The 57671-nt window shown below is 61.7% G+C and carries 51 protein-coding genes (2 of these 51 only partly in view); 23 read left to right on the top strand and 28 right to left on the bottom strand.

Annotation, left to right across the window (positions count from 1 at the left end):
* Both ACS3WB_RS09010 and ACS3WB_RS09005 read left to right on the top strand, forming a co-directional pair.
* A protein-coding gene (locus ACS3WB_RS09010; RefSeq protein WP_438275219.1) for a DEAD/DEAH box helicase crosses the window boundary here: on the top strand, window positions 1-368 show its final stretch. The gene continues 1090 nt to the left of window position 1, outside the view; 368 of the gene's 1458 nt are visible here — the last part of the coding sequence; its start codon lies off the left edge, out of view; the stop codon is at window positions 366-368.
* 246 nt (window positions 369-614) lie between these two features.
* A complete protein-coding gene (locus tag ACS3WB_RS09005; RefSeq protein ID WP_438275218.1) occupies window positions 615-1685 on the top strand; it encodes a GGDEF domain-containing protein in 1071 nt (356 codons plus the stop codon).
* 63 nt (window positions 1686-1748) lie between these two features.
* Here ACS3WB_RS09005 and ACS3WB_RS09000 read toward each other — a convergent pair whose 3' ends face one another.
* The 7 genes from ACS3WB_RS09000 to ACS3WB_RS08970 all read right to left on the bottom strand — a co-directional run bounded on the left by ACS3WB_RS09000 (window position 1749) and on the right by ACS3WB_RS08970 (window position 8994).
* Entirely contained in the window at window positions 1749-2153 is a 405-nt protein-coding gene (locus ACS3WB_RS09000; protein ID WP_438275217.1) for a HesB/IscA family protein, read from the bottom strand.
* Window positions 2154-2211: 58 nt separating this feature from the next.
* A complete protein-coding gene (locus ACS3WB_RS08995) occupies window positions 2212-2592 on the bottom strand; it encodes an SUF system Fe-S cluster assembly protein (protein ID WP_438275216.1) in 381 nt (126 codons plus the stop codon).
* Window positions 2589-3833: a cysteine desulfurase gene (locus tag ACS3WB_RS08990; protein ID WP_438275215.1), complete on the bottom strand. Its 1245-nt coding sequence runs from the start codon at window positions 3831-3833 to the stop codon at window positions 2589-2591. The genes ACS3WB_RS08995 and ACS3WB_RS08990 overlap by 4 nt, the downstream gene beginning before the upstream one ends.
* Before the next feature lie 224 nt (window positions 3834-4057).
* Window positions 4058-5383 (bottom strand): Fe-S cluster assembly protein SufD, encoded by a 1326-nt coding sequence (gene sufD / locus ACS3WB_RS08985; protein WP_438275214.1) that lies wholly within the window; start codon window positions 5381-5383, stop codon window positions 4058-4060.
* 8 nt (window positions 5384-5391) lie between these two features.
* Complete coding sequence (gene sufC / locus ACS3WB_RS08980; RefSeq protein WP_292695662.1) at window positions 5392-6147, bottom strand: Fe-S cluster assembly ATPase SufC; 756 nt, start codon at window positions 6145-6147, stop codon at window positions 5392-5394.
* A 102-nt stretch (window positions 6148-6249) separates the two neighbouring features.
* Window positions 6250-7731: a Fe-S cluster assembly protein SufB gene (gene sufB / locus ACS3WB_RS08975; RefSeq protein WP_438275213.1), complete on the bottom strand. Its 1482-nt coding sequence runs from the start codon at window positions 7729-7731 to the stop codon at window positions 6250-6252.
* A 75-nt stretch (window positions 7732-7806) separates the two neighbouring features.
* Window positions 7807-8994 (bottom strand): cysteine desulfurase family protein, encoded by a 1188-nt coding sequence (locus ACS3WB_RS08970; RefSeq protein ID WP_438275212.1) that lies wholly within the window; start codon window positions 8992-8994, stop codon window positions 7807-7809.
* Window positions 8995-9114: 120 nt separating this feature from the next.
* Between ACS3WB_RS08970 and ACS3WB_RS08965 the strand changes: the two genes are divergently transcribed.
* Entirely contained in the window at window positions 9115-9762 is a 648-nt protein-coding gene (locus ACS3WB_RS08965; protein ID WP_292614474.1) for an alpha/beta hydrolase, read from the top strand.
* A 25-nt stretch (window positions 9763-9787) separates the two neighbouring features.
* Here the strand turns inward: ACS3WB_RS08965 and ACS3WB_RS08960 are convergent, their stop codons facing one another.
* Entirely contained in the window at window positions 9788-10888 is a 1101-nt protein-coding gene (locus tag ACS3WB_RS08960; protein WP_438275211.1) for an anhydro-N-acetylmuramic acid kinase, read from the bottom strand.
* Window positions 10889-11047: 159 nt separating this feature from the next.
* Here ACS3WB_RS08960 and tyrS point away from each other — a divergent pair, with 159 nt between their 5' ends.
* A complete protein-coding gene (gene tyrS, locus ACS3WB_RS08955) occupies window positions 11048-12301 on the top strand; it encodes a tyrosine--tRNA ligase (protein ID WP_438275210.1) in 1254 nt (417 codons plus the stop codon).
* 42 nt (window positions 12302-12343) lie between these two features.
* Here tyrS and ACS3WB_RS08950 read toward each other — a convergent pair whose 3' ends face one another.
* The gene (locus tag ACS3WB_RS08950; RefSeq protein ID WP_438275241.1) at window positions 12344-16096 is read right to left on the bottom strand and encodes a hypothetical protein; all 3753 of its coding nucleotides are present in this window, start codon (window positions 16094-16096) and stop codon (window positions 12344-12346) included.
* A gap of 173 nt (window positions 16097-16269) precedes the next feature.
* Between ACS3WB_RS08950 and ACS3WB_RS08945 the strand changes: the two genes are divergently transcribed.
* The 4 genes from ACS3WB_RS08945 (at window position 16270) to ACS3WB_RS08930 (ending at window position 20698) form a co-directional block, all read left to right on the top strand.
* A complete protein-coding gene (locus ACS3WB_RS08945) occupies window positions 16270-16905 on the top strand; it encodes a peroxiredoxin (protein WP_438275209.1) in 636 nt (211 codons plus the stop codon).
* Window positions 16906-17004: 99 nt separating this feature from the next.
* Window positions 17005-18333, top strand: coding sequence for a peptidoglycan DD-metalloendopeptidase family protein (locus tag ACS3WB_RS08940; protein ID WP_438275208.1), 1329 nt, complete (start codon window positions 17005-17007; stop codon window positions 18331-18333).
* Between the two features lie 193 nt (window positions 18334-18526).
* Entirely contained in the window at window positions 18527-18733 is a 207-nt protein-coding gene (locus ACS3WB_RS08935) for a hypothetical protein (protein WP_438275207.1), read from the top strand.
* An 84-nt stretch (window positions 18734-18817) separates the two neighbouring features.
* The gene (locus ACS3WB_RS08930; RefSeq protein ID WP_438275206.1) at window positions 18818-20698 is read left to right on the top strand and encodes an ABC-F family ATP-binding cassette domain-containing protein; all 1881 of its coding nucleotides are present in this window, start codon (window positions 18818-18820) and stop codon (window positions 20696-20698) included.
* Window positions 20699-20856: 158 nt separating this feature from the next.
* Here ACS3WB_RS08930 and ACS3WB_RS08925 read toward each other — a convergent pair whose 3' ends face one another.
* From ACS3WB_RS08925 to ACS3WB_RS08915, 3 genes are all read right to left on the bottom strand, one after another.
* Window positions 20857-21405, bottom strand: a complete 549-nt coding sequence (locus ACS3WB_RS08925) for a hypothetical protein (protein ID WP_438275205.1) — start codon at window positions 21403-21405, stop codon at window positions 20857-20859.
* A gap of 332 nt (window positions 21406-21737) precedes the next feature.
* Window positions 21738-22190 (bottom strand): DNA polymerase III subunit chi, encoded by a 453-nt coding sequence (locus ACS3WB_RS08920; protein WP_438275204.1) that lies wholly within the window; start codon window positions 22188-22190, stop codon window positions 21738-21740.
* On the bottom strand, window positions 22187-23692 hold the full coding sequence (locus ACS3WB_RS08915) for a leucyl aminopeptidase (protein WP_438275203.1): 1506 nt from the start codon (window positions 23690-23692) through the stop codon (window positions 22187-22189). Before ACS3WB_RS08915 ends, ACS3WB_RS08920 begins: the two co-directional genes overlap by 4 nt.
* 365 nt (window positions 23693-24057) lie before the next feature.
* Between ACS3WB_RS08915 and lptF the strand changes: the two genes are divergently transcribed.
* The 8 genes from lptF (at window position 24058) to ACS3WB_RS08875 (ending at window position 34107) form a co-directional block, all read left to right on the top strand.
* On the top strand, window positions 24058-25227 hold the full coding sequence (gene lptF / locus ACS3WB_RS08910; RefSeq protein ID WP_438275202.1) for an LPS export ABC transporter permease LptF: 1170 nt from the start codon (window positions 24058-24060) through the stop codon (window positions 25225-25227).
* Window positions 25224-26321, top strand: a complete 1098-nt coding sequence (gene lptG, locus ACS3WB_RS08905; protein ID WP_438275201.1) for an LPS export ABC transporter permease LptG — start codon at window positions 25224-25226, stop codon at window positions 26319-26321. The genes lptF and lptG overlap by 4 nt, the downstream gene beginning before the upstream one ends.
* Entirely contained in the window at window positions 26321-28813 is a 2493-nt protein-coding gene (locus ACS3WB_RS08900; protein ID WP_438275200.1) for an LPS-assembly protein LptD, read from the top strand. Before lptG ends, ACS3WB_RS08900 begins: the two co-directional genes overlap by 1 nt.
* Window positions 28814-28900: 87 nt before the next feature.
* Window positions 28901-29860: a peptidylprolyl isomerase gene (locus ACS3WB_RS08895; protein WP_438275199.1), complete on the top strand. Its 960-nt coding sequence runs from the start codon at window positions 28901-28903 to the stop codon at window positions 29858-29860.
* A 101-nt stretch (window positions 29861-29961) separates the two neighbouring features.
* The gene (gene pdxA / locus ACS3WB_RS08890; RefSeq protein WP_438275198.1) at window positions 29962-30966 is read left to right on the top strand and encodes a 4-hydroxythreonine-4-phosphate dehydrogenase PdxA; all 1005 of its coding nucleotides are present in this window, start codon (window positions 29962-29964) and stop codon (window positions 30964-30966) included.
* Window positions 30963-31838, top strand: coding sequence for a 16S rRNA (adenine(1518)-N(6)/adenine(1519)-N(6))-dimethyltransferase RsmA (rsmA, locus tag ACS3WB_RS08885; protein ID WP_438275197.1), 876 nt, complete (start codon window positions 30963-30965; stop codon window positions 31836-31838). The genes pdxA and rsmA overlap by 4 nt, the downstream gene beginning before the upstream one ends.
* On the top strand, window positions 31838-32896 hold the full coding sequence (locus ACS3WB_RS08880) for an alcohol dehydrogenase (protein WP_438275196.1): 1059 nt from the start codon (window positions 31838-31840) through the stop codon (window positions 32894-32896). The genes rsmA and ACS3WB_RS08880 overlap by 1 nt, the downstream gene beginning before the upstream one ends.
* A gap of 200 nt (window positions 32897-33096) precedes the next feature.
* Window positions 33097-34107, top strand: coding sequence for a hypothetical protein (locus ACS3WB_RS08875; protein WP_438275195.1), 1011 nt, complete (start codon window positions 33097-33099; stop codon window positions 34105-34107).
* 131 nt (window positions 34108-34238) lie between these two features.
* Here the strand turns inward: ACS3WB_RS08875 and gmk are convergent, their stop codons facing one another.
* The 7 genes from gmk to fabD form a co-directional block, all read right to left on the bottom strand.
* A complete protein-coding gene (gene gmk, locus ACS3WB_RS08870; protein WP_438275194.1) occupies window positions 34239-34898 on the bottom strand; it encodes a guanylate kinase in 660 nt (219 codons plus the stop codon).
* A gap of 3 nt (window positions 34899-34901) precedes the next feature.
* Window positions 34902-35789, bottom strand: coding sequence for a YicC/YloC family endoribonuclease (locus tag ACS3WB_RS08865; RefSeq protein WP_438275193.1), 888 nt, complete (start codon window positions 35787-35789; stop codon window positions 34902-34904).
* Window positions 35790-36014: 225 nt separating this feature from the next.
* The gene (gene mltG, locus ACS3WB_RS08860; protein ID WP_438275192.1) at window positions 36015-37301 is read right to left on the bottom strand and encodes an endolytic transglycosylase MltG; all 1287 of its coding nucleotides are present in this window, start codon (window positions 37299-37301) and stop codon (window positions 36015-36017) included.
* Between the two features lie 175 nt (window positions 37302-37476).
* On the bottom strand, window positions 37477-38742 hold the full coding sequence (fabF, locus tag ACS3WB_RS08855; protein ID WP_438275191.1) for a beta-ketoacyl-ACP synthase II: 1266 nt from the start codon (window positions 38740-38742) through the stop codon (window positions 37477-37479).
* Between the two features lie 92 nt (window positions 38743-38834).
* Complete coding sequence (locus ACS3WB_RS08850) at window positions 38835-39074, bottom strand: acyl carrier protein (protein WP_006610957.1); 240 nt, start codon at window positions 39072-39074, stop codon at window positions 38835-38837.
* Window positions 39075-39347: 273 nt separating this feature from the next.
* On the bottom strand, window positions 39348-40085 hold the full coding sequence (gene fabG, locus ACS3WB_RS08845) for a 3-oxoacyl-[acyl-carrier-protein] reductase (RefSeq protein WP_438275190.1): 738 nt from the start codon (window positions 40083-40085) through the stop codon (window positions 39348-39350).
* A 19-nt stretch (window positions 40086-40104) separates the two neighbouring features.
* Window positions 40105-41064: an ACP S-malonyltransferase gene (gene fabD, locus ACS3WB_RS08840; RefSeq protein WP_438275189.1), complete on the bottom strand. Its 960-nt coding sequence runs from the start codon at window positions 41062-41064 to the stop codon at window positions 40105-40107.
* A gap of 350 nt (window positions 41065-41414) precedes the next feature.
* Here fabD and rpsF point away from each other — a divergent pair, with 350 nt between their 5' ends.
* The 4 genes from rpsF (at window position 41415) to rplI (ending at window position 43865) form a co-directional block, all read left to right on the top strand.
* Complete coding sequence (gene rpsF, locus ACS3WB_RS08835; protein WP_438275188.1) at window positions 41415-41861, top strand: 30S ribosomal protein S6; 447 nt, start codon at window positions 41415-41417, stop codon at window positions 41859-41861.
* Window positions 41862-41866: 5 nt separating this feature from the next.
* Complete coding sequence (gene rpsR, locus ACS3WB_RS08830; RefSeq protein WP_009799569.1) at window positions 41867-42106, top strand: 30S ribosomal protein S18; 240 nt, start codon at window positions 41867-41869, stop codon at window positions 42104-42106.
* A gap of 122 nt (window positions 42107-42228) precedes the next feature.
* Window positions 42229-43215: a hypothetical protein gene (locus ACS3WB_RS08825; protein WP_438275187.1), complete on the top strand. Its 987-nt coding sequence runs from the start codon at window positions 42229-42231 to the stop codon at window positions 43213-43215.
* A 41-nt stretch (window positions 43216-43256) separates the two neighbouring features.
* On the top strand, window positions 43257-43865 hold the full coding sequence (gene rplI, locus ACS3WB_RS08820) for a 50S ribosomal protein L9 (protein WP_438275186.1): 609 nt from the start codon (window positions 43257-43259) through the stop codon (window positions 43863-43865).
* 421 nt (window positions 43866-44286) lie between these two features.
* Here rplI and clpA read toward each other — a convergent pair whose 3' ends face one another.
* Window positions 44287-46674, bottom strand: a complete 2388-nt coding sequence (gene clpA, locus ACS3WB_RS08815) for an ATP-dependent Clp protease ATP-binding subunit ClpA (RefSeq protein ID WP_438275185.1) — start codon at window positions 46672-46674, stop codon at window positions 44287-44289.
* Window positions 46675-46914: 240 nt separating this feature from the next.
* A complete protein-coding gene (gene clpS, locus ACS3WB_RS08810) occupies window positions 46915-47244 on the bottom strand; it encodes an ATP-dependent Clp protease adapter ClpS (RefSeq protein WP_438275184.1) in 330 nt (109 codons plus the stop codon).
* Between the two features lie 340 nt (window positions 47245-47584).
* On the opposite strand from clpS, the gene ACS3WB_RS08805 reads away from it, so the two are divergent.
* A complete protein-coding gene (locus ACS3WB_RS08805) occupies window positions 47585-49375 on the top strand; it encodes a pilus assembly protein TadG-related protein (RefSeq protein ID WP_438275183.1) in 1791 nt (596 codons plus the stop codon).
* 70 nt (window positions 49376-49445) lie between these two features.
* On the opposite strand, the gene ACS3WB_RS08800 is transcribed toward ACS3WB_RS08805, so the two are convergent.
* Entirely contained in the window at window positions 49446-49784 is a 339-nt protein-coding gene (locus ACS3WB_RS08800) for a phasin family protein (protein WP_438275182.1), read from the bottom strand.
* Between the two features lie 378 nt (window positions 49785-50162).
* Between ACS3WB_RS08800 and ACS3WB_RS08795 the strand changes: the two genes are divergently transcribed.
* Window positions 50163-51944: a serine hydrolase gene (locus tag ACS3WB_RS08795; RefSeq protein WP_438275181.1), complete on the top strand. Its 1782-nt coding sequence runs from the start codon at window positions 50163-50165 to the stop codon at window positions 51942-51944.
* A 406-nt stretch (window positions 51945-52350) separates the two neighbouring features.
* Here the strand turns inward: ACS3WB_RS08795 and ACS3WB_RS08790 are convergent, their stop codons facing one another.
* Entirely contained in the window at window positions 52351-53070 is a 720-nt protein-coding gene (locus tag ACS3WB_RS08790; protein WP_438275180.1) for a DnaJ domain-containing protein, read from the bottom strand.
* Window positions 53071-53159: 89 nt separating this feature from the next.
* Complete coding sequence (locus tag ACS3WB_RS08785; RefSeq protein ID WP_438275179.1) at window positions 53160-53921, bottom strand: VWA domain-containing protein; 762 nt, start codon at window positions 53919-53921, stop codon at window positions 53160-53162.
* A gap of 307 nt (window positions 53922-54228) precedes the next feature.
* Here ACS3WB_RS08785 and panC point away from each other — a divergent pair, with 307 nt between their 5' ends.
* Window positions 54229-55080: a pantoate--beta-alanine ligase gene (panC, locus tag ACS3WB_RS08780; RefSeq protein ID WP_438275178.1), complete on the top strand. Its 852-nt coding sequence runs from the start codon at window positions 54229-54231 to the stop codon at window positions 55078-55080.
* Between the two features lie 56 nt (window positions 55081-55136).
* Here panC and ACS3WB_RS08775 read toward each other — a convergent pair whose 3' ends face one another.
* The 4 genes from ACS3WB_RS08775 to ACS3WB_RS08760 form a co-directional block, all read right to left on the bottom strand.
* The gene (locus tag ACS3WB_RS08775; RefSeq protein ID WP_438275177.1) at window positions 55137-55574 is read right to left on the bottom strand and encodes a DUF1489 family protein; all 438 of its coding nucleotides are present in this window, start codon (window positions 55572-55574) and stop codon (window positions 55137-55139) included.
* A 25-nt stretch (window positions 55575-55599) separates the two neighbouring features.
* A complete protein-coding gene (locus ACS3WB_RS08770; protein ID WP_438275176.1) occupies window positions 55600-56550 on the bottom strand; it encodes a hypothetical protein in 951 nt (316 codons plus the stop codon).
* 239 nt (window positions 56551-56789) lie between these two features.
* The gene (locus tag ACS3WB_RS08765) at window positions 56790-56993 is read right to left on the bottom strand and encodes a hypothetical protein (protein ID WP_438275175.1); all 204 of its coding nucleotides are present in this window, start codon (window positions 56991-56993) and stop codon (window positions 56790-56792) included.
* 258 nt (window positions 56994-57251) lie between these two features.
* Window positions 57252-57671, bottom strand: the 3' portion of a protein-coding gene (locus ACS3WB_RS08760; RefSeq protein WP_438275174.1) for a glutathione S-transferase family protein. The gene runs 237 nt beyond the window's last position; only the last 420 of its 657 coding nucleotides appear in the window; its start codon lies off the right edge, out of view; the stop codon is at window positions 57252-57254.

The raw sequence follows: 57671 nt of genomic DNA, 5'->3' as shown, positions 1-57671 counted from the left end.
CCGGTCAGTCCATTCCCAAGGCAGATATCGAGGCCGACCTTCCCGGCCATGACGCCGGCGCAAGCGAAGCCACTCCCGGCGCCGAGACGGCATCCAGGAGCCGTCCGGCCCGATCCCGTCAGACACGCGACAAGAACGGCGAGACCTTTGCCCGCGGCGGCAAGCGCGAGGGCCGCAAACCGCGGCGCTCCGGCATCGATCACCAGAGACACGAGATCCCCGCCGCGACGGCCGGTGCGCCGATGGCCGCGCCGCAGCCGCCGTCGATCGGTCGCGCCCCCGCGCCCCGCCGCGAGGCCGTCACCGAACCCGGAGACCATTCTCACCTGCCGGCGTTCCTGCTTCGCCCGATCCGCGCCCGCGGCTAAGCGTTTGGAGCATGATCCCGAAAAGTGGAAACCGGTTTTCGGAAAAGATCATGCTCAATCAAAACGATAAGCGAGGAGTCTGATTCAACGCAGTTGAGGCAGACTCTAGCGGCGCGGCCTCCCCGCACCCGGCTGAACACCATTTACCGCGCGTAAACTCTCTACCGCTAGTTTCTCAGCAATATTCACGTTGATACTTTGTCGTTTGGGACGACGATCAGTCGAATCGTCGGCGGAGCCGCAGCGGTGGTCGGGCTGGACGAACATGAGCGCACATTGGCGTTCGCGGAGGTGGCGCTCGGCCAGATCCGATCGCTGCGACAGACTGCGATCCCGCGCAACTACGAAATCTGGTACGTCTACGCCACCGGATACAATTCCGCGCTCAACAAGGTCATCAATGAGACCCTCGCGCGCAACGGCAAGCTGACCGAATCCGATCTCGAGCAGATCTACGACAACTACCTCTCCCCGATCAGAACCACAGAGCGCATCGACAAGCTCGGCGGGCGCGTCATCACCGAGATCGATGACGTGATGAGACTCATCACCGACGCGCTTGGCATAACGGCCGGTTTCGGCGACAGCCTTAAGGGGGCAGCCGAAAGACTCGGCGTCGCCCAAAGCCGCGAGCAGGTCAAGGCGGTCATCACGGCGCTGATAAAATCAACCACCGAGATACAGGAAGCCAACAAGGCACTGGAAAACCGGCTGGAGCTCTCGAAGATCGAGATCAACAATCTTCAACATAGCCTTGAAGCGATCAGGACCGAGAGCATGACCGATCCGCTCACCGGTCTCGGCAACCGCAAATATTTCGACCGCGCCGTCGCAGACGCAGTGACGCTGGCCGTCAACGAAGGCGGAGCGCTGTCGCTTCTGATGTTCGACATCGACCACTTCAAATCGTTCAACGACAACTACGGCCACCTGACCGGCGATCAGGTGCTACGGCTGGTTGCGATGTCGCTGAAGCAGACCATCAAGGGCCAGGACATCACCGCGCGCTACGGCGGCGAGGAATTCGCGGTCGTGCTGCCCAATACCAAGATACATCAGGCGGTAACGGTGGCCGATCACATCCGCCGCGCCGTGATGGCCAAGGAGTTGAAGAAAAAATCAACCGGCGAAATCCTCGGCCGGGTCACGATCTCGGTCGGCGTCTCGATGCTTCGCTGCGGAGATACCACGGACTCGCTGATCGAGCGCGCCGACATCTGCCTCTACGCCGCCAAGCGCAATGGCCGCAATCGCGTCGTTTGCGAAGCCGACTCGGAATGTTCGTTTTGCGCCGACATCCAGGTGCAGGTGGCCTGACGTCCGCTTGATGTTCCCTTCAGGGGCTTCGCCGAAATTTGCGCCCCAGGAACAACCCAAATCTCAGCCGTCGATCTTGGCGGGCGTGAGCTGCACGGATTCGCCGCATCCGCAGGCCGAGACCTGGTTCGGGTTATTGAAAATGAACTGCGCCTGCATTTTTTCGGACTTGTAATCCATCTCGGTACCGAGCAGGTACAGCACCGCCTTGGGGTCGACCAGAATCTTCACACCCTTGTCCTCGACCACTTCGTCGGTGGGCCTGACGTCGTGGGCGTATTCCACCGTGTAGGACTGGCCGGCGCATCCGCCATTCTTGATGCCGACGCGCAGGCCGACGATCTCCGAATCCGCGCGTTCAGCGAGTTCCTTGACTCGTGCCGCCGCGGCATCGGTCAACCGCATAACCTGCGGGCGAGGTCTCGGTTTCGGCTTGGTGGCTGGCGTGCTCGGCGTCATCTCTGTCATCTGGTCAATCCTGAAAGTAAATCAACCCTGATCATAGCACAGGCAGAAGGTAAAATCGTCACCACATATTGAGGACAAGGCGGGCCTCGTCAGTCATCCGGTCGGGCATCCACGGCGGTTCCCAGACGATGTTGACGTTCACGACACCGACGCCGGGAACGCTCGCCACCGCATTCTCAACCATGGTCGGGAGTTCCGCGGCGGACGGACAGTTCGGCGTCGTCAGCGTCATCTCGACGTCGACGCCGCGGTCGTCCTTGATGTCGACCTTGTAGATCAGTCCGAGTTCATAGATGTCCGCGGGAATTTCCGGATCGAACACGGTTTTCAACGCGGCCACGATCCCCGTGCCCATGCGTTCGGTTTCCTCCTGCGCAAGCACCGAGCTGGTCTGCATGTGACAGGTATTGTTTTTTACGATTTCAGCGGTTTCGCTCATGAGAACAAATCCCGTGCCTTGATCAGCGCCTGCGCCAGATGATCCACTTCCTCGCGCGTATTATACATGCCGAACGAGGCCCTGCAGGTCGCTGAAACGTTGAACCGCTCTAAAAGCGGCATCACGCAATGGGTGCCAGCGCGAACGGCGATGCCGGCGCGGTCGATCACGGTCGCGACATCATGCGGATGGGCACCTTTCATCTCGAACGAGATCACCGGTCCCTTGTCGCGCGCGGTGCCGATGATGCGCAGCGAGTTGATCTCACGCAGCCGCTCCTGGGCGTAGACCAGAAGATCGTGCTCGTGCGCCGCGATCCGCGCCTTGCCGATCGAGTTCACATAATCAATCGCGGCGCCGAGCCCGACCGCCTCGACGATCGCCGGCGTCCCGGCCTCGAACTTGTGCGGCGGATCGCCATAGGTGACCCAGTCCTGCGCGACCTCGCGGATCATCTCGCCACCGCCGGTATATGGCCGCATGGCGACGAGATGATCGTACTTCGCATACAGCACGCCGATGCCGGTCGGACCGTAAAGCTTGTGACCCGTGAAAATGTAGAAGTCGCAATCGATGTCCTGCACGTCGGCGGCAAGATGCACTGCCGCCTGGCTGCCGTCGACCAGCACCGGAATGCCGCGCGCATGCGCGAGCTTCACCACGTCCTTGACCGGAACGATGGTGCCAAGCGCGTTCGACATCTGCGTGATGGCGACGATCTTGGTCTTCGGCGTCAGCAACTTCTCGAATTCGTCGATCAGAAAATTGCCGTCGTCATCGACGGGCGCCCACTTGATGACCGCCCCATGCCGCTCGCGCAAGAAATGCCATGGCACGATGTTGGAGTGATGCTCCATGATCGAGAGCACAATCTCGTCGCCGGCCTTGATATTTGGCTCGCCCCAGGACGACGCCACCAGATTGATCGCTTCGGTGGCGTTGCGGGTGAAGATGATCTCCTCGGTGCGCTTCGCATTGAGGAATTGCGCGACCCTGTTGCGGCCGCCTTCATAGGCTTCAGTCGCGGCGTTGGCGAGATAGTGCAGTCCGCGATGGACGTTGGCGTATTCTGTCTTGTAGGCCTGCGTCATGCGGTCGAGCACCGCGTCCGGCTTCTGTGCCGATGCGGCGTTGTCGAGATAAATGAGCGGCTTGCCGTAGATCTTCATCGCCAGCGCCGGAAAATCCTGACGCACGCGCATCACATCATAAGAACCGTTGGCGACCGCCGGATGGGTCATGTCACTACTTCCATATCCATCGTCAGAACTTCGGGCTTCTCCCGTGTGAAGGGAGCACCCGTCATTGCAAGGCCGGAACAAAACCGGCAACACCGGTTTCGTTCTTAGCGAAGCGACGAAGCAAATCCGGCTCTCCCGAGACCTCTGAGTTGCTTCGCGGAGCCTGGCATCAGACGGCCGCTTCGCGCCGACCCGTCAGTTCGCAATGACGCTCCGACAATCTCTTATCCGCGCGCCGCGAGCCACCGCTCACCGGCTCCGATGACGATCTCGCGCACGCCGTCGTCGGCGATGGATTCGATCGCCTCGCCAATGAACGCCTGAATCAGTAGCGCCTGCGCTTCCTTCTCCGAAAGACCGCGCGCGCGCAGATAGAACAGCAGGCTCTCGTCGAGCGCGCCGACCGTCGCGCCGTGACCGCAGGTGACGTCGTCGGCGAAAATCTCAAGCTCGGGCTTGTTATCGGCTTCCGCCCCGTCGGACAGCAGCAACGCCCGCGTCATCATCTTGCCGTCGGTCTTCTGCGCGTCGGGCTGAACGATGATCTTGCCCTGGAATACCGAGTGCGCGCGGTCGTCCACCACCGCGCGGAATATCTCGCGGCTCTGGCAATGCGCCACGGCGTGATCGACCACCAGCGTGGCGTCGCCATGCTGCTGATCCTTCAGCAGGTTGACGCCGTTGATCGACGCATTGGCACCTTCGCCGCCGAAACGGACGAACGCCTGATAGCGGCTGAGCACCGAACCGGTCGTCAGGCTGAAGGTGTTGTACTGCGTCCTGCCGTTGAGCGTCACGATCGCGGTCGATATGTTGCTGGCGTCGCGCGCATCCTCGACGAGACGGACGTGCTGGACGTCGGCGCCCTCGCCTGCCCACAGCACCACGGCGTCATTCACCTGATAGCCCTGCGCGCCGTTCGCCGCGACAAAACTTTCCACCAGCGTGACCCGAGCGCCCTTTGCCACTTGCAGCAGCGAACGCGTGAACGAGGACGCAGACGACTGCGTCGTGACGTGCACGATGTGCAGCGGCTTGGTCAGCACGACGCCGTCCGCAACGCCGATGACGACACCGTCGGTCGCCATCGCGGCGTTGAGCGACACCATCACGTCCGTGGTGGCATTGGTGCGCAGCAGATCCGCGCGCGCCGCGTTGTCGGCGCTCTCCAGCATGTCGTGAAGCGTGCGGACATCGACGCCCTTTTCCAGCGCGCCGAGATCGGACAGCTCCGGCGCGAACGCGCCATCGACCAGCACAAGCCTGCAGCCGCCCTTCACCTCGATTTGAGCGAGCGCCTCGGACGCGCGCTTCAGCGCATCCGCATCGGGTCGCGCGGCAAGCGGCGCGACCTCGCGCAACAGCACGCGCAGGTCGGTGTATTTCCATTCCTCGATCCGGCGATGCGGAAGCCCGCGTTGCGCGAACTCCGCAAAGGCAGCCTCGCGAACCTCGGCAACGGGACCCTTGCCCGGAAGACGACCCCGCGCGGCCGCGAAAATATCGCTGGCGGCGTGGTCGGTCGTGGGCTTGACCAATGCAACGTTCATGATGGCGCTCAGGCTGCTTTTTCTTCGAACTGGGCGTAGCCGGATGCTTCGAGTTCCAGCGCCAGTTCCTTGCCGCCGCTCTTGACGACGCGGCCGCTCGACATGACGTGAACGAAGTCCGGGACGATGTAGTTGAGCAGCCTCTGGTAGTGCGTGATGACCACCATCGCGCGCTCGCTGTTGCGCAGGGCGTTGACGCCGTCGGCCGCGATGCGCAGCGCGTCGATGTCGAGGCCGGAGTCCATTTCGTCCAAAATGCAAAGGCTCGGCTCGAACAGCGCCATCTGCAGCACTTCGTTGCGCTTCTTCTCGCCGCCGGAAAACCCGACATTGATGCCACGGCGCAGCATGTCCTGCGGAATGTTGAGCGAGGCCGCGACCTCGCGCACCTTCTTCAGGAAATTCGGCGTCGAATATTCGCTCTCGCCGCGCGCCTTGCGCTGCGCGTTCAACGCGGTGCGCAGGAACGTCATGGTGGCGACGCCTGGAATCTCCACCGGATACTGGAACGCCAGAAACACGCCTTTCGCGGCGCGCTGGTCCGGTGCCATCTCCAGAAGATCTTCGCCCTTGAACAGGATTTCGCCGCCGGTCACCTCGTAACCGGGCTTGCCGGCGATGACATGAGAGAGCGTCGATTTTCCGGAGCCGTTCGGCCCCATGATGGCGTGAACCTCGCCCTGATTCACCGTGAGATCGAGCCCGTGAAGGATCTCGCGATCCTCGACGCGAACGTGCAGGTCTTTGACTTCGAGCAACGGCATTTTGGTTTCCGCTTTTTGATCGTCGTACCGCTATGCGCCAGCGCATCGGCAAAAGGACGGTTTCAATGTCAAGCGCTCGGGAGCTGGGCCCCGAACGCAACGTTATCCGACGCTGCCTTCCAGAGAGATCGAGATCAGCTTCTGGGCCTCGACCGCGAATTCCATCGGCAACTGCTGCAGCACGTCGCGGACGAAGCCGTTGACGACGAGGCCGACGGCCTCCTCCTGCGACAGTCCGCGCTGCACGCAATAGAACAGCACGTCTTCGGAAATCTTCGACGTGGTCGCCTCGTGCTCGAACAGCGCCGAGGTGTTCTTGGCCTCGATATACGGCACGGTGTGCGCACCGCACTTGTCGCCGATTAGAAGCGAGTCGCACGCGGTGAAGTTGCGCGCATTGCTCGCCTTGCGGTGCGCGGTGACGAGACCGCGATAGGTATTCTGCGACTTGCCCGCCGCGATGCCCTTGGAGATGATCCGGCTCGTGGTGTTCTTGCCGAGATGCAGCATCTTGGTGCCGCTGTCGACCTGCTGGTAGCCGTTCGAGATCGCGATCGAGTAGAACTCGCCGCGCGAATTGTCGCCGCGCAGGATGCAGCTCGGATACTTCCAGGTGATGGCGGAGCCGGTCTCGACCTGGGTCCACGAGATCTTCGAATTGGTACCGCGGCAATCGCCACGCTTGGTGACGAAGTTGTAGATGCCACCCTTGCCCTCGGAGTTGCCGGGGTACCAGTTCTGCACCGTCGAATACTTGATCTCGGCGTCGTCGAGCGCAACCAGTTCGACCACGGCGGCGTGCAACTGGTTCTCGTCGCGCTGCGGAGCGGTGCAGCCCTCGAGATAGCTGACATAGGCGCCCTTGTCGGCGATGATGAGCGTGCGCTCGAACTGACCGGTGTTGCGCTCGTTGATGCGGAAGTAGGTCGACAATTCCATCGGGCAACGCACGCCCGGCGGGATGTAGACGAACGAGCCGTCGGAGAACACCGCGGAGTTCAGCGTCGCGAAGAAATTGTCTGAGGTCGGCACCACGCTGCCGAGATATTTTTTCACGAGTTCGGGATGCTGCTGAATCGCATGCGAGATCGGCATGAAGATCACGCCGGCCTTCTTCAGCTCTTCCTGGAACGTGGTCGCCACCGACACCGAGTCGAACACGGCATCGACCGCGACTTTGCGTTCGCCCTCGGGACGAACGACGCCTTCCAGCGCCTCGACCTCACGCAAGGGAATGCCGAGCTTCTCGTAGGTCTTCAGGATTTCCGGATCGATCTCGTCGAGCGAGGAGATCTCCTTCTTCGGCTTGGGCGCGGAATAATAATAAAGATCCTGGTAGTCGATCTTCGGATAGTCGACGCGCGCCCAGTTCGGCTCCTGCATGGTGAGCCAGCGGCGATAGGCTTCAAGCCGCCACTCCAGCATCCAGGCCGGTTCATTTTTCTTTTCGGAAATAAACCGGATGGTGTCTTCGGAAAGTCCCTTGGGAGCCTTCTCGGATTCGATGATGGTCTCGAATCCATACCGGTATTGATCGACGTCGATCTGGCGAACCCGATCGACCGTCTCTTGTACGGCTGCCATTTCTACCTCCGCTCGCGGTTTCAAGGACCACGGTGGATTTGAAGTCTCAGCGCCTGTTGTTCCCGAGAAATCCTCTTAGAACTGTTCAAGCACTGTTTCGTCTTTCCTTAGTAGTGCACCTGAGAGCTTTCGCCAAGCCTTAATAGCCCGCTCGATATCTGCGTCCGTCGTCTCCCAGCCCAGCGAAAATCGTATTGCGCTTCTGACCAGTTCGGGGCCGTAACCCATCGCCTGCAATACATGCGAGGGTTGCACTTTTCCCGAAGAACACGCAGAACCCGAAGAAACCGCAATCCCCTCAAGATCGAATCTGACCACGGCGGTCTCCGCTTTCAACCCCGGAACGCCGAAAAGTGTTGTATTCGGCAGACGCGCGACATCCTGCGAAAAAATCACGCCGGCTTGGGATCCGTCTTGGTCGCTGCCTTGGGTTTGCCTCAAGCCTTGTTCGAGCCGATTCCGGAGGATTTCGATCCGAGCCATCTCGCCCGCTCGCGCCGCGACCGCCGCCTTCACCGCGGCTCCGAAGCCGGCGATGCCAGCCACGTTCTCGGTGCCGGCGCGGCGACCCCGTTCCTGACCGCCGCCCTGTATCAACGCGCGAGGACCGATCACGTTCTCCGCAAGAACCAATGCGCCCGTCCCCTTCGGACCCCCAATCTTGTGCGCTGAAACCGATAGAAGATCGATATTCAATGCTTTGATATTGAAATCTATTTTTCCAAACGCCTGAACCGCGTCAACATGCAGCAGGCCGCCCGCCTCATGGACAAGATCGGCCACCTCGGCCACCGGCTGAATGGCGCCGGTTTCATTATTGGCGAGCATGACCGACACCAAAGCCGGCGGTCTTCCTGCGAGCATTGGTCGCAAGGCATCGAGGTCGACCACCCCCGAGCGCTGCACCGGCAGGCGGGCGAGCCGGTCAGGCGCGAACTGGCCGCCGGCCAGCACCGAGGCATGTTCTATGGCAGAAACGATAAGCCTATCAAGAATTTGCTTATTGCTTTGAAGACCACTGCTTAAAGCCAGCGCGTTGGCTTCGGTCCCGCCGGAGGTGAAGATCACGTTGCGGGGTTGGGCACCGACTGCAGCAGCCAGCGTAGCTCGCGCATTCTCCATGAGCCCGCGCGCGCGCCTTCCTTCTGCATGAATGGACGAGGGGTTGCCGATAACGTCCCATGCGGCGGCCATCGCCTCGCGCGCCTCGCGGCGCAGTGGCGTCGTCGCGTTCCAGTCGAGATAAGTCCGCTCCTGCATCATCTTGTAACTCTACAATATTTTTGGCGGGCGCCGATAAATACGCGCAAGACGCTTGCTTTTCGCCCCTCGCTCTATGTTAGAACGCGGCAGCGTTTGCGGACGATCTGCCAAGGATTCTTAATGCCTGAAGTCATTTTTACTGGTCCCGCCGGCCGTCTCGAAGGCCGCTATCATCCGGCGAAGCAGAAAAATGCGCCGATCGCGATGGTCCTGCACCCGCATCCGCAGTTCCGCGGCAGCATGAACCACCCGATCGTTTATCAGGTCTACTACGCTTTCGTGGCGCGCGGCTTTTCAGTGCTGCGTTTCAATTTTCGCGGCGTCGGCCGTAGCCAGGGCTCCTTTGACCATGGCACCGGCGAACTGTCGGACGCGGCTGCCGCCCTCGACTGGGCACAGACCATCAATCCGGAAGCGCGCGCCTGCTGGGTGGCGGGCTTTTCCTTTGGCGCCTGGATCGGCATGCAATTGCTGATGCGCCGGCCCGAAGTCGAGGGCTTCATTTCGATCGCGCCGGAGCCGAACCGCTACGATTTCTCGTTCCTCGCGCCATGCCCGTCGTCCGGCCTCATCGTCCACGGTGAAAAGGATATCGTCGCACCCGCTAAGGATGTCACGACGCTGGTGGAAAAGCTGAAGACGCAGAAGGGCATCGTGATCGATCAGCACGTCATTCCGGGCGCCAACCATTTCTTCGAGGACAAGATGGAGCCGTTGATGGAAACGGTGACCGGCTATCTCGACATGAGGCTCGCCAACATCCGCTGACCGTCCGCCGAGGATAAAGGCTGGCTCAAGGCTTGGCGATGACTCCGCCGGTCATAGGCACGGGCACGCCGGTGGTCGAGGGATAGCTTAGCGGCAGGCCTTGCAGGCCACGCGCCGCGAGATACCCGAAAGCCTGTGCCTCGATGGCATCGGCCGACCAGCCCAGTGCATCGGCTGACTCGACGGAGGCCGGCGCAAGCCTCTCCCGCAGCATCCCGAGCATGGTCGGATTGCGTGCGCCACCGCCGGCCACGATCCAGTTTGCCGGTCGCTTCGGCAGCAGCGGAACGATCCGCGCGATCGCCGCCGCGGTAAAGGCTGTCAGCGTCGCCGCGCCGTCTGCGGACGCCATGTCGGGCAGCGCGAGCGAGGCGAAATCGTTGCGGTCGAGAGATTTCGGCGGCGGCAGTGCGAAGAACGGGCGCTGCAAAGCGTGCGCGATCCAGTCCTCGTCAGGACGACCTTGCGCCGCGAGCCGCCCCTCGCCGTCGAAGGGCTGGCCCGTCACCCTCAGCATGAAATCGTCGAGCAGCGCATTGCCGGGGCCGGTATCGCAGGCGATCAAGGTTTCGGCCCCATCGACATAGGTGACGTTGGAGACACCGCCGATATTGACCACGCAGACCGGTCCTTCGCGACCTTGCGATTGCGCCAATGCGCGATGATAGACCGGGACGAACGGCGCGCCCTGCCCGCCGGCGGCCACATCGGCCGCGCGAAAATCGTGCATCACCGGAACGCGGATCGCTTTCGCCAGCGCCGCCGCATCGCCGATCTGTATGGTCAGCCGCTGAGCCGGCCGATGCAGGATTGTCTGGCCATGGAAGCCGACAATCTCGATGTCTTCGCGCGCGATATGATTTCGCGCGAGGAACGCAGCAACGACTTCGGCGTGCGCCATGGTCACGGCGCGCTCGGCCTCGCCGATCACGCCCGGCCGCGCGTTGCGTTGCGTCAGATTGACCGCCTCCGCAAGCGCCTCTCGCAACAGGCCGCGTTCGTGGTCGGTGTAAGGACGGTAGCCGGTCGGCCCGAACGCGGCCACTCGCTCGCCATCGGTCTCGATCAAGGCGACATCGACACCATCCAGCGAGGTACCGCTCATCAGACCGATCGCCGTCATCATCGTGCGGACCCCTGCTGGCTGCCATGCGGCGTCCGGCTTGTGCCGAACGCGCGCTTCTTATAATGGCACACAGCGGAGCCCGGCGGCAGTGTCCGGCCATGATGCGCCGGAACCGAATTTGCGACAGAGCCGAACAAGAACGATCAGGGTCCCTTAGCCATGGCCGCCTTCAAGTCCGATTTCCTCAACATCCTTCACGAACGGGGCTTCATCCATCAGTGCTCCGATATCGAGGGGCTTGATGCGCTGGCCGCGAAAGGCCAGGCGACGGCTTATGTCGGCTACGACTGCACCGCGCCGTCCCTGCACATCGGCAACTACCTGACCATGATGATGCTCCACTGGCTCCAGCAGAGCGGCAACAAGCCGATTACGCTGATGGGCGGCGGCACGACCATGGTCGGCGACCCATCCGGCAAGGATGAATCGCGCGCGATCCGCAGCGTCGCGGAAATCGAGGCCAACAAGGCCAGCATTCGCGGCGTGTTCGCCAAGGTGCTGCGTTACGGTTCCGGCGCGACCGATGCGGTGATGCTGGACAACGCGGAATGGCTGACCAAGCTCAACTGGATCGAGATGCTGCGCGACATCGGCCGGCACTTCTCGGTCAACCGGATGCTGACGATGGACTCGGTCCGTCTCCGTCTCGAGCGGGAACAGGAGATGAGCTTCATCGAGTTCAACTACATGATCTGCCAGGCCTATGATTTCGTCGAACTGTCGCGGCGCGTCGACTGCCGCCTGCAGATGGGCGGTTCGGATCAGTGGGGCAACATCGTCAACGGCGTCGATCTCGGCCGCCGCATGGGAACGCCTCAACTGTTCGCCCTGACGACGCCGTTGCTGACGACGGCATCCGGCGCGAAGATGGGCAAGACCGCGCAAGGCGCGGTCTGGCTCAACGCCGACGCCTTCAGCCCTTACGATTTCTGGCAATACTGGCGCAACGTCGAGGATGCCGACGTCGTTAAATTCCTGAAACTGTTCACGATCCTGCCGATGGGCGAGATCGCGAAACTGGCTGCATTGCAGGGCGCGGAGATCAACGAGGCCAAGAAGGTGCTGGCGACGGAAGCGACCGCGCTTCTTCATGGCCGGGATGAAGCCGAGAAAGCCGCCGACACCGCGCGCACCACTTTCGAGCAAGGCGCCATCGCGGAGAGCCTTCCCACGCTGGACATTCCGCACAGCGAGCTTGCAAGCGGAGCCGGCGTGCTCGCGCTGTTCGTGAAAGCTGGTCTCGTCGCCTCGAACGGCGAGGCGCGCCGCCAGATCAAGGGCGGCGGCCTTCGCGTCAACGATGTCGCCGTCACCGACGAGAAGATGATGCTGACGCCGGACAATCTAACGCCCGAGGGCGTGATCAAGTTGTCGATGGGCAAGAAGCGCCACGTCTTGCTAAGGCCGGCATAGAAGCCTTCGCGGCAGCATTGACGCGACGGCGCGCAGCCGAGATCAGTTGCCGCCCTGCGACGGATACTCGATCTGATTGGCCGGATTGCCGGTCTGGAATTCGAAGATCTTGCGCAGCACGCCGGGAGCCATGGCCGAAATCGGATTGACCCGCAATTGCGGCTGGCCCGGCGTTCCCACCACCTCGTAGGTCACACCGATCAATCCCTCGTCGCTGCCGCCAAGGAACAGCCCCACGATCGGAAGTTGTCCGAAGATGTTGTTGAGCCCGTACATCGGCACGAACGTGCCTCTCATGCGGACCTGATTGCCGGGAAAATCGATATTGCCTTCGATGGTCCCGCCGATGATCGGACCCTTGACGACGCCGTCGCGCACGGAAAGCAACCCGTTCTGACGGGTGAACTCCGCGCGCAGCCGGGAAAACGAGATGCCGTTCCGCGCGGTCTGCGGACCGCTGGCGGCCGCGCGATCCAGGGCCGTCTCGCCCTTGACGGTGAAATCGCGAACGTTGATCAGACCCTGCTTGGCGCGCGGCTCGGCGGTCGGCGGATCCATGGCGAGCGAAAGCTGGCCACCGAACATCTTTCCGTAGGTATCTGTGAAGCGGAAGAACGAACCCGCGTCGTCGGTCTCGATCAGAATGACGTCCTGCCCCTGCGGACGTCCGCGCAGTTCTCCGGTCAGCGAGGTGTCGCGCCCGATCTTGCCGCTCATGCTCAGGCTGCGGATCGAGCCGTTGCGCCGGGCCATCTTCACGTCCGCGCTGCGCACGGCTTCGCCGTAAAATCCGGCGATGGCTCCGATCTTCAAGTCGATGTCGAGGTCGAGGTTCTTGGCCTTGCCCTTGGTGTCGGTCTGCTTGCCCGACATCGCCGATTTGATGAAGCCGCGACCATCGAACACGTCGCCACGCATGACGACCTTCAACACGCCATCACCGTTGCGCTCGGCCTTGAGGGAAGCCTTGTCGCCTTCGGACGGCGCGTAAACCGGAAAATTCGCGTTCAAAAGATCGCCGTTCTGATCGATCTCCAGCGAGCCCTTAATCGTGACGCCGCTGCCGTCGATAACGATATCCTCCAGGCGCGTCGACTGCGGCTTCTGCACGATGTTGAACGTCGCATGGCCTGATTTTCCCGGCAGCTTGACCCAACCCGGCAGAAGGTTGTCGAGTTTCAGGGACGTCAGATCGGCATCGATGCCGATCTTGCTGTCCTTGTCTGTGCCGATTTTGCCGACCAGCTTGACGGGAACGGAACCCGTCGCCCCGGGACCGAGATCGATCCCGAGTTTTGCGCGGCTCGCGTCATCGAGGGTGGCCTGCAACTTGATGTCGGCGTCGCCGTCCGTCGGCTTGCGATAATCCAGCGAAGCTGGCTGCCCATTGATCTTGACGTCGCCTTTGACCTGATAACCCTGGTTGTTGGCGACCACCTTCAGCGCGCTCGCCTCGAGCTTCTGATTCATGACCAGCCGGTCGGCGGCAAATCCTGCGAGATCGGCGGTGATGGAATAGGTCGTATCTTCCTTGGTGATCTGACGCTTGATCGGCAGTCCCAGCGCGATCTGCGCAGCCACCGTTCCCTTGCTGGAATTCGGATCGATCAGATTGCCGGTGAATTCGCTGAGGCGGTCCGAGGCGAGAATTTCAGCGGCTGCGGGCACCGGAGCGTCGATCCGGAATTTCACCCTGGCCGGTGCGGGTTTGGGCGCCATGTCCGGCACCTCGAAAACGACGTCGGAAATGTTGAGCTTGCGGCCGGCCGGGGTGTCGGCGGCGGCCTGCCCGATCGTCACTGTCGCGGTTCTGCCGGTCACTCGCGCCTTCAGATCGGCGTCGCGGATCGAAGGCATTTCATCGACGGGGTGCAGCGTCACATTGCTGGCGGCGATATCGACAGAAAGGCCATCGTCCGGGATGGGCGGCCCGCGCCGCGACAGATTGCGGAGCGGTGAATTGACGCCGATTTCGATGCGCTGGAGAGAGCCTTGTCCAATTCGCTCGATGACCCATTCGCGCACCTCCGGCACGATCAGAACCGGCCACATGCTCTTCAGTGCAGCCACGGACATCGGCGTCCCGGCGAAGCCCAGTTTCAAACGTGGTTCTTCCGAATAGTCGATGCTCCCGGTGCCGGCGACGCCGACCTCGCCGTTGCTGATATCGGCCTGTGTGAGCCTTACCTGCTTGTGTTCGGTATCGAACTGCATTCCGACCGCAATGCGGTTGAAGATCAGGGGCTTGTCGCCATCGGAGTCGGCGAGGACGATGGTGCCGCCGCTCAAACCCATCCGCCAGTCCGGAATACTGCCATTCGGCGGCTCGAGACGGGCGAGCAGTGTGATCCGATTCTGGCCTGACACGATTTTGAACGGCGCAACCAGAACACGCCGTCCCGCATCCCACTCCATGTTCATTTCGATCTGATCGATCGCCATGGGATAGTCCGGCGTATCGGTGTCGATGAGCGTACCTTTGCCGGCTAAGAGGCTGCCGCGAAGATAGGTCGGCAGGCCGTCGCGGCCGATCTCACCCTTCAGTTCGCCGCTAAGCGGCATATCGGCGCTATAGGTGAGATCCTTGATGCGGAGCGCCAGCAGAATGTTCTTTGCCGGAACTGCGGTGGCACGCAGATCGACAGGGCGCACGCCATCGGCTGACGGCCCGACAACGACCTGGAGCGACCACGGTTCACCGCCTCCTGCGCCGACACTGAACGCGACGCCGCCGGCGCGGGGCCGGCGAAGGCTCAGGCTGATATTGCTCAAGCTCCAACGATTGCCGCGCTGCTGGTCATCGACCACCAGCCTGCCGTTTTTCAGACCGATCTCGTTGAGATTCTGCCCGTCCAGCCCCCTCAAGCTGAGGCTGTCGAGCCAGTTCAATCCGGCCAAAAGCGTCCCGGGGGTATTGCGTCCCTCGGGCATCACCGGCGCGGCGGCGGTCTGGGATTCACCCGATGGGGACATCGGCTGTGAGGGGGCGATGCCGGAAGGCGACGGCGGGATGGATGGCCGCGCTGACGCGACACCGGTGGCAAGCGGCTTGGCGTTGTCGCCCGCCGAAACGGTAACCTGTCCGTCCGGTGTAATCCGAACCGCGAGTTCGGCATCCACCAGATTGAGGCTTTCGGCACGCAGTTGCCCGGTCAACAGCGCCATACCGGACAGCCTCACCTCGGCTTTCGGCGCACTGGCGACGATCACATGATCGCTGTCGCGGACGACGACGTCACGAACGCGAACCGCGATACGAATTCTGCCGGCGCGCTCGATCTGCGTGCCACCGATCTCCACGGTGTTGCCGTGCCCGATATTTTCCTCGATCGCCGCGACAAGCCACGGTGTCATCATGTCGAGATTGACCGGGCCGGCGCCGAGGCGCCACCAGAGCGCGCCAAAGCTGCCGGCGAAGACGACCGCCAGCACTCCTAAAGCGATTGCAAGCCGCCTGATCCAGCGTTCGCCGGCGAGCCAACTCTTGAGCCGCCCGAGCCGATCGCCCAACCTGTGAATTCCGGAATCCGAACGCGACAGCAGCCGACGCACGCGGCGGCTTTGGACCTCGTCGTGATCCTCATTCCACTCGGTATCTTCTGCTTGCGAGACTTGTCCTTGCGAGACCTGGTCGCCGCCGCGTGTCGGCATTGGGATCGGCGTCTTCCTTGTCATTGCCTCTTCGTGCCGGCCAGGACCGGAGCAGTGGCCGTCATCGGTCAGTGCGTCGCTCCCGGACCAACGCTCCCGTGACGGCACTTCTGCCAATCCGCGATTTAACATGTTACGCGTCATCCGGCCCATGGTGCTTGCCGAGCAGGACGCGGGACGGAAGGTTCGTCGAATCCCTTGTCAACATACCCCGCGATCGACGGAAATGCACAGCGGCCGCGACATACCCGAGTCGCCTTCACATCTCCGGAAGTCGACCGGATACTGAGCGCCGGAAAGCGACGAAAGGAAGGCGTATGTCCAAGAAGATACGTAAGAAATCCTCTAAGACCGTCACCCCCAAGCCTGTCCGCCCCACAACGGCCGGTCGCGCGAAACCAGCCCGAAAAGCCGCTCCGTCGTCCAAGCCGGCGGCGGGCGAAAAGCCCAGGGCACGCCCGGCGGCGTCGCTGCCCGGACCTCAAGCGTCAGAACTTGCGGAGGGCTCACGGGCGCCGTCATTCACCCTTCCCCGGGATGGCGGGGCTCATGTTTCCCTCGCGGACTTCATCGGACGGAAACTGGTGATCTTTTTCTATCCACGCGCCAATACGCCGGGCTGCACCCGGGAGGCGATGGATTTCAGCCGCTTGGCGAACGGGTTCGCAGATTCCGGAACCACAGTGCTGGGCGTCTCGGCCGATCCCGTAAAAACGCAGGAATCGTTCCGTGCCAAACACAAGCTGACCGTTCCTCTCATCTCGGATGAAAAGCACGAGATGCTGGAAGCCTATGGCGCATGGGGTGAGAAATCCATGTATGGCAAGGCCTTCCTCGGTGTTCTTCGCACGACCGTACTGGTTGCCCCGGACGGCAGGATCGCCCGGATCTGGCGCAAGGTCAGAGTCGATGGTCACGCCGAAGAGGTTCTTGCGGCGGCGCGAGACCTGTAACGACGCACCACCATTTTCCGAAAATTAACCATGAACGGTTCAAATCAACACCGAAGTTGAGCCGACTGGAACTCGTTTCAGGCCGGCGCGGGAGTGCCGATGTCGTACCGTTCCAGTCAGTATGCCGAGTCTTCGCAGCATCGCGCGCACGATCATCATCGACATCCCTCCCGCCAGGCAACGTCCGTCGCCTCGCCGCCGAGGAAGAAGGAAACTCAGCGCGGTTTCACCCTTGCCCATGCCGGCAGGCAGGTTCGATTCGGCCCCGTGGTGTTCTGGATCGTCGTGGGAACCGTTACGCTGCTCGGCATCTGGTCCGCGGCGACAGCGACCTACTTTGCATTCCGCGACGATGTGCTGACACGGCTCATCGCGCGCCAGGCCGACATGCAGTACGCTTATGAAGACCGCATTGCGGAATTGCGTGCGCGTGTCGATCGCACCACCAGCCGCCAACTGCTCGATCAGGAACAGTTCGACAGAAAGCTCGAAGAAATCGTGCGCCGTCAGGCAGTGCTCGAATCCCGCGCGGCCGCCTTGAGCGCCTTGCCGGATGTTTCAACAACAGGCTCGATCAAGGGGACGTCACGAAAGGCGGAAAAGGATGCCGATGCAAGCTCGTCGGGGTCCGCAAAACCCACCCCGATCAACGATACCGCTACCCTCGACACGTCCGACTTCCGTAAGCAGCCGGTCAGGCTCGAGAAAGCCACAAGCCAGGTCAACAAGCTGATGCGGCTTGAATCGTCGCTCGATCGGGTCGAGAACCGCCAGGTCGCCGAACTGAATGCGGTTGAAAATCGCATGGAGTCGCGGATGCACCGGCTGCGCGGCGTGTTCTCCGATCTCGGACTCAGCATGGCGAAGATGGAATCCGCAACGCCGCGTTCCGGCACCGGTGGTCCTTATGTTCCCGTCAGGCTGCGGCCCGGCGCGGATCCGTTCGAGCGACAGCTCACCCGTGTCAATCTCGCCCGGGCGCAGATCGACCGGCTCAATGGCGCCCTCGCGCTCGTCCCCTATCGCAAGCCAGTGGTCGGCGAGATCGAATTCACCTCGGGCTTCGGCGTGCGTGTCGATCCGTTTGTCGGACGCCCGGCGATGCATACCGGTCTCGATTTCCGCGCAGCGATGGGAGATCCCGTGCGCGCGACGGCAAACGGAAAGGTCGTCTCCGCGGGCTGGAGCGGCGGCTATGGGCGGATGGTCGAGATCGATCACGGCAACGGCCTGTCGACCCGTTACGGTCACCTCTCCGCAATCAACGTCAGCGTCGGCCAATCCATCAAGATCGGGCAGGTCGTCGGCGAAGTCGGATCGACGGGCCGTTCGACCGGCCCTCACCTGCACTATGAAACAAGGATCGACGGTGAAGCCGTGGATCCCCAGAAATTTCTCCGGGCCGGCCTGCGCCTGAACGAGGGTTAGCGGGGAACGGCTGATCGTGCCTGAAGAGCCTCCGGGCCGTCTCGCCGGACCTTCGCGATTTCCGCCTATCCGACAGCCTATGCATTCCCGCGTTTACGCTTGCAGATTCCACTTGGGGTAGGCATACCGCGGAAACAATTTGCTGATCCGTGACTTAACTTGGGTCCCCTGTGATACGGAAGCGGAACGAGGAATGACCGACCGACCCGCCCAGCGTCCTGACGGGATCGATGCGAAAACCGCCAGGACGGTGGCCGAAGCGATCGGCGAGCGGTTGCGTGCCGACGTTCGGCCGGAGGAGCCGGAGCTTCCGGGTCGGCTTCGGCTTCTGCTGGAGCAACTGCGTGCACAAGAGGCCGCCGAGGACACTGAACTCCCAGCGCGCCCGTTTCCCGCATAAGCTGGCGGCAAGTTCGATCAGCGGTCTTGTTGTGAAGCAACACAAACAGGTTGCGTTTGGCTGGCATAGCGGTGAAAAGCCAGCATGCTTTCCCTCACCGATATCTCGATCCGCATCGCCGGACGGCTTCTGATCGACCATAGCTCCGTACAGATCGTGCCCGGCGCCCGCGTCGGCTTTGTCGGACGCAACGGCGTCGGCAAGTCCACCCTGTTCCACGCGATCCGCGGCGAACTCCCGACGGAAACCGGCACCATCGCCATTCCGCCGCGCTGGCGCATCGGCAGCCTCGCGCAAGAAGCGCCCGACGGCCCGGAAAGCCTGATCGAGGTTGTGCTCAAGGCCGACGTCGAGCGTCACGCGCTGCTGCACGAAGCGGAAACCGCGCGCGACCCGGGCCGGATCGCGGATATCCAGACACGCCTCGTCGACATCGACGCCCATTCCGCGCCGGCGCGCGCGGCGTCGATCCTGAGCGGTCTCGGGTTTTCGACAGCGGATCAAGCTCGACCTTGCGCGGAATTCTCGGGCGGCTGGCGCATGCGCGTCGCGCTCGCCGCAACTCTTTTTGCCGCGCCCGATCTGTTGTTGCTGGACGAGCCGACCAACTACCTCGACCTCGAAGGGACGCTCTGGCTGGAAGATCACCTTGCACACTACCCGCGCACGGTCATCATCATCAGTCACGACCGCGATCTGCTCGACACGTCTGTCGATCAGATTCTGCACCTCGATCGCGGCAAGCTCACCCTCTACAAGGGAACCTATTCCTCTTTCGAGGACCAGCGCGCCACCCGCGAGATGCTGGACGCCAAGCACGCCAGGCGGCAGGCCGACGAACGCAAGCGGCTGCAGGCCTTCGTCGATCGCTTCAAAGCCAAGGCCTCGAAGGCGCGTCAGGCCCAATCGCGCGTGAAAATGCTCGAGCGCATGAAGCCGGTGACCGCGCTGGTCACGCAGGACGTGCGTGAGATTTCGTTCCCCGTACCCGACAAGCTGCTGTCGCCCCCGATCATCGCCGTCGACGATGCCATCGTCGGCTACGATACCGAAGCGCCGGTGCTCAAGCGCGTGACCTTGCGGATCGACGAAGACGATCGCATCGCTCTGCTCGGTGCCAACGGCAACGGCAAGTCCACTTTGGTCAAACTGCTCGCGGGAAAGCTGCAACCGTTTGCCGGCAAGGTGGTGCGCGCCGACAAGCTTTCGATCGGCTACTTCGCCCAGCATCAGACCGACGAACTGGACCTCGACGGCTCGCCCTACGATCATGTGCGCCGATTGATGCAAGGTTCGCCGGAAACGAAGATTCGCGCTCGCGTCGGCGCCATCGGCTTTTCCGGCAAGGCGGGCGACACGCTTGTGAGAAGCCTCTCGGGCGGCGAGAAAGCGCGCCTTCTGCTCGGGCTCGCGACATTCTTCGCGCCGAACATGATCATTCTCGACGAGCCGACCAATCACCTCGACATCGACAGCCGCGCCGCACTCGCCGAAGCCATCAACGAATTTCCGGGTGCTGTCATCATGGTCTCGCACGACCGCTACCTGATCGAAGCCTGCGCTGACCGGCTATGGGTGGTCGCTGACCAGACCGTCACCCCTTACGAGGGCGACCTCGAAGATTACCGCCGCGCGGTTCTGTCGGCGCGCGGCTTGCGCATGAGCGGGCGCGACCGCGCATCATCGGCCGAGCGCGACGATGGCCGTGAGAAGTCGAGGCGCAACAAGACTGAAAAGCGGACGCCGCTCAAGCAGAAGATCGCGGACGCCGAAGCCGAGATCGAGCGGATCACCGGAATCATCGCCAAAATCGATGTCGCCCTGGCCTTGCCGGATCTGTTCAAGCGCGATCCCAAGCAGGCTGCGCAACTGGGCAAGGCACGCGCCAGCGCAGCCAGCGCGTTGCAACGCGCCGAAGAGGAATGGCTGGAGGCCAGCGCATCACACCAAGAAACAGCGGGTTAAAGCGTTTTCGAGCGAAGTGGAAACCGGTTCGCGTGAAGAAAACGCGTCAAATCAAAATCACGGAGCCTCGCTTCTGATTTTATCCGAAGCGGAAAGACTCCGGCGTTTTCGAGCAAAACATGACGGAAAGGCTTTGACGGAAACCGCCGCTGCGCATCTCAGGTCGCTGCGCCTTTTTTCTTTTTCGCCCGCCGTTCCGGCCTTGGCGGGGCGACCGGTTCTGGCGCTTTTTCGATCGAGGACAGACGTCCCGCCGTAAAAGTGTAGATTCCGGCGCGAGGCCCGTGCAGGAACGTCAACACCGCAACCCGATCGCCGTGCGGATTGTTGGAAAGGCTGACATTGTCCGGCGCGCCGATGCCGCGCGTCACGTCGCATTCGGTGTGGCCCAGCGCGACCGTGCCTGTTACAGGCGCCGTGGACGCCGTGGTTGTCGGCCCCCCTGAGGCGCCGTCAGAAAGCGCGCTTGATTCGCCCGAGCCGATCGGCGGCGCCATGCCCGGACAAAGGCCGTCTGCGCTGATGAGGTCGTCCGGCGTCACCGGCTTGTCCGGCGTCAGCGGCGGCGTTTCGATCGAGACATTCCTGATGAAAAGCCTGCCGGATCGCGAGAACCAGTCCGCATCCTTGGACAGAAGGTCGGATGACAACATGTCCGATGCGCTGCCGCAGCCGGTGACGAGCGGCGCCAGCAGAAGCAACGACATCAAGGCCCTTCGGCGAAATCTGGGCTGTCTCACGATGAACTCTGTTCCCGACTGATCCTGGAGACTCGTCCGAACACCAATTTGAGGCATGACCATGGCTGGCTGATGTAGTGGTTCAGAAGTTCGCTTCATTATTTTCTCTGCGAGCGCTTCAAGCGAACTTCTGAACCTGACCCCACCGCAATTATAAGTTTTCCAGTGCCCTTTCGAATCTGAAGCTAGCTTCCGAAGGCGCTGCACAAGGAGGCGGACTTCAGATTCAAGGCTCTGGCAGCCAATATCAGAAAGCCTTAAATATTAATAAATTACAATATATATTGACGTATATATCGCTATTGGCGGCGCTGCCAGCGGCCCCGGTCGTCCGCCTGCCAGTAAGTCACATCAAATCCACGCGACTTGCAGTCGGCCCAGACGGTTCGTGCCGCCTCCAGGGCGACGCCGTCGTCGCCGTCGAAGACCAGCACCAGCCGTTCATAGACCTCCGGGTTCTCCGGCAGGGGCGCATTGTCGATCAGAAACATGACGGTTGCCTGATTGGGATTATGTTCGTCGATTGTCAGCACGATCGGCTGTTCGCTGGCATCCTTGATCCGCCAGGTGGCATGCGGCAGGAACGAATCGTCGCGATAGGTCCACAGATGCGCGTCGAGCGCATCGGCGCGCTCCTCGGAAGTTGTGTGGACGACGGCCCGCCAGCCGCGCTCAAAGGTCTTTTCGAGCAGCGGCGGCAGAACATTTTCAAGCGACATGTTCTGCAAATGATAGAACAGGACCTCGGTCATCGCCGCGCTTCGTAATACTCCGCAACCAGCCGGTCCAGCAGGCGCACGCCGAACCCTGATCCCCAACTCTGGTTGATCTCGGATTTCGCAGCGCCCATCGCCGTTCCCGCGATGTCGAGATGCGCCCACGGCGTGTTGTCGACGAACCGCTGCAGAAATTGCGCCGCCGTGATCGAGCCGCCGAAGCGGCCGCCGATGTTCTTCATGTCGGCGAACTGCGAATCGATCAGCTTGTCGTATTCAGGCGCCAGCGGCATGCGCCAGACCCGCTCGCCGGTCTCGAGGCCGACTTTGGTGAGCCGCTCCGAGAGTTCATCGTTGTTGGAGAACAGGCCGGCGTGTTCGGTGCCGAGCGCCACCATGATCGCGCCGGTCAGCGTCGCCAGGTCAACCATGATCTTCGGCTTGATTTTTTTTGCGACGTACCAGAGCACGTCGGCGAGGACCAGCCGACCTTCCGCGTCAGTATTGATGACCTCGATGGTCTGGCCCGACATCGAGGTCACGATATCGCCGGGCCGCTGCGCGTTGCCATCTGGCATGTTCTCGACGAGACCGATCGCGCCGACGACGTTGACCTTCGCCTTGCGCGTTGCGAGCGCATGCATCAACCCGACCACGCAGGCGGCGCCGCCCATGTCGCCCTTCATCTCCTCCATGTTGGAGGCGGGCTTGATCGAAATACCACCGGTATCGAAGCAGACGCCCTTTCCGACAAACGCGATCGGCGGCTCGCCTTTCCTGCCGCCGTTCCAGCGCATCACCACCGTCCGGCTGGGTCGCGTCGACCCCTGCCCGACGCCCAGCAACGCGCCCATGCCGAGCTTGGTCATCGCCTTGACGTCGAGGATGTCTATTCTGACGCCGGCCGTTCGCAGCCGGCTGGCGCGCCGCGCGAACTCCTCCGGATAAAGCACATTCGGTGGCTCGTTCACGAGATCGCGCGCGATGATGACGCCATCGACAACGTGATTGGCCGGCGCGAACGCTTTCTTCGCAGCGGCCACGTCGGCGACCGCGATCGACACGTCCGCATGCAGCGTCGCCGTATCGTCCCCGTCTTTCTTCCTGGTCTTGTAGCGATCGAATTTGTAGGCGCGCAACCGGATGCCGGAAGCCAGCGACGCCGACTGATCGGGGCTCATCGCCGCCGACGGCAACTCGGCAATGACCGTCACAGCGCCGCCGTTGCCGCGAATCTTTCCGGCGAGAACGCCGCCGAATTTGAGGAAATCACTGTCCTTGAGGGCCGACGCCTTGCCGGCACCGACGACGATCAGGCGATCAACCTTGAGTCCCTCCGGCGCGAGGATATCGAGCGTCGCAGCGCTGTTGCCCTTGAACCGATTGGTCGCCGAGGCTCGTTTGACGACTGCGGCTGACGCGCCGAGAGCCTTGCTCGCGGCCCGGCCGAATTTCAGAGTCTCGTCGCAGAACACCACGAGGATGCCGCGCGGCGCGGCCGAAAACGGAACAAAGCCCACCTTGACGGCGTCGGGCATCAAAAATCCTCCAGAATCAGGGGCGGCGCAGCGTCAAAACAGGCTGGCTTGTGAAGAGCCGACTATGACCTGTCAAAGGCAACGCTGCCAAGGGTCCGCGATCCCGGATCAGCTATCCGCAGCCGTTAGGGCTCAAAACACGCCAGAGCCGCATTTGATGTCCCGCCGTCGTGACGGCAAGGTCACATAGGCTGGAATTTAACCATAATCGATGCGCATTGAGGCCCAGCCATTTTGTTGACAGATCAAAGGGATGGTACTGAGGGGCGAGTCAGGTAAACTGCCGGGGCTTTGGGGGAAGCCTCCATCGGAATCGGGACGCGACTGGTTGTTCCGATCCGGAGGACGGGGGATCGTTCAGACCAATGGGGTCGATCGATAAGTATATTTTCCGGACGACGCTGGCGTCGTTCCTCGTGGTCCTGGTCAGCCTGACGGGCGTGATCTGGATTACGCAGGCGTTGCGCGGCATCGACCTGATGACGAGTCAGGGCCAGACCATCCTGACGTTTCTGGGGATCACCAGCCTCGCGATTCCGGTGCTGGTGCTGATCATCTCGCCGATCGCGCTGATGATCGCGATTTCGCACACCCTCCACAAGCTTGCGACCGATTCCGAAATCATCGTGATGAACGCTGCAGGCCTGTCGCCGTTTCGGCTGTTCCGGCCCTTCATCTACGCCACCGTGGTCGTGGCTTTGCTTGTGGCGTTCATCGCGGCCTATCTCGCGCCCGACGGCATGCGACGGCTGAAACGATGGGACGCCGAAATCACTGCCGACGTTCTGGCGAACGTTCTGCAGCCCGGACGATTTGCACAGCTCGATCCGAATCTGACGATCAGGGTTCGGGAACGCCAGCCCGGCGGCCTGCTCGTTGGGATATTCATCGACGACCGCCGCAATCCGAACGAGCGGCTCAGCATCATTGCGGACCAGGGGACCGTGACGAAGAACGATCAGGGATCGTTCCTGGTTCTCGAGAACGGACATCTGGAGCGACTCGAATCCGGCAAGCGTGAACCGAACATGGTGGCGTTCCGCCGCAACGCGTTCGACATGTCGAAATTCTCGAACCGGGGGCACGACGTCGTTTACGGCATCCGCGAGCGCTATCTCTGGGAACTGATCGCGCCGGAGCCGGCGGACCCGCTGGTTCAACAACTGCCGGGCCAGTTCCGCGCCGAGCTCCATGACCGCTTCACGGCGCCGATCTATCCGTTTGCCTTCGCCGCACTGACCTTTGCATTCCTTGGAACGCCGCGCACCACGCGTCAGAGCCGCAACTTCTCCATGGGCGCGGCGATCGCCTCCGTGTTCGGCCTGCGCATGGCAGGTTTTGCGCTGTCGGTCATGACAGTGAAGTCACCGATGGCAGCGCTTCTGCAATATCTGCTTCTGTTCGGCGCGATCGGCCTCAGCGTTCGCGTGATCGTCGCCGGAACCGTGCTCGAACCGCCCGCCGCGTTGATGGAAGCAATCAACAGATCGAACGCGCGACTCCTCCGCCTGTTCAGGAGGCCCGTTGCCGCATGAGCATGTTGACGAACACATTGGGTCGCTATTTCGCCGGCCGTTTCGCTGTGGCTGCCCTCGGCGTGTTCGTCAGCATCTTCCTGCTTCTCGTTCTCGTCGACTATATCGAGATGGTCCGCAGAACCTCCGGACTTGCCTCGGCGTCGGCGATCATGGTTGCGGAAACTTCGCTATTCAGGGTGCCGCAACTGCTGGAGAAACTGACGCCGTTTTGTGTGCTGATCGGCGCCATGACCTGCTACTTGGCCTTGTCGCGGCGGCTCGAACTGGTAGTGGCGCGCGCCGCCGGCGTCTCCGCGTGGCAGTTCATCTCGCCGGCGCTCGCGTCCGCCCTCGTCCTCGGCGTGCTGGCGACCACAGCCTACAATCCGATGTCCGCCAATCTGCGCGAACTGTCCAAAGCGATGGAAGCCGAACTGTTCGGCAGCGCCCCCGCAGGAGGCCTGCAGGACGCGTCCGGTTTCTGGATCAATCAGGTGACGAACGAGGGTCAGGCCATCATCAACGCTGCGCGCAGCGAACAGCAGGGCGTCCGCCTGACCGGGCTCACCGTGTTCAGGTTCGATCCCGACTTCCAATTCAGGGAACGTATCGAGGCACGCGAGGCAACCCTGGAGAAGGGCCGCTGGCTGTTCAAGGACGTGCGCCGCTTTACGCTCGACAGCCCTCCGGTCGAGCAGGAACGATTCGTCCTGCCGACCAGCCTCACTCCGGCCCAGGTGCGGAACAGTTTTTCGACCCCCGAGACTGTGTCATTTTGGCAACTTCCGGGCTATATCCGGTCATCCGAGAGTTCGGGGTTCGCCACCGCTGGCTACCGGCTGCAATACCACAAACTCCTCGCACAGCCGTTTTTGCTGGCTGCAATGGTCATGTTGGCAGCTTCGGTGAGCCTCCGGTTCTTCCGCTTCGGCGGCGTACAGAAGATGGTTTTGAGTGGCGTGGGATCAGGCTTTCTGCTCTATGTCCTGTCCAAGGTAACCGAGGATTTGAGCAAGGCCGAATTGATGAATCCGATTGCTGCGGCATGGCTGCCCGTCTGTGTGGGCGGCCTCGCCGGCTTTTTGGTCTTGCTGTACCAGGAGGACGGGTAGTGGCTGCAATCGCCGCCCCCCGAAGACGCTTGCCTGCCTGCGAGCGGCGCGCCTCCCGGCGCCGCCGCCGGATTGGCATGTCCGTGATTCTGACTTCCCTGGTCCCGGCAGCGCTCGGCCTTCTCACCACCGCCTCGCTGGGTATCGTCACGATCACACCGGCCGCGGCCCAGAGTTTCGCCTTCAATCCTCACCCGACAAAGCCCAAGCCGCCACCGGCGCAGAACAACGGGCAGATGCTCGTTCAGGCAACCGAACTCGATTACGACTACAACAACTCCCGCGTGTCGGCGGTCGGCAACGTGCAGATCTTCTACAACGGCACGAGTGTCGAGGCGGACAAGGTCATCTACGACCAGAAGACGAAGAGGCTCCACGCCGAGGGCAACATCCGCATGACCGATGCGGACGGCAAGATCACCTACGCCAACATCCTCGATCTGAGCGACGACTACCGCGACGGCTTCGTCGACTCGCTGAGGGTCGACACCGCGGACGCGACGCGCATGGCAGCGAGCCGGGCCGATCGGACCAAGGGCAACTACACCGTCTTCGAAAACGGCGTCTACACCGCCTGCGCCCCCTGCAGGGAGGATCCGAAAAAGCCTCCGCTGTGGCAGGTCAAGGGCGCCCGCATCATTCACGATCAAACCGAGAAGATGCTGTATTTCGAGGACGCCCGGCTGGAATTCTACGGCGTGCCGCTGGCCTACATGCCGTTCTTCTCCACGCCAGATCCGACCGTGAAGCGCAAGAGCGGCTTTCTAATGCCGTATGTGACTTCCTATAGTCCGTTCGGGGTCGGGGTGGAGGTCCCCTATTATTTCGCGCTCGCGCCGAACTACGACCTGACTCTCTCGCCGCGCTTCACCACACGGCAGGGCGTGCTGGTGCAGGGCGAGTTCAGGCAGCGCCTCCTCGACGGCGCCTATCAAATCCGCGCTTATGGAATCGACCAACTCGATCAGAAGGTGTTCGCCGGACAACCCGGCGATCGCCAGTTCCGCGGCGGTGTCGACACACAGGGACAGTTTGCACTGAACGACAAGTGGGTCTGGGGCTGGGACGGCGTCCTGGTGAGCGATTACTATTTCTTCTCCGATTACCGGTTGAAGCAATACAGCGATCCCCTGCAATCGTTCCTCAGCCTGCCGACCGAGGCGATCTCGCAACTCTATTTGACCGGCGTCGGCAACCGCAGCTATTTCGATGCGCGTGCGATCCACTATCTGAGTTTTTCGGGCAACCAGAGCCAGGTTCCGATCGTTGCGCCGGTCATCGACTATTCGAACGTCATCAACCATTCGGTCATCGGCGGAGAGTTCAGCTACAAGTTCAACTTCACCAATCTCACGCGCGATCAGGCCCAGTTCGATCCGATCTCGACGCTGGCGAACACCTCTTTCCTGTGTCTCCCGACGTCAGCCGATCCGATGGCGCGGACACCTAACAATTGTCTTCTGCGCGGCGTTCCCGGCACCTACACACGCCTGACGGCCGAAGCGCAGTGGCGGAAGTCGTTCACCGATTCCTTCGGCCAGATCTGGACACCGTTCGCTTCGCTTCGCGCCGACGCGATCAATGCCGACATCTCGAACCAGCCGGGCGTGTCCAACTTCCTGCAGCCCGGCAATGCGAGCACGGTCCGCTTTATGCCGGCGGTGGGTCTCGAGTATCGCTACCCCTTCATCAACGTTCAGCCTTGGGGTACCACGACGATCGAACCGATCGCGCAGGTCATCATCCGCCCGAACGAGAGCTATGCAGGCAAGCTGCCGAACGAGGATGCACAAAGCCTTGTCTTCGACACCACCAACCTTTTCAGCGTCGACAAGTTCTCCGGTTACGACCGTGTCGAAGGCGGCGGTCGCGCCAATGTCGGCGTAAAGGCGACGACCCAGTTCGATCAGGGCGGCTCGATCAATTTTCTGTTCGGCCAATCCTATCATCTGTTCGGGCTGAACTCGTTCGCCGTCGCCGACCTCACCAATACCGGTGTCGATTCCGGCTTGCAGCGCAAGCAATCGGACTATGTGACGAGCATCAATTATTCGCCCAACAGCATCTTCACGTTCAGCACGCGTGCGCGTTTCGACGACGCGACGCTGACCGTCCAACGTTTCGAGGCCGAAGGGCGCGCCAGCTTCAGCCGTTGGTCTGCGAGCGTGTTGTACGGCGACTACGCAGCGCAGCCTGACCTCGGATATCTTACGCGCCGACGGGGCATTCTGGGTTCCGGTTCCGTCAAGATCGCATCGAACTGGGTCGTGCAGGGTGCGGCACGCTGGGATCTGGAATCCAACGAGATCAACCAGTATACAGTCGGCGCAGGATATGTGGACGATTGCTTCGTCCTCGGCCTCAATTACGTCACCTCGTATACATATTCCGCAGGATCAACGCCGCCCCAGCTGAACCATTCTTTCATGCTTCAACTTGGCTTGCGGACTTTGGGTCAGACCCGCGGCGGGAACGGAGCGGGCGTCCGGTGATTGCAGGGCGGTGGCTCTGTGAAAGTGGCAGGTCACGCCGTATGTGGGCCCGATCCGCTTGATAAGAGATCTGCTAGTGCCAGCGACATGAAAATCCTCCTGCTTCTCCGGCCATTCCGCAACCTTGCTATATTCGCAGTTCTTCTGTCGGCGTGCCTGAACTCGCCGCTGCATGCGCAGTCCGTGGCAGTCATGGTCAACGGCGAGCCGATCACCACGTTCGACATCGAACAGCGCAGCCGGCTGATTCAAATATCCACGCACAAGGCTCCGACCCGGCAGCAGGTCATCGACGAGTTGATCGACGAAAAGGTGAAGATCAAGGAAGCCAAGAAATACGGCGTGAACCCGACTTCGTCGGATATCGACCAGGCCTATGCCAGCATGGGCGCGCGAATGCGAATGTCGCCCGACCAGTTGACGAAATCGCTCGCCTCGCAAGGTGTCCGTCCGGACACGATCAAGGCGCGCCTGAAGGCCGATCTCGTCTGGGGAAGCCTCGTGCGCGGGCGCTTCAAAGACAGCCTTCTTGTCAGCGACCGCGACGTGAACGAGGCGCTAAAGGTCAGCGGCGGCGACCAATCGAAAACCGAGGGATTCGAATACCAGATGCGTCCGGTGGTGTTGATCGTTCCGCGGGGCGCCGCCGCTTCCGTGATGGAGGCCCGTCGCAAGGAAGCGGAGTCCTTGCGCGAACGCGTGCAGTCGTGCGCGGATGCGGCTCAACTTTTCAAGGCGATGCGGAATGCCACGATACGCGATACCGTTGTCAAGACGTCGGCCGATCTGCCGCCGCCGCTTCGCGATCTACTCGACAAGACGCCCGTGGGTCATCTGACCCCGCCGGAGGTCACGCGGCAGGGCGTGGAAATGGTCGCTGTCTGCGAAAAGAAAGTGACCAGCGTGGATACCCCGAAGAAAAAGGAAATCCGCGAGAAGATGTTCGCCGCCAAGTATGAGAAGAAATCCAAGGATTATCTGGACGATATTCGGAAATCCGCAATGATCGAGTATCGTCAGGGTGGCCCCGGGAAAAAAGGCGAGTAATAGAGACGTTCGCGTCCTCGCTTCCGGCGAGGACCCGACCCCGACATTGTGGTGTGGGTAGCGGCATGTGCTGACGGAGGCCGCGCTGGAGCGACCGCGTTGTGAAGCCTCTTGCACTAACACTTGGCGAGCCGGCAGGCATCGGACCTGATATCGCGATCGCAGCGTGGCTCCGCCGCAACAGCGATGCCGTTCCGCCGTTCTATCTCCTCGGCGACCGGGAATTCATCTCGGTGCGCGCCAGGTTGCTTGGTGTCGATCTCCCCCTGGCGGACGCGGCTGACGGCGACGTTTCCCGGATATTCACGGAAGCACTTCCGGTCACTGCTACCGCTCATCCGGCAACCGCGCGGCCCGGTCATCCGGACGACAACAGCGCGGCCGCGGCCATCGGGTCCATCCGCGAGGCGGTCAGCGATGTCGTTGCCGGATACGCAGCCGCGATCGTCACCAACCCCATCGCCAAGAGCGTGCTCTATCGTGCCGGCTTCGCTCATCCCGGCCACACCGAGTTTCTCGCCGAACTGGCGGCGCGCGGCGGCAAGCCGCGGCAACCGGTGATGTTGCTGTGGTCGTCCGACCTTGCCGTGGTGCCCGTCACGATTCATCTCTCCTTGCGCGATGCGATCGCGACGCTGTCGACCCCGATGATCGTGGACACCGTCCGCACTGTCGTTTCCGAGTTGCGATCACGCTTCGGGATCGCCCGGCCCCGCATAGCTGTATCCGGACTGAATCCCCATGCCGGGGAGGACGGATCGCTCGGAACCGAAGATCAGACGATCGTCGCTCCCGCCGTCTCGATCTTGCGCGCGGACGGGATCGACGTCAGAGGGCCGCTTCCCGCCGACACCATGTTCCATGAAGCGGCGCGACAGACCTATGACTGCGCGATCTGCATGTACCACGATCAGGCGCTGATCCCGGTCAAGACGCTGGCTTTCGACCGCGCGGTCAACGTCACGCTGGGATTGCCCTTCATCCGGACATCGCCCGATCACGGCACGGCCTTCGATATCGCGGGCACCGGGCGCGCCGATCCGTCAAGCCTGATCGCGGCGCTGCGCCTGGCCGCGCGGATGGCGGAATCAACGCATTCGGCATGAGCACGATTGACGACCTTCCTCCACTACGCGACGTCATCAAACGTCATGCACTGTCGGCCCGCAAATCCCTGGGGCAGAACTTTCTGCTCGACCTGAACCTCACCGCACGGATCGCGCGCGCCGCCGGCCCGCTTCAAGATTCCACCGTCATCGAGGTCGGCCCTGGCCCCGGCGGATTGACCCGAGCGCTGTTGGCCATGGGGGCTGGGCGTGTAATCGCCATCGAGCGGGACGAGCGTGCCGTCGGGGCTCTGGAAGAAATCTCGGACCGCTATCCCGGACGCCTCACCATCATCAACGCGGACGCGATGCAATTCGATCCTCGTCCGCTGCTCGGCCCGACGCGCGCGAAAATCGTCGCCAACCTGCCCTATAACATCGCGACCGCGCTTCTGATCGGCTGGCTGAGCGTCGAGCCATGGCCGCCCTGGTATGACGCGATGGTACTGATGTTTCAGCGTGAAGTGGCCGAGCGGATCGTCGCCCGCGAAAACGAGGAAGCTTATGGCCGCCTCGGCGTGCTCTCGAACTGGCGCGCTGAGACCAAAATCCTGTTCGACATCTCGCCCGCGGCGTTCGTGCCGCAGCCTCAGGTCACCTCCTCCGTCGTTCGGCTCGTGCCTCGCGACGAGCCTGAGAGTTGCGAGCGCCGGTTGCTCGAACAGGTCGCCGCCGCCGCCTTTGGACAGCGCCGCAAGATGCTGCGGCAGAGTCTGAGATCGCTGCCCGTCGATCCGGCGTTGCTGACCGCAGCCGCCGGGATCGACCCGACCCGGCGAGCCGAAACCGTTCCGATATCCGGCTTTGCCGCCATGGCACGGGAATTGGCGGACTTGCGAAACCGAGCAAATCGGCCTGAGGAAAAAACTTGATGGCCATGATGAAACGCCAATCGCTCGTCAGGTTCGATGCGCCGCTGTGCGAAACGGTGATCGATACTCCGAGGCCGCAGGGCCGCGAGGTTCTAGTGCGGGTCGAGCGCTGTGGCTTGTGCCATTCCGACCTGCATCTGCAGGATGGCTACATGGATCTCGGCAATGGCAAACGGCTGGATACGACCCGGGGCATGGCCCTGCCCTTCACCCTCGGCCACGAGATCGCCGGCGTTGTCGACGAAGTCGGTCCGGACGTACCGAGTGACATCGTCGGGCAAAAGAAAGCGATCTTTCCGTGGATCGGCTGTGGCCAGTGCCGGGACTGTCTGGCCGGGGACGAAAATCTCTGCGCCAGGAACCGCTTTCTCGGCGTTTCGATCGACGGCGGATTCGCTACCCACGTGCTGGTGCCGGACGCAAAATACCTGCTCGACTACGATCCTCTATCGGTCAACATGGCGGCGACGCTGATGTGCTCGGGCGTGACCGCTTATGGCGCGCTGAAGCGCCTCGTCGACCGGCCGCGTCAGCGCAATATCCTGCTGATCGGCTTGGGCGGCGTCGGCATGATGGGACTTGCATTCGCGCGGGCCATGTTCAAGCAGAAGGTATCGGTCGCCGACCTCAGCACGGCTGCTCGGGAGACCGCGCTCGCGAACGGCGCTGCGGTCGCCTACGATCCGTCGGAAGCCGATATCGCCCGGCGCATCATCAAGGAAAACGATGGAGGCTTCGATGCGGTCGTCGACTTCGCCGGCAACGAGAAATCGATGAACTTCGCGGTCTCGACCGTTGCTCGTGGCGGAAAGATCGTGGTTTCCGGACTGATGGGCGGCAATTTCAACCTGCCGATCGTGCAATGGATCTACAAGCGCATGACCATCGAAGGCTTCATGGTCGGCACGCTTGCCGAGGCGCAGGAGCTGATGGCGCTGGCGCGATCCGGCAGGATCAAGCCGACCCCGATGAGGGAGGAGCCGATGGGCGACGCTCAGAAATGGATGGAGCAATTGCGAGCCGGCAAGGTGATCGGCCGCGTCCTGTTCAAGAACTGACGAGGATTTCGCCAGCGCATGCCGACCTCGCCGCCAAACCGGAAAACACGATAACTACTCGCAAAACGAGTATTTTCCCGCGCCGCCGGCCTCAATTAAGCCTCAGCCCTTCCGGATTTGTGGCGCAATACGACCCCAGTCTCTCCCGACAATTTGGCGAAGACCTCATTGCGTTCATCTCGCCATCATCGGGGATGCTCATGTCAAATCGTTCGGGGAAATTGCTCTCAACTTTTTTTATCGCTTCGTTCGCGGGCAGTGTGCTCGCAATCGCCGCACACGGTCCGGCGCGCGCAGACGATACCTGTCTTCCAGGTCCGAAAGCGACGACACCGCGCGGAAGCCATTGGTACTATCGCATCGAACAGGGGACGAAACGTCACTGCTGGTATCTCGGCACGGAACGCGGCAAGATCGCACAGAAACCTGCCGCCAAGCCTCGGCCGCCTGCTCCCGCTCCGGAAAAACTGGCTCAGACATCTGCGGAGCCCCCTTTGCAGCCGTCAGTTGCCAACGCCCGTGCGGAATTCGACGACCTGCCGCATGATCAAGCCAACGCCAGCGCGCCGCCGTCCGACACGACTTACTCGATTGCGCACGAGCAGGCGAACGCCGCCGCCGTGCGGTCCGGGGTAGCCCCGGCAGCCGAAACCACACAGAACACCGATACCTCGCCCTCAGCCGTCGGTACGCGCTGGCCCGATCCGGCAAACACCACTGCTCTGTCGACTCCGCCGATCCAGATGGCGGAGCACCAGCCGGCACCGCCGGAAACAGTGACGTCCAGCCCGCAGTTGCAGAATGACCAGCCGCCGCCAGCGGCCACGACCGCGCCAGTTCCGAAGTTGCTTGCCGAACGCAGCGAGCCCGGTCCCGCCGTCAGCGTCGTCCACGCCCCGGAATCGGAGGCAGCGTCCTATTCGATGCTGTTCCTGCTGGGCGGGCTGGCCGCCGCCTTGGGCTTCGCGGGAATTCTCGGATTTGCGGTTGTCAGGTTTGGAAGCCTGAGCAGCATCATGCGCACCCTTCCTCGATCGGAATCGATCCGCGACGTGGTGGACACCGAACACCTTCCACCATGGCAGCGGCGTGATAACGACATAGCACCGACACCGGCCCGCGACCCGGTCCGCACGCGAAGAGAGATTGAGGCGCAATCGCGCGACATCATGGAAATCCTCGCGCGGGCCTCTCGCGGGGCGGCAACGTAGCGATTAACAGAAGCGTTTCAAGCGAAGCACATCCTCGGGGCTTTGACCCGAGGATGACCGGTTTGCGCAAAGACAACGCTTCAAATCAAATTCAGAGAGGCCTGCTTCAGACCCGTCAGAGACAATGCGCTCTATGTCTCGAGCTGTTCTTGCAGTTCGCGCACGAACGCCGTCAATCCCGTTCGGCGTTCGCGCTTGAGCCGCTCCGCCTTCAGGATCGAGTGCACCTCGGCAAAGGCTTCATCGACATTCTGATTTATGACAATGTAGTCGTATTCAGCCCAATGGCTCAGTTCATGCGCGGCGCGGTCCATCCGTCCGCGAATGACATGGTCGGCATCCTGGGCGCGGGTGTGCAGACGTCTCTCCAAGTCGGCAGCGGATGGCGGCAGAATGAAGACGCTGACCACATCGGCCCGCGCTTTCTCGCGCAATTGCTGCGTGCCCTGCCAGTCGATATCGAAAAGCACGTCGCGGCCCGATGCCAGCGCCGTTTCCACAGGAGCGCGCGGCGTACCGTAGCGATTGTCAAACACCGTGGCCCACTCCAGCAGTTCGTCGCGCTTGACCATCGCTGCGAACGTCGCCGTGTCGACGAACCTGTAGTCGCGGCCGTCGACTTCGCCCGGCCGCATCGGTCGCGTGGTGGCGGAGACCGACAGGGTCAAGCCCTGGACCCGCTCGATCAACAGCCGCGACAGCGTGGTCTTGCCCGCTCCGGAAGGCGATGACAGCACGAACATCAGACCGCGCCGTTCAACTCCATCGAAGCTCTGGCCGTGAGCAGCCATCGATCACTCCAAATTCTGGACCTGTTCGCGAAACTGCTCGACGACGTTTTTCATCGCAAGACCGATATTGGTCAATTCGAGATCGTTCGACTTCGAACAGCACGTGTTCACTTCCCTGTTGAATTCCTGCGCGAGGAAATCGAGCCTCCGCCCGATCGCCCCGCCCGCTCCGATCAATTCCCGCGTCTGCGAAATATGCGAGGCAATTCGGTCGAGTTCTTCGCGGATATCAGCCCTCGCGGCGACCAGCACCGCTTCCTGATTGAGCCGATCCTGATCGAACCGGTCTGATGTCTCGAGAAGTGCCGCGACCTGCTCCGCAAGCCGCGCCCTCACCGCTTCAGGCCGGCGGCCGGGCGCAGCCTCCGCCTTGCTCGCAAGGCGTTCGATCTCATCCATGCGCTGCGAAAGGATCTGGCCGAGCGCAATGCCCTCACGCTCGCGCATGTCGATCAGGCTGCGCAAGGCCTGCTCGAAAGCCTCGGCAACGGCAGCCTTCGCGGCCTGCTCCTCCGCATCATCACTCTCCGGTTCAACGACTTCGAGAACGCCCTTGATCGACAGCAATCCGTCGATACTTGGCGCCACCGCGTCGATCCTGCCCGACAAATCGGCGGCGACCTTCAGGACGGATGCCAGCACGTCCTCATTGATACGAACGACGGAAGCGGCGTTGCTGCGCTTCACGGTCAGATTGGCGTAGACGGTACCGCGCGACAACACCTGGGCCGACCGCCTGCGTACCGTTGCTTCGATATCGTCCCAGCCCTGCGGCAGCCGTGTCCGAAAATCGAATCCCTTGGCGTTCACCGATTTCAGTTCCCATTCGAACGCATAAGGCCCGCTGGCGCCGTGGCTTCGCGCAAAGCCGGTCATGCTCGACAACGCCATCGCGTAGGTCTCCGAACCGTTTAGATCTGAAATTCGTGGGAACGGACGTTCCTACGTTAGAGCATGTTCCCGAAAAAGTGGAAACCGGTTTCGGATAGGATCATGCTCGATCAAGCAGGCTGAGGCGGGAGTCCGATTCAAAAAGGCTGGATCGGACTGGGCTAGTTTTGCAGGCGATTGAAATCGCGTCCCGAGTCAAACCTGACCGCGGCGATGAGTGCAACTCTATTGTTGGACAGTATTCCGCGAAGGGTCTGCCGCGCCCTGCCGGGGCGGCCGGGTCCGTTTCCGCGGCGCTGGCTTTGCGGCAGGCGTTTCCTCCGTCGAGTCAGCATCCGCCGCTGGCGGCGCCACTGCTGCGGGCGGCTGAGACGCAGGCTGCTGCTGGGGCGATTGCGGCGGCTCGTCAGCCGGCTCAACCGTATCGTTCTGAATCTGCTTCTCCATGGTCCGCAGCCGGGCGACGTTCTTCTGATGCTGCTCGTAGGTCTCGGTGAAGGTGTGCCCCCCGGTCCCATCCGCGACGAAGAACAAGTCACGAGTCCGCGCCGGATTTGCCGCAGCTTCAAGCGAGGCCCGGCCGGGATTTGCGATAGGTCCGGGCGGCAATCCGTCAATCACGTAGGTATTGTAAGGGGACGGCTGCGCGATCTCGCTTCGTCTGATCGGCCGCCCCAGCGTTCCCTTGCCGCCCACCAGGCCATAGATGATCGTCGGATCGGACTGCAACTTCATTTTCTGCTTCAGGCGGTTGGCAAACACCGCCGCGACCCGGCTGCGCTCATCCGCCCTGCCCGTTTCCTTTTCGATAATCGATGCGAGCGTGACGAGTTGCTCCGGCGTCTTGACCGGGGCATCGGGAGCGCGGCGCTCCCAGATTTCCGCGAGCGCGCGCTTCTGCGCCTGCTGCATGCGCTGGACCACTTGCTCGCGACTCGTTCCTCGCGGGAATTTATATGTCTCGGGCAGCAGCGTGCCCTCGCGTGGAATCTCGCGAATGGTCCCCGAGAAGATATCGTTCTCAGAAAGTCGCGCGACGATCTGCTCGGAGGTCAGGCCCTCCGGAATCGTCACGAGATGCTGCACCACCTTGCCGTCGACCATGGTGCCGATGACATCGCGCAGGCTGGCGTTCTTCTGGAACGCATATTCGCCGGGCTTCAGATCGGCGCGCGCCTTCAGCGCGAACACGCTTCCGAAAAACGCCCAGCGATTGTTGTCGATCACGCCCTCCCGCTGGAGAATGTCCGCGATGTCTGTCATGCCGGCGCGCGCCGGAATGTTGACGATCTTCTCTTCCTGCAGCGGTCCAGGCGCCTCAATCTTCTGCTTGCCGTAGACATAGATTCCGCCAACACCCAGCATCCCGACCAGCACGAGTGTGATGATCGCATTGCCGGCTATCACCAGCGGGCTGCGGACACGCGCGGAGCGCTTCGGCGGCGGCGGCACTTGTTCGGGTTCGAGCGCGGCACGCGGACTGCGCGGAGAAATAGGCGGCCTCTCAGTCATCGATGTAACCTGATCCTGTCGGTTCAATCGCGGCCGGCGAATAGTCTGCCCCGGCCAAAGCCTACGCCCGTAACTTCCAAAAAACGCCTGCCGCGACGGGATGCAAATGTCAGAAACGGACCACTAGGATTCATCATCGAATGCGGCGAAACGGTGGATTTGCTCCCGTCACGCGTTAATCAACTACGCGCCGCACGATCACGGACGCGTTTGTGCCACCGAATCCGAACGAGTTCGATAGAGCGATATTGATTTCGCGTTGCCGCGCCTTGTGCGGAACGAGATCGATCGCGCTTTCCACGGAAGGGTTGTCGAGATTGATCGTCGGCGGTGCGATGTTGTCGCGAATCGCAAGGATGCTGAATATCGCCTCGACCGCGCCGGCCGCGCCGAGGAGATGACCGATCGACGATTTGGTCGACGACATCGAAATCCTTGATGCAGCATTGCCGAGCAGACGCTCCACCGCGCCCAGTTCGATTTCATCGCCGACCTGCGTCGACGTGCCATGGGCATTGATATAGTCGATGTCCGACGCGGAGATCCCTGCGCGCTTCATCGCGGCACTCATGCTGCGATACGCGCCGTCGCCGTCCGGCGAAGGCGAGGTGATGTGATAGGCGTCCCCCGACAGTCCGTAGCCGCTCACCTCGGCATGGATTCTCGCGCCGCGCCGCCGTGCATGTTCGTACTCCTCGAGCACGACGATACCGGCGCCCTCTCCCATCACGAAGCCGTCGCGATCCTTGTCGTAGGGCCGCGACGCTTTCCGCGGCGTGTCGTTGAAACCGGTGGACAGCGCGCGCGCCGCGCAGAAGCCCGCCATGCCGATGCGGCAAACCGGCGACTCCGCGCCGCCCGCCACCATGACATCGGCGTCGCCGAGCGCGATCAGGCGGCTGGCATCGCCGATAGCATGCGCGCCGGTCGAACAGGCCGTCACCACCGCATGGTTTGGCCCCTTCAACCCATGTTCGATCGATACATAACCCGAAGCAAGGTTGATCAGGCGTCCCGGGATGAAGAACGGCGACACCTTGCGCGCTCCCCGCTCCTTCATCAGGACCGCGGTGTCGGCGATTCCCGAGAGGCCGCCGATGCCGGACCCGATCAGGGTGCCGGTTGCGCAACGATCTTCTTCAGTTGCCGGATGCCAGTTCGCATCGTCGAGCGCCTGCTTCGCAGCGCTCATCGCGAAGATGATGAAGTCGTCGACCCTGCGCTGGTCCTTCGGCTCCATCCACTGGTCGGGATTGAAGGTTCCATCGGTCCCGTCGCCGCGCGGAACGACGCAAGCGATTCGGCACGGCAAGTCGGTGGTGTCGAAGGTTTCGATCTGCTTCGCGCCGCTTTCGCCACCAAGGATTCGTTTCCAGGTCGGCTCTACACCGCAACCAAGCGGCGACACCATGCCCATACCCGTAACGACGACGCGCCTCATCGGAGAAACTCCAGCCTCCTTGCCAGCCATAAGGAAAAGCCGGTGGACCGTTCAGTCGGTCCGCCCGGCTTCATCAAGACCGCGCGAGAGCGTCAGCTTTTCGCGTTCTTCTCGAGGAACTTGGTGGCATCACCAACGGTCAGAATCGTCTCCGCCGCGTCGTCGGGAATCTCGCAGCCAAACTCTTCCTCGAAGGCCATCACGAGTTCGACGGTATCGAGACTGTCGGCGCCCAGATCGTCGATGAAGCTGGCATTATCGACGACTTTCTCGGGCTCTACGCCAAGGTGCTCGACCACGATCTTCTTAACCCGCTCGCCAATCTCGCTCATTATTAAACCTCGCGTTTGTTCAATTGGACCCGACCGCAAAACGAGTCATTGTGGAGCGTTAACTCGTCAAGTTTCTGTCGCTATCGCAGTCGTGTAGAATCGGTCTGTTCCGCCTTGAGCGGGTGCGGACCGGCAAACGACGGCAGCCTCCGCACCGCCAATATACAGGGTTTCAAATTCCTGCAATGGCGTTCTTCGCCCACCCGTTATTCGTCCGGTTATCACACATCGAAAGCCTTGACTACAAGCCCCGGTGGAAGGGCCCAAAACCCCTCAAATCATTGCCATTCCGCCGTTGACATGAATGGTCTGTCCGGTCACGTAAGCCGCTTCGTTCGAGCTCAGGTAAACCGCCGCCGCCGCGATATCCTCCGGCGTCCCCAGCCGCGCCGCCGGGACTTTCGTCAATATCGCCTCGCGCTGCTTGTCATTCAGCGCGTCGGTCATCGGCGTCGAAATAAATCCGGGTGCGATGCAGTTTGCCGTCACCCCGCGCTTGGCATATTCCGCGCCCAGCGTCTTGATCATGCCGATCAGCCCCGCCTTCGATGCGGTGTAGTTGCCCTGACCCGGGTTGCCGGTCACGCCGACCACCGAGGTGATCGCGATGATACGGCCGAAGCGCTTGCGCATCATCAATTTGGTCGCAGCGCGGGCCAGACGGAACGTCGCGGTCAGATTGATCCGGATGACATCGTCCCAGTCCTCGTCACGCAGTTGCACGAACAGGTTGTCCCGGGTGACGCCGGCGTTGGCGACGAGGATGTCGACCTGCCCCATGGCCTTCTCGGCATCGGGCACCAGCGCCTCGACCTCAGCCGTCTCGGACAGGTTGCAGGGCAGCACATGGACCCGCTCGCCAAGGGAGCCCGCCAGCGCCTCCAGCACCTCCCGCCGGGTGCCGGAAATTGCGACCGTCGCGCCCTGGGCATGCAGCGCCTTCGCGATGGCGCCTCCGATGCCACCGGTCGCGCCAGTCACGAGCGCGGTCCTGCCGCTCAAATCGAACATCGCGTCCTCCCTGTCTCGCTTATGCCGATCGCGCGGCGTCGAGCGCTTCTCTGGCCGGCGCGATATCGTTCGGTCCGCCGACGGCGACTCCGACAGCCCCATCCGCGATGCGCTTGACCAGCCCGCTCAGAACCTTGCCGGCTCCGATTTCGAAAAACCGCGTTACTCCGTGTCCTGCCATATAGGCAACCGACTCGCGCCAGCGCACGGTCCCTGTGACCTGCTCGACAAGGCGACGCCGGATCTCATCCGGACTCGTAATAGGCGTAGCCAGCACGTTGGACACGACCGGCGCGGTCGGCTCGTTGATGGTTACGTCCGCCAACGCCTCCGCCATGACGTCGGCTGCGGGCTGCATCAGCTTGCAGTGAAACGGTGCAGATACCGGCAGCAACATCGCGCGCCTCGCACCCCGGCTCTTGGCGATCTCGACCGCACGGTCGACCGCCGCCTTGTCGCCCGACACCACGACCTGGCCGCCGCCGTTATCATTCGCGGCCTGGCAGACCTGACCCTGCGCGGCTTCGTCAGCGACCGCCACGGCGGCCTCGTAGTCGAGACCCAGCAGCGCGGCCATCGCGCCGACACCCACCGGAACCGCCTTCTGCATGGCGAGACCGCGCGTCCGCAACAGTCGCGCCGTGTCGGCCATGCTCAAGCTGCCCGCAGCCGCCAGCGCCGAGTATTCCCCGAGCGAATGTCCGGCCACGAAGGCGGCATCGCGGGCCACCGAAAATCCCGCCTCGGCCTCGAGCACGCGGAGCGCAGCGATGGAGACCGCCATCAATGCCGGCTGGGCGTTCTCCGTCAGTTGCAGGGTTTCGGCGGGTCCATCCCAGATGACAGCGGTCAGTTTCTCGCCGAGAGCGTCATCCACTTCGTCGAAAACGGCTTTTGCGGCCGGAAAAGCCTCGGCGAGGGCCTTGCCCATGCCCACAGCCTGAGACCCCTGGCCGGGAAAGGTAAATGCCGCCGTCATTCGTTGCCCCCTTGAATCCGGGGCGAGAGACACCGCGAGCCGGATGATGTCAAGACGGGCGCGAATGCCGATTCGGACAAAACCAGCAGGCGAGGAACCGGACTGCCTTCGCTTGCGTTTGGGCCGAAACCCGTATAAGTCCGCGCCATCCGTGGATCCCGGCCGGGAGCTGAACGGACGGTCTCAGCAATTCACCTGCCCAATTTTACGTTGTCAGGCGATATTGATGCGGCAGGGCCTGTCGGTCCGTCGTCCCGTGCTTCCGCCTTCTGAGCTTATCCCGAGTCCTTTCCGAAGGTCTCGAAGGGCTTGCCGCCGAGATCTGCGCCAACGTTTAGGAAAGGACATCCATGCCTCTCTATGAGCATGTTTTTCTCGCGCGTCAGGATGCGAGTTCCCAGCAGGTCGAGGAACTAACCAACCAGATCACCGGCGTGATCACCGGATTGGGCGGCAAGGTCACCAAGACCGAGAACTGGGGCGTTCGCTCCCTTACCTACCGCATGAAGAAGAATCGCAAGGCGCATTTCGTGCTGCTCAACATCGATGGCCCCGCCGCAGTGGTCAACGAGATCGAACGCCAGGAACGCATCCACGAGGATGTCATCCGCTATCTCACCGTGCGCGTCGAGGAACACGAGGAAGGTCCCTCGGCGATGATGCGCAAGGCCGATCGCGATCGTGAGCGCGACGACCGCGGCGGCGGATTCCGGGGCGACCGCGATGGCGGCGGCTTCCGCGGCGACCGTGGTCCGCGCCGTCCGCGCGACGACGCCAGCGCAGTGGTTGAGGAGTAAGAATCATGGCTGATGCAGGTGCACGCCGTCCGTTTTTCCGCCGCCGCAAGACCTGCCCGTTCACGGGTTCGAATGCGCCGAAAATCGACTACAAGGATTCCAAGCTGCTGATGCGTTACGTCTCCGAGCGCGGCAAGATCGTGCCGAGCCGCATCACGGCGGTATCCGCCAAGAAGCAGCGCGAGCTCGCGCGGGCAGTTAAGCGCGCGCGCTTTCTCGGCCTGCTTCCTTACGTCATTCGTTAATCCGACGAGCGGCGGCTTTTACGCCGCCGCCCGTCATATTCATAAGGCTTCCGTGTCAGTCCGGTCGCCGATGGTTGGGGTTCAAAAGAACCTCTAACCGCTCGAAGGGAGCGGGACAGCTGATGATCATGAATCTCCTCATCGCAGCCGCAGCCGGCTGCGCTTCGGCGCTGATGTTCGCCTCGATCATTTCGGGAGCGATCGTCTCGCTGTTGCTGTTCTATCTGGCTCCGCTGCCGCTGATGGTCGCGGCGATGGGATGGGGACCGACCTTCGCAGCGATTGGGGGCGCCCTGGCCGGCGCCGGTCTCGGCGCCATGTTCGGTCCGCCCTATTCCGCCGCCTTCGTGCTGACAGTCGCGTTGCCGGCCTGGTGGCTCGGCCACCTGGTGTTGCTCGGCCGCCCGGTCACGGCGGACGCGCCGCCGGAAAGAATGGGCGCAGCGCCGACAGGACCGCCACCAATCGACTGGTATCCGCTCGGACGCATTCTGGTCTGGATCGCGTGCTTCGCCGCCCTGACCACGACCGCCGCGCTGCTCACGCTTGGTTCCGACGCATCAACGATTACAGAGACGCTGCGCCACGGGTTGCTGCGCATCGTCAACGTCCAGGACGCCGGATCAGGCGATCGGGCCACCGAAGTCGTCGACGCGTTCGTGGCAATCGCCCCCGCCGCCGCCGCAACGATCGCGATGACGACGTTGACACTCAATGTGTGGCTCGCGGCCAAGGTCACCGCCACCTCCGGCCGGCTGCGACGCCCCTGGCCCGACATGAAGACAATAACGCTCCCGCCGATGACGCTGGTTGCGATGATAGTCGCGCTTGCGCTGTGCTTCGTCGGCGGGCTGCCGGCGATCCTGGCCCAGATCGTCACCGCATGCCTGATGATGGCATACGCGCTCGTGGGTTTCGCCGTGCTGCACACGATCACCCTCGCACAACGCGGTCGCGGGCTGTGGCTGACCTGCGTTTACGCGATCGTGCTGGTGTTTGTCTGGCCAGTGATCGCCATAGTGGGTGTCGGCATCGCCGATGCAATTTTCGGTTTTCGCCAACGCTACGTGCAACGGCGCATGCCTCCGCCGCTAGCACCTCGATCGTGAATCAACACAAACTCGCTCAACTCCGAACAAGAGGATCGAACATGGAAATCATTCTGCTGGAACGCGTGGCCAAGCTCGGCCAGATGGGCGATGTCGTGAAGGTGAAGGACGGTTTCGCCCGTAACTTCCTTCTCAAGCGCGGCAAGGCCCTGCGCGCGACCGCCGACAACCGCGCCAAATACGACGGCATGAAAGCCGAACTCGAAGCCAACAATATCAAGGCCAAGGGCGAAGCCGCGAAAGTCGCCGAGAAGATCGACGGCCGCGACATCATCATCATCCGCCAGGCCTCCGAAACCGGTCAACTGTTTGGCTCGGTCACGGTTCGCGACATCGTGGCCTCGCTGGCCGCGGACGGCATCATCGTCAGCCGCCCGCAGGTCTGGCTTGATGCGCCAATCAAAGCGATCGGGCAGCAGAAGCTGACGGTAGCGGTCCATCCCGAAGTCGAAGCTCATATCACGGTGACTGTCGCCCGCAGCGCCGACGAAGCCGAGCGCATCAAGCGCGGCGAGGACATCAGCAGCCGACAGGAGGATCGCGACGCCGCAGCGGAGGCGATCGCCGCCGCCGGCGAATTCTTCGATCCGGAAGCGCAGCACGACGAGGCCGCCGAAGCCGGAGAAGAGCAGGACGCCGAGGAAAAATAAATCAGGCGCGGGTCTGGTAGGTACGGAATCAGCAACCGTCAGGCTGCGCCTGTTCCAGAGTCTGATTCAATTGCGTTGAACTATAGCGTTTTCGAGCGAAGTAGAGATCGGTTTGCGTGAAGAAAACGCATCAAACCAAAATCTCAGAGTTCGCTTTTGATGGAATCAGAAGCGGAAAAGGCTCTAAGACTCCGGTCTTATCTTTTTGATCGAGCATCCGGAAACCGGTTTCCACCCGCTCAGGTCCGGGGCAGGCTTTTCCGGGATCACGCTTCAAGCAAAATGGCCGGCACGTTATTACGTGCCGGCCATTTGATCGTTTGCTCAACTCAGGGCCGGATACCGGCTCGCGTGAAGAAACGCGTCAAAACAAAATGATGGAGCCTCGCTTCTCAGTCCATCAGAAGCGAGGCTCTAATCTTCACGCCTTGAGCGGTTCCTTGGAGATACCGTCGCCGGGCTTCGGTTTGCGCTTGCGAGCGCCACCCGGCAGGTTCTCCGGCTTGGGCGTGACCGGTCCCTCGACGAACTCAAAACCGATCTTCTCAAGATCAACGCCCGCGACCGTTTCGTCCTTGACCACAACGACGCGGACATGGCCGCCGCCCTTGAGCTTGCCGAACAGCACTTCGTCCGCCAGCGGCTTCTTGATGTGCTCCTGGATCACCCGCGCCATCGGACGCGCGCCCATCTGCTCATCGTAGCCGTGTTCGATCAGCCAGGCCTTGGCAGAATCGGACAGCTCGATAGTCACGAAGCGATCAGCCAACTGAGCTTCGAGCTGAAGCACGAACTTCTCAACCACCATGCCGATCACTTCGGTGCTGAGATGGCCGAACGAGACAGTGGCATCGAGCCGGTTGCGGAACTCAGGCGAGAACTGCCGATTGATGGCTTCGCGATCATCCCCTTCCCGCTTGTTACGCGTGAAGCCGAACGCCGCCTTGGCCATGTCGGAGGCACCTGCGTTGGTGGTCATGATCAGGATCACGTTGCGGAAGTTGACCTGCTTGCCGTGGTGATCGGTGAGCCGGCCATGATCCATGATCTGCAACAGCACGTTGTAGACATCCGGGTGTGCCTTCTCGATTTCATCGAGCAGCACCACCGAATGCGGATGCTGGTCGACACCATCGGTCAGCAGGCCGCCCTGATCGAAACCAACATAGCCGGGAGGCGCGCCGATCAACCGCGAAACGGTGTGACGCTCCATGTATTCGGACATGTCGAAGCGCAGCAATTCGACACCAAGCGCCTCCGCAAGCTGTTTCGCGACCTCGGTCTTGCCGACGCCGGTCGGGCCGGAGAACAGGTAGGAACCGATCGGCTTCTCCGGTTCGCGCAACCCGGCGCGCGCCAGCTTGATCGACGCCGTCAAGGCTTCGATCGCGCGATCCTGACCGAAAACGACGCGCTTGAGCGTCTGCTCGAGGTGCTTGAGGACCTCGGCATCGTCCTTCGACATGCTCTTGGGCGGAATCCGCGCCATCGCCGCGATTGTGGTCTCGATTTCCTTGATCCCGATCGTCTTCTTGCGCTTGTTCTCCGCAACCAGCATCTGCGCCGCGCCGGACTCGTCGATCACGTCGATCGCCTTGTCGGGCAGCTTGCGGTCGTGAATATAGCGCGACGACAGTTGCACCGCCGCCTCGATCGCATCGTTGGTGTACTTCAGCTTGTGATAGTCCTCGAAGTACGGCTTCAGACCTTTCAGGATGGCAATGGCGTCCTCGACCGACGGTTCGTTGACGTCGATCTTCTGGAAACGGCGCACCAGCGCGCGGTCCTTCTCGAAGTGCTGTCGGTATTCCTTGTAGGTGGTCGAACCCATGCAGCGGATCGTTCCCGACGCCAGCGCCGGCTTGAGCAGGTTGGACGCATCCATCGCGCCGCCGGAGGTCGCGCCGGCACCGATCACCGTGTGGATTTCATCGATGAACAGAACCGCGCTCGGATGTGCCTCGAGTTCCTTGAGCACCTGCTTCAACCGTTCTTCGAAGTCGCCACGATACCGCGTGCCGGCCAGCAGCGTCCCCATATCGAGCGAGAAGACGGTCGAGGTCGCCAGCACCTCGGGGACCTCGCTGTCAACAATGCGCTTCGCCAGGCCTTCCGCGATCGCGGTCTTGCCGACGCCGGCGTCGCCGACAAAGAGCGGATTGTTCTTCTGGCGGCGGCACAGCACCTGAATCGCTCTGTTGATCTCGGCGTTGCGCCCGATCACCGGATCAATCTTGCCGTCCCGCGCCTTCTTGTTGAGGTTGACGCAGTAGGTTTCGAGCGCGTCGCCCTTCTTCTTGGCGTCGTCGCCGCTCTTGGTTTCGGTCTCTTCGTCGACGCCGCGCACCGGACGCGCTTCGGAAACGCCGGGACGCTTGGCAATGCCGTGGCTGATGTAGTTCACCGCGTCGTAGCGCGTCATATCCTGCTCCTGCAGGAAATAAGCGGCGTGGCTTTCGCGCTCCGCAAAGATCGCGATCAGCACGTTGGCGCCTGTCACCTCCTCGCGGCCGGACGACTGCACATGGATCACCGCACGCTGGATGACGCGCTGGAAGCCGGCTGTCGGCTTGGCATCGTCAGAGGCGTCCGCCACCAGATTTTCGAATTCAGTTTCGAGATAGTTCACCAAGCTGCCGCGCAGCTTGTCGAGGTCGACGCTGCAGGCACGCATCACCGCCGCGGCGTCAGAGTCGTCGACCAACGAAAGCAGAAGGTGCTCGAGCGTGGCATATTGATGATGCCGCTCATTTGCGATCGCGAGCGCCCGATGCAGGGATTGTTCCAGACTTTGAGAAAAAGTTGGCATTCCGCGTCCTCTAGGGTCTCTTGGCCATCATGATCGCCATCGCCCCGTCAGGCAACAACAACCTTCGTCAATGATATAGTAATACACCGTCCGAGGGGAAGTGCCGGTGCAGCGCAGAAATTGTGGGGGGCTGTTCCGAATTCGGCAAGCCCGAATGGCACCACGCGAGGTCATGAACCGCTCGGTTCGATCAAAATCCCGCCAGACCTGCAACCCATTTCATTCGCGGAACGGGAGCAGCTACTTTTTTTCCATCACGCATTGCAGCGGATGCTGGTGCTTGCGCGCAAAATCCATCACCTGCGTCACCTTGGTCTCTGCGATCTCATAGGTGAACACGCCGCATTCACCTATGCCGTGATGGTGGACGTGCAGCATAATCTGGGTCGCGGCCTCTATATCCTTCTGAAAGAACTTCTCGAGGACATGAACGACGAATTCCATCGGGGTGTAGTCGTCGTTCAATATCAGCACGCGATAGAGATTGGGACGTTTGGTCCTCGGTTTGACCTTGGTGATGACCGACCCGGCCGGATCGTCGCGACCATCAGCACGGTCTTCGTCATTCATCCGCGGTGCAAAGGGAGAATGGACATCCGCCACACGCAGCTTGGACGTTCCAGATGTCTGAAGGGCGGGCAGCTTCAACATGGCTTAAGCGTTCGATATCTCCGCAGGATCAACACCAACCGACGGCCAAACCGCTCGGCGGCGTCGATCCAGGCAAGTTTCACGGCCGCCAGCGTCGCGGTCGGCCGTCGGCTGGGTATCCGAATGCCCTTGAGTATGGGTCCGTATTCGGCTTACCGCAAGATCGTAAATCGAGACCGAAACATCCTCCGGCGCAGGAGCACGGTTAAGAAGTTCCTGCCGGCGTGCGGAAATAACCGGCACGGCGCTTTAACCTCCATTGACGAAGCCGGCGATCTTCCGGCTCGTCCTTGCAATTTGTGCGGCTATTTACCTGCTTTCTCAGGACAACTTTACCACCCGTTTAGCCCTGCGGCTCGAAATACCGATCGAAACCAACGGATCGGTGACAGCCATGTCTGGTACGTCCATTCGCAAATGCATTCGCAGTTCGGCTACTCGTTTTGGTCGGGATCTGCGAGGTAATATAGCACCAATCTTTGCAATCGCCCTCCTGCCGGTCCTCGGCTTCGTCGGCGCCGCCGTAGACTACACACGAGCCAATGCGGCGCGCTCATCGATGCAGGCGGCAATCGATTCGGCGGTGCTGATGGTTTCGAAGGACGCCGCAGCCAGTCCGACCATGACGTCTCAGCAGATCACGGACGCCTTGCAGAAATATTTTTTAGCGCTTTATCACGACGGCAATGCATTTGGTGTCACGGTGAGCGCCACCTACACGCCGAGTACCTCATCGGCGGCGGCGACGATCCTTGCCACGGGACACGGCTCCGTCAAAACCGACTTCATGAAGATCGCCGGTTTCCCGCAGATCAACTTCGGAACTAGTTCCACAGCGACGTGGGGCAACTCGCGGATGCGCGTCGCGATGGTGTTGGATAACACCGGATCGATGAAGGATAATGGCAAAATGTCCGCGCTGATATCCGCTGCAAAAAACATGGTCGATACGCTCTCCGACTATAATAAGAACGCTGGCGACGTCTATATCTCCCTCGTCCCGTTTGCCAAGGACGTGAACCTCGGAAGCAGCTTCAACCAAAGCTATATCAAGTGGAGTAGCCCTGTCGGCACCTCAAACCCCGACACCTGGGACGAAAACAACGGCACCTGCAGCGCGGGAAGCAGCTATACGACGATGGCCGCTTGCGTAGCGAAAAGTATGTGCAGCATCAGCGGATATAATAGCAAAACTTCCTGCAACTCCGCCGGCGCGTGCTCGAACTCGAGCTTCACAACGCAGAGCACCTGCACCGCAGCCGGAAGCTGCTCAAAATCAAAGTACACGACGCAGAGCGATTGTACGCAGAAGGGATATAAATGGACGAGCAGTAACTATACCTGGACATCAGGCGTATGGGGACCGGCAACATGGACGCCGAACAACCACAACACCTGGTCAGGCTGCGTCATGGACCGGGATCAGAGCTACGACATACAAAATTCGGGGGCAGTCCCCAACGATACCAACAACCCCTCCTCCCTTTTTCCCGCCGAGGAATACAAGCAGGGTTCAACAAATTACTGCAAGACTGGAAGCAGCGCATATCTGCAGCCGGTCATACCGATGACCAATGACTGGAGCACGCTCAAGACTGCGATCACAAACATGCAGCCGACAGGCGGCACCAACCAGGCGATCGGACTTGCGTGGGGATGGCAATCCCTTAGCACCACCAACGGGCCGATTCAGGCGCCCGACAAGGACTCGACTCACATCTACCAAGACTATCTGGTGCTGTTGTCAGACGGTCTGAATACGCAGGATCGTTGGCCTTCATATGGCAACGGCAACACGCAATACACTTGCTCTCCCGGCAACGTTCTCTGTATCGACGCACGTCAGGAAAAACTCTGTCAAGCCGCGAAAGATGCCGGCGTAACCATCTTCACAGTCCAGGTGAACATCGGCAGCAAGGATCCAACGTCGCAAGTGCTGCAGGACTGCGCCAGCAATGGCAATTTTCAGATGATCACGTCGGCTACCCAGACCGCTGACGCGTTCCAGAACATTCTCACGCAAATCTCGCAGCTCCGCATCGCGAAGTAACGCGTCCGCCAACCATCAAAAAGCCCGGCCAATGCGGCCGGGCTTTTTTTATTGGAGGTTGCCTGCGATATCAGCGAGCGGCCGGAACGAACTTCGCGGCGAAATCCTCGAAGGGCTTGAAGGTCTGCTTGGCGAGATCGGCGTAGAGTTCGCCGATCTTTTGCGACTCCGCAACGAACGTCTCGTAGGTCCTCTTGGCATATTCGCTCTGAGCCTCGACAACCTTGTCCAGCGATCTCACGCCGGCGAGTTTCTCGGTGAATGCGTTGCCGTCTTCAAACGACTTCCGCGTGTAATCGCCAAACGCCAGAGCGATTGCCTGGACGCCTTTCTGGAAGCTGCCCGCCGCCGCGACCGCAGCGTCGAGTTGCTCTTTTCCGTGCTGCTGAACTTCTTCGATCTTCATCATGATGGGGTTCCTCACCAGGTTGGTATTCGGAGCTGGACATCCAGCCTCTCGCTATCAGATATAGTGCACCGCACAATAAAAGCAAGCATTTTTGTGCGACGCACAATCGGCGATTCGAGGCAAATCCGACAGATGCCATCAAGGGTTGCTTAACCTTTTGGAAACTCCGCCCCCCTAGGCTGAATTCCGGTATCCTGGGCGTTCCGGTGGAAGATCAAAAAAAGCACCGTTGAACCAGGCTCTTAGCCAGAACGGCAACCTGATCTGCCACTTCGCCTTTGAGACCGGTTCGCGCTGAACGTTCAGATCAGAGTGTTGGGCACAATTTTGCCTCACGAACCGGTGACTAAAGTCGAAAAAATGGGGACGGGGACGTTCATGCTTCGCACAACCTTGGCTTCCGCCCGCGTCCTGCGAGCTGGCGCGTTCGGACTGGCCGCGATCGCCGCCTTCGTTTTTACGACGGACCACGCCGACGCACGCCGCGCCCGTCACCACCATCGCCATCACGCTCACCACGAGGCGCGGCAAAGCTACAATCCGCGTTTCGCCTCGATCGTCGTCGACGCCAATTCCGGCGAGACGCTCTCATCCACAAATCCCGACAGTCTTCGTCATCCGGCGTCGCTGACCAAAATGATGACGCTCTATCTGCTGTTCGAGCGCCTGGATTCGGGGAAGATGAGTCTCAATACCGAGATGCCGGTTTCGGCGCACGCGGCGGCACAGGACCCCACCAAGCTCGGTTTGCGGCCCGGTCAGACCATCCGCGCCGAGGACGCCATCAAGGGGTTGGTGACAAAATCCGCCAACGACGCGGCGGTTGTGATCGCCGAGGCGATCGGCGGCGACGAGAGTGATTTCGCCAGGATGATGACGCGGAAGGCGCGCGCGCTCGGCATGACGCGGACAGTTTACCGCAATGCGTCAGGTCTTCCCGACGACGATCAGGTCACCACTGCACGGGACCAGGCGACGCTCGGCCGCGCATTGCAGGACCGCTTTCCGCGCTATTATCGTTACTTCGCGACGACGTCGTTCACGTTCCGCGGCCGCACCATCCGCGGCCACAACCATCTGCTCGGCAGCGTCGATGGCGTCGACGGCATCAAGACGGGATATATCCGGGCGTCCGGCTTCAATCTCGTCACCAATCTGAAGCGCGGCAATCGCCATCTGGTCGGCGTCGTCCTGGGAGGCCGCAGCAGCGGTTCGCGCGATGCGACAATGCGCAGCCTGCTGGCCGAAAACCTGGACAAGGCCGCGACGCGCCGGACAGTCGCCGCCATTACCGAGAGCAACACAGCCGACGCCAATGCGAGGGTGGCTGAGGATCAGGCACGCTCGCGCCCTACGGAAATGACACAGGTCGACGGCGCCATCCAGACCGCATCGGCTCCGCCCGAACCGGTCGCGCTGCCGCCTGAACGCCCTGCCCGTCTGGCCCGCTCACTGATAGCGGCCTCCACCGCCGCGCTGCCGCCGAAGCGCACCAGACCTGAGCCCGCTCCCTTGACCAGCGGGGTCATCGCGACCCAGCCGATCGACGCCGTTCCCGGCTCGACCGAACCGATGAAACCGGTGCGGGTGAAGACGGTCCAGGTCAGGGCCGGATCGGTCAGGTTGGCGTCCGCGGAGCCAACGTCAGCGGTGCCGTCGGTCGACAGTGCCGCCGCAACCGCTCGCGACATGACGCCGGAAACATCAGGTTCTGTCGTGGCGCGGGCCAGCATGCCGCCGCAACCCGCCAACTTCGGCACCGGGCAAGGCATCCTGGGTGTGTTGCCGGCCTCCAGCCTTTCCGCATCGACATCCCAGGCGATGGCACACGCGGATATCCCGCCCAGGTCTCAACCGCGGTCGGCTCAACCGCAAGCTATTCAGCAGAACGGCGCGGTGAAGCCGGTGGCGACGCATTCGGGCTGGATCATACAGGTCGGCGCGCTGGAAACCGAGAGCGAAGCCCGCGAGCGCCTCGATGCGGCGCGAGGCCGCGCCCGCGGCGTGCTCGGCAAGGCCGATCCTTTCACCGAGCCCGTCGGCAAGGGCAACAAGAAGCTGTACCGCGCACGCTTCGCCGGGCTTGATCGCGATGAAGCCGAAGCGGTGTGCCGCACCCTGAAGCGTTCAGACCTGCCCTGCATCACGATCAAAAACTGATCGCGCGCCCGCACCGGCCCTGCCCGGTCATTTCGTTGAAGAACGGAAAATCACGCGTGAGCATGCCCATTCGCGTTCCATCTTCATTATAGCATTTTCGACCGGAGCATGTCCTCGGGCTTGACCCGAGGATGAATACCGGCGCGTAAAGAAACCGCGTCACAACAAAAAATAGAACTTCCTTCTGATCAATCAGAAACGAAATATGCGTGCGACAAAGGAATGCGGCCGCAGCGGCGCTTCGTCAAAACGCACCCAATCCAGGCCATGCAAACCACTCGTCAAGAATTCGCGGATAGAGTGAGCCGCAACGATCAACGACGCCGGACAACGGCGGACGACATGGGACGTCAAGCGGAGACAGGCAGAAGCAGCTCGCAGTGTGTAGCGTTTGGTGGCGTTGGAGTTAGCTGCGATGAGTGCGAAGCAAGGTATCCTTGGCCTCGTTTACACGGGCCGCGAGGTACGTCGACCCCCCCTGGTCGGGATGCAGTTTCTTCATGAGCCCTCGATGCGCGCGCCGGATATCGTCCCCGCTCGCCCCCGGCTGCAAGCCAAGGATCTCGTAGGCCTCCTCGTCCGTCATTTTGCCGCCCGCCGGCGCGTGACGCCGCCCCCCTGCCGCATCGCCTTGCGCGTTCTGACGCCAGGCGGGAAACCGGCGGTCCAGATAACTTTCAAGTAACGCACAGCTCTCGGCATCGAAGCTCGTCATCATTGCGACGAGTTGCGGCAGGTCGAAATCGTCGAGCGAACGGCCAGCGTCGGGTCCGACAAGGATCCATCCGCCGAGACGGCCGCTGTCGTGATCCAGGATCATGTCGAGAAACTGCGAGCGCACCTGGGACGTGTGGCCGCCCGCGCTCTGTGTCCCCGTGCTGAAAAGCTTGCCGAAGAACGATGTGAGGGACGGCGACCAGCCCAGAAGCGTGGCGCCGAAAATTCCGAGCGGCAGCGCTATCGCCACCTCTCCCTTGATGCCGACAAAGGCAGCCACCGCGAGCGCGATGATGCCGCCTGCGAGCCTGATGGCCCGCGCAAGCACGGCCGGGTTTGCCGCCCGGAGCAATTGAAGCAGCAAATATAGGAAAAGAAAGGCGACGAGGCCCAAGATCAGAGTCGGCATGACGGATAGATAGTATGTCGGCGCAACCGGCGAAAGCGATTGTTGGCGGCGGCTACTGCGGCATACGAAATGCCAGGCGCATCATGGCGCTACTTCATTTGTCCCAAAAGCTGGGTCGCGCTGGTGGTCGACAGCCGCCGCAACGCGTCCCTGCCGCCCGCGGCATAGGCCGCGGCAGCCCGAAGCAATTCACGCAACTGGGCCGCGGCGCCGGGATCGAACCGGCACCAGGCGCCGCCGGTGAGCCGCGCGATATCGCGAAACGTCTTCTCCGCAGTCTCATCACGTCCTTCCTGGAACATGAACACGGGGACCTTCAGCAACCCCAGTTCGCCGGCGGTCGCGCGGAGATCGTCAGCCGATTCCTCCATCGCGTCGCCGACGAACACGACGGCCTTGATGCCCGAGGCGACCGCCTCGCTGCGCGCATGCGAGAGAACTTTGCCAATTTGAGTATCGCCGCTCCGGCAGTCGATGGCGCTCATCAATCTTGCCAGCTTCTTGCTGTCGGATATCCAGCCGCTGGAACGGCATTCGTCGAGCCCGCGATAGTAGGTCAGGCGAATGTCGAGACTGCCGATCGCGGCGGCTTCGCGAAACATGTCGGCCTGGAGAGCGCAGGCCATGTCCCACGTCGGCTGCCGGCTCATGGTCGCGTCGAGCGCAAACATCAGCCTGGCGCGACTGCCCGCGGCATAGGGCGACATTTCGCGAGCCTTGGCGACGAACGCAGCAATATCGGACGCGGTCGACGGCTTTACGTCCGGCAGCGGGGCATCACCGCCAAGCGACGTGGTCCGGCATGCGGCCGGGTCAGCAGGATACTTTGGCGGCAGCGGATCGCGGGACATCGAAACTCGCAAAGAAATTAAACACACAATGTGGCGCAAACCACGGATGATTCAATACACGCCCGTGGAGGGGAATTTGACATTGCAGCCCATCCAGCCGACGGTTCCGGGCGCGCGAGACAAACTCAAAACTTCATCATCAGCTTGTATTTGTCAGTGGTCCTTCAATTCTAACATGCGCAGGGAAAGGTCGCTGGGCGAATGTTCCAACCGGCAGCTCTTCAGGCTGTGGAGAGTCTTCTCATCACTGTCGAGATATATGTCATATAAACATGACATATAAGGCAAAAAGTCGTACCGCACAGCAATGCCCCGCGCCCCCGCTATCGCCCGCACCCTTCCCGCGTTGCACCGTGCCCTGGAGAGTTTGCGGGCGCGTCGCGCGACCCTCGCCCTGGTGCCGACCATGGGAGCGCTTCACGACGGCCATCTGGCGCTGGTGCATCAGGCAAAACGTCGCGCTTCAAAGGTTGTGGTCTCGATTTTCGTCAATCCGGCCCAGTTTGCGCCGCATGAGGATTTCGGATCGTACCCGCGAACCTGGAAAGCCGACATCGCCAAACTCACGGAGGCGCGTGTCGATCTGGTCTGGAATCCGGACGCCGGCACAATGTACCCGTCGGCATTTGCGACCCGGATATTGACTGAAGGACCGGCGACGGCAGGTCTTGAAGATCGTTTCCGTCCGCATTTTTTCGGCGGCGTCACGACTGTCGTCGGCAAGCTGTTCACACAGTGCCGACCCGATGTCGCCCTGTTCGGCCAGAAGGACTATCAGCAGCTCAAGGTCGTGACGCGAATGGCCGCCGATCTCGATCTCGGCGTGAAGGTGATCGGGGTTCCGATCGTGCGCGAACGCGACGGGCTCGCGATGTCGTCGCGCAACATCTATCTGTCCACCGCGCAGCGCGCCATAGCACCGACGCTCCACCGCGTCATGAAGGATGCCGCGAAGCGTCTGCGCACCGGCGACGATCTCGAAACCGTCATGGCCGACGGCGCGAGAACGATCGGTGACGCAGGCTTCGCGCTTGATTATTTCGAGGCGCGTCACGCTGAAACGCTGGCTCCGATCGGTTCGATAAAAGACGGACCGGTCCGCCTCCTGGTCGCAGCAAAGATCGGAACGACGCGCCTGATCGATAATATCGGCGTTTAGAACAGGCTGGTTTGGACGGAATCAACAACCCATGGCGTTCAGCACAGCTTTCGCGCCTACAGCAGCCCCAGATCGCGCAACTCGCGCCGGAGCGGCTCGGGCATCGCGGCAACGCTCGCCGCATTGCTGCCGAGGTCGGGAGGTGCATCGGCTGCAGGCAGATAGCGCCAGCCCTGAAACGGACGCATCGGACGCGGCCTGACAGCGATCACCTGTGGTTTCATGACGATGCGGCACCGGCCGATACCGTCGGAATCGCGGAACGGTTCGATCCCGACCAACTTCTCCCGGGCTGCGATTTCACCCCTGATGACCCAATAGAGCGAGCCGCCCGCAAGCAATTCGCCGTCGCGCTTCGGCGTCATCCGGGTGACGTGGATGTGGTGACGCGGCAGGCCATTTCGCTTGGCCTGCTTCATGCGATCGGCGATCCAGCCCCTGAGGTCTTTTACGGAGTCGCAACCGACCGCCAGCTTGACGAGATTAAGGTGCATGTCGGTAAAGCCTTCGAACAGTCCGCTAATCCTGATGCGTGCTTGCTGTGGGCGGTTCAGGTGTCAGGCGAACCGGCGCCACCGTGTTTACCTTTGGCGCGGCTTTCGGAGCGGCCTGTTTCTTCGCAGGAGCCGGACGGTGCTTCGGAACAGCCTGCGCAGTCGCTGGCGGCGGTGACGGAGTAGCGGTCCCTGTCGGCGGTTCGGGCGTCATGATGCTGACTGGCGGAATCGATGCGGAGGACGGAAATTCGGCGTTGGTCGGTTTGCCCGTCGGCTCCGATGCGAGCGCCGATGCCGGCGGCATGGCCGCCTCGGGGGAACTCGCCAGTGCCGTACTCGCGTTCCAGGATGATGCGTAACGCGTCACCAGTTTCTCGTAAGTCCCTTCCTCCATGTTCGCCGCGATCTTGCTGTGATCGCTCAGTAATTGAAACGCAGCGCAGTCCGACGGCTGACAGTGATCCCGCGTGACGAGCACATGGGCAACCAGACCATAGCGATCGCGCTCGATCGCCCGCCGCAGCGCCTGCAATTCCGGCGGCACGACACTGTCGGCGGCTACCTCGCCGAACGATCTCAATCGGCTGATTTCCGATGCGGCGTAGGAGACGGCGGCGGCCGCGGCATCCGGCGTGCCAAACAACGCCTTCTCGCAGGCAGTCTCAACCACATCACCAGCAAGGCCGTCGATGCACGACAACGCCGGCATCGCCACGTTGACGGGGACGAATGGATTTTTCGACTCGAACGCCTGAGCGCCCTCAGAACCGCCACGAATGGTGACGGCAGCCGCTGCTCCGATCGCGAGCAATGTGATGACGGTGAGGACGACATTCGCCACCGACTTGTCGGCGCGAACCAGCGTCAGGAGCACGAGAACCGCGAAAAATGCCGCCGCAGCCAGCGTCAGCCACATCGGGAACCCCGACGAACTCCAGTTTTGATCGAGTGATGTTACCGACGCCCAGTTCATGCGCGATTGTCCCTCATGCCGAATACGAGCAGCATAAAACGCAATCGACGAATGCCAATGCAGATTCCCGGTTATTCACTGACCTGGAAATACGGCAAGATCAGTCCGGAGTGGTCCCTCGGAGGGTTTCAGGATAAACCCATGGGCCAGGATAAGGTCTGGTGCGGCAATTGATCAGGAAAGCCTTGATCAAGGAAGCCTTAGTTCGGACGTCCTCGACTGACTCGTGACGGGAAGTTCTAGCCGGCGGCGAGTTGACTTTCCTTCGCGACGCGCTCGAAGGCCTCGGCCGAATTCTTGATACGGTACTGACAGTCGTCGCCGTCGGTGGGAAGCAAACGGATCACCTCATAGGTGCCGCTCGCAGCCGGCCTCGCCACGTTGCTCGCGGTGAAATAGACCGTTTCTCCAACGAAAAATTTATGCTTCAACGCCGTCTCCATCACTCAACGCCAATACAAATCCACCCGCTGCCCCCGCGCGCGGCCGGTCAAGATTTTGTTATGTATAGCACGCGGCCGAGACTTTTGGCCAGCATAAACAACATGGTGGAACTGCGAATTTTGCAGGTTTTCCAGTAACGTACTGCGTTTAGAGGTTGCCGGGACCGGAACCCGCGAGTGATGGTTGTGACTGTATCTCCACCGCATCGAATTGACAGCGGCGGGCCGTTTTACCGCCGACATGCGAGACGGCGGCATTCAATCGGCCTCCAATCTCTCGATCACGCGGGTTTCAGCGAGTCCCTGCTCGGTCCACTGCTGAAATGCCGGCAGCGACATCATGGCCTCCATGTACGCCCGCATCAGTGGCGTCACACCGACCGCATAGGTGCGGAAGCGATGGACCACCGGGCCGTACATGGCGTCTGCTGCGCTGAAGGCCCCGAACAGGAACGGCCCGCTTTTCGCAAACCGTTGACGGCAATCGGTCCAGATCTCCCCGATGCGGGCGATGTCGGCCTGCGCATTGTCGGAAAGCGCTTTCGCGCGAACCGGCCGATGCAGGTTCATCCCGCATTCGCTTCGCAGCGCCGCGAAGCCTGAATGCATTTCCGCCGAGACCGAGCGCGCATGCGCGCGCTCGGCCGGGTCCGCCGGCCACAGACCTGCCTCCGGAAA

The sequence above is a fragment of the Nitrobacter sp. genome (genome assembly GCF_051535215.1).
Lineage (GTDB): Bacteria > Pseudomonadota > Alphaproteobacteria > Rhizobiales > Xanthobacteraceae > Nitrobacter.
This window is presented reverse-complemented; position numbering and strand designations above follow the sequence as displayed.

Excerpts from the sequence above, each read along its gene's own strand:
- ACS3WB_RS08915 (WP_438275203.1), bottom strand. The coding sequence starts at position 23,692 with ATGCCCGACGCCGTCAAGGTGGGCTTTGTTCCGTTTTCGGCCGCGCCG.
- fabG (WP_438275190.1), bottom strand. The coding sequence starts at position 40,085 with ATGTTCGATTTGAGCGGCAGGACCGCGCTCGTGACTGGCGCGACCGGT.
- sufD (WP_438275214.1), bottom strand. The coding sequence starts at position 5,383 with ATGAACGTTGCATTGGTCAAGCCCACGACCGACCACGCCGCCAGCGAT.
- rsmA (WP_438275197.1), top strand. The coding sequence starts at position 30,963 with ATGAGCACGATTGACGACCTTCCTCCACTACGCGACGTCATCAAACGT.
- ACS3WB_RS08825 (WP_438275187.1), top strand. The coding sequence starts at position 42,229 with ATGATCATGAATCTCCTCATCGCAGCCGCAGCCGGCTGCGCTTCGGCG.
- ACS3WB_RS08970 (WP_438275212.1), bottom strand. The coding sequence starts at position 8,994 with ATGATGCAGGAGCGGACTTATCTCGACTGGAACGCGACGACGCCACTG.
- ACS3WB_RS08935 (WP_438275207.1), top strand. The coding sequence starts at position 18,527 with ATGACCGACCGACCCGCCCAGCGTCCTGACGGGATCGATGCGAAAACC.
- lptG (WP_438275201.1), top strand. The coding sequence starts at position 25,224 with ATGAGCATGTTGACGAACACATTGGGTCGCTATTTCGCCGGCCGTTTC.
- ACS3WB_RS09000 (WP_438275217.1), bottom strand. The coding sequence starts at position 2,153 with ATGACAGAGATGACGCCGAGCACGCCAGCCACCAAGCCGAAACCGAGA.
- ACS3WB_RS08800 (WP_438275182.1), bottom strand. The coding sequence starts at position 49,784 with ATGATGAAGATCGAAGAAGTTCAGCAGCACGGAAAAGAGCAACTCGAC.
- ACS3WB_RS08895 (WP_438275199.1), top strand. The coding sequence starts at position 28,901 with ATGAAAATCCTCCTGCTTCTCCGGCCATTCCGCAACCTTGCTATATTC.
- rpsF (WP_438275188.1), top strand. The coding sequence starts at position 41,415 with ATGCCTCTCTATGAGCATGTTTTTCTCGCGCGTCAGGATGCGAGTTCC.
- ACS3WB_RS08995 (WP_438275216.1), bottom strand. The coding sequence starts at position 2,592 with ATGAGCGAAACCGCTGAAATCGTAAAAAACAATACCTGTCACATGCAG.
- tyrS (WP_438275210.1), top strand. The coding sequence starts at position 11,048 with ATGGCCGCCTTCAAGTCCGATTTCCTCAACATCCTTCACGAACGGGGC.
- clpA (WP_438275185.1), bottom strand. The coding sequence starts at position 46,674 with ATGCCAACTTTTTCTCAAAGTCTGGAACAATCCCTGCATCGGGCGCTC.
- ACS3WB_RS08965 (WP_292614474.1), top strand. The coding sequence starts at position 9,115 with ATGCCTGAAGTCATTTTTACTGGTCCCGCCGGCCGTCTCGAAGGCCGC.
- ACS3WB_RS08925 (WP_438275205.1), bottom strand. The coding sequence starts at position 21,405 with ATGTCGTTGCTTCTGCTGGCGCCGCTCGTCACCGGCTGCGGCAGCGCA.
- ACS3WB_RS08930 (WP_438275206.1), top strand. The coding sequence starts at position 18,818 with ATGCTTTCCCTCACCGATATCTCGATCCGCATCGCCGGACGGCTTCTG.
- rplI (WP_438275186.1), top strand. The coding sequence starts at position 43,257 with ATGGAAATCATTCTGCTGGAACGCGTGGCCAAGCTCGGCCAGATGGGC.
- fabD (WP_438275189.1), bottom strand. The coding sequence starts at position 41,064 with ATGACGGCGGCATTTACCTTTCCCGGCCAGGGGTCTCAGGCTGTGGGC.
- sufC (WP_292695662.1), bottom strand. The coding sequence starts at position 6,147 with ATGCCGTTGCTCGAAGTCAAAGACCTGCACGTTCGCGTCGAGGATCGC.
- ACS3WB_RS08880 (WP_438275196.1), top strand. The coding sequence starts at position 31,838 with ATGGCCATGATGAAACGCCAATCGCTCGTCAGGTTCGATGCGCCGCTG.
- mltG (WP_438275192.1), bottom strand. The coding sequence starts at position 37,301 with ATGACTGAGAGGCCGCCTATTTCTCCGCGCAGTCCGCGTGCCGCGCTC.
- ACS3WB_RS08850 (WP_006610957.1), bottom strand. The coding sequence starts at position 39,074 with ATGAGCGAGATTGGCGAGCGGGTTAAGAAGATCGTGGTCGAGCACCTT.
- ACS3WB_RS08990 (WP_438275215.1), bottom strand. The coding sequence starts at position 3,833 with ATGACCCATCCGGCGGTCGCCAACGGTTCTTATGATGTGATGCGCGTG.
- sufB (WP_438275213.1), bottom strand. The coding sequence starts at position 7,731 with ATGGCAGCCGTACAAGAGACGGTCGATCGGGTTCGCCAGATCGACGTC.
- ACS3WB_RS08770 (WP_438275176.1), bottom strand. The coding sequence starts at position 56,550 with ATGAACTGGGCGTCGGTAACATCACTCGATCAAAACTGGAGTTCGTCG.
- ACS3WB_RS08775 (WP_438275177.1), bottom strand. The coding sequence starts at position 55,574 with ATGCACCTTAATCTCGTCAAGCTGGCGGTCGGTTGCGACTCCGTAAAA.
- ACS3WB_RS08940 (WP_438275208.1), top strand. The coding sequence starts at position 17,005 with ATGTCGTACCGTTCCAGTCAGTATGCCGAGTCTTCGCAGCATCGCGCG.
- panC (WP_438275178.1), top strand. The coding sequence starts at position 54,229 with ATGCCCCGCGCCCCCGCTATCGCCCGCACCCTTCCCGCGTTGCACCGT.
- ACS3WB_RS08920 (WP_438275204.1), bottom strand. The coding sequence starts at position 22,190 with ATGACCGAGGTCCTGTTCTATCATTTGCAGAACATGTCGCTTGAAAAT.
- ACS3WB_RS08875 (WP_438275195.1), top strand. The coding sequence starts at position 33,097 with ATGTCAAATCGTTCGGGGAAATTGCTCTCAACTTTTTTTATCGCTTCG.
- ACS3WB_RS08945 (WP_438275209.1), top strand. The coding sequence starts at position 16,270 with ATGTCCAAGAAGATACGTAAGAAATCCTCTAAGACCGTCACCCCCAAG.
- ACS3WB_RS08795 (WP_438275181.1), top strand. The coding sequence starts at position 50,163 with ATGCTTCGCACAACCTTGGCTTCCGCCCGCGTCCTGCGAGCTGGCGCG.
- ACS3WB_RS08960 (WP_438275211.1), bottom strand. The coding sequence starts at position 10,888 with ATGATGACGGCGATCGGTCTGATGAGCGGTACCTCGCTGGATGGTGTC.
- ACS3WB_RS08765 (WP_438275175.1), bottom strand. The coding sequence starts at position 56,993 with ATGGAGACGGCGTTGAAGCATAAATTTTTCGTTGGAGAAACGGTCTAT.
- gmk (WP_438275194.1), bottom strand. The coding sequence starts at position 34,898 with ATGGCTGCTCACGGCCAGAGCTTCGATGGAGTTGAACGGCGCGGTCTG.
- ACS3WB_RS08950 (WP_438275241.1), bottom strand. The coding sequence starts at position 16,096 with ATGACGCGTAACATGTTAAATCGCGGATTGGCAGAAGTGCCGTCACGG.
- ACS3WB_RS08865 (WP_438275193.1), bottom strand. The coding sequence starts at position 35,789 with ATGGCGTTGTCGAGCATGACCGGCTTTGCGCGAAGCCACGGCGCCAGC.
- lptF (WP_438275202.1), top strand. The coding sequence starts at position 24,058 with ATGGGGTCGATCGATAAGTATATTTTCCGGACGACGCTGGCGTCGTTC.
- ACS3WB_RS08790 (WP_438275180.1), bottom strand. The coding sequence starts at position 53,070 with ATGCCGACTCTGATCTTGGGCCTCGTCGCCTTTCTTTTCCTATATTTG.
- ACS3WB_RS08785 (WP_438275179.1), bottom strand. The coding sequence starts at position 53,921 with ATGTCCCGCGATCCGCTGCCGCCAAAGTATCCTGCTGACCCGGCCGCA.
- fabF (WP_438275191.1), bottom strand. The coding sequence starts at position 38,742 with ATGAGGCGCGTCGTCGTTACGGGTATGGGCATGGTGTCGCCGCTTGGT.
- rpsR (WP_009799569.1), top strand. The coding sequence starts at position 41,867 with ATGGCTGATGCAGGTGCACGCCGTCCGTTTTTCCGCCGCCGCAAGACC.
- clpS (WP_438275184.1), bottom strand. The coding sequence starts at position 47,244 with ATGAATGACGAAGACCGTGCTGATGGTCGCGACGATCCGGCCGGGTCG.